This is a genomic window from Promicromonospora sp. AC04 (assembly GCF_003058225.1).
In the GTDB taxonomy this organism is placed as follows: Bacteria; Actinomycetota; Actinomycetes; order Actinomycetales; family Cellulomonadaceae; genus Promicromonospora.
In genome coordinates this window covers 395783-442289 of sequence record NZ_QBUG01000006.1, presented here as the reverse complement: position 1 = coordinate 442289, position 46507 = coordinate 395783, and the positions used below count along the sequence as shown (strand labels likewise).

Genomic DNA, 46507 nt, shown 5'->3' with positions numbered 1-46507 from the left:
GTGGTCGTCTCCCCGGTACGAACATCGATCAGCCACGCCAACGCATCCTGACGGGTCTCACTGGTCGGTGCGACCTCCGTCATCACCCGAGCGTGGTCCGCACCCAGCGTCCCCGCGACCAGGCGTTCCCGGGTGACCGGGAGCGCGGTGGTCAGGCGGCGCGCGATCGTCATGTCCTTCCTCGCGGTCGAGGACGACACACCCTCACGTACCCGCAGCCAGGTCGTGAACGCCCGCGCCATCCCACCCGACCGCCACGACCCCTCAGCCTCGATCCGAGGCAGGAGGGTGAACCGCACCCCGTCCAACCGGCCCGTCACCCGACGAATCCGCGTATGCGCCTGCGTCAACCGCGTGATGCTCGGCGCGTCCCACCCGTCCAACACCTCCGCACCGGTCAGACCAGCGAGGTCACCGACCGCCGCCTCGATCCGGGCCAACGCCTCCTCGACCGAGTCCGCGGGCGGCAGACCACCGGGCATGTTGTTCGTCGACTGCACCACCGGCCACCACCACCCCCCACCCCGTCGTCGTCCGCTTGATCTCTTGTTGTTCGCTGACACCATTGTCTCGAACATTCGTATGGCATGCGAGTACGATCTGAAATCTGTGGATAACTCTTCACGACCCTCATCGAGATGCCTACGGGGCCCTCCGGAAGTCCCGCTGGTAAGGGCGTCCGCACTGAGGACTTGGAGAGGATCGACCAGGTGCGATCGCCGCGCTTCCTGGGGGTACGCGCGCAGTCCGCTCACGAGCCAGAACACGTCCGCCGTCGAACTTCGCGAGACGTGGGCGCGGGAAGACTGGCGCCGTGGAGCTCGCGGCGGTCCGGCCAAGCTGACGAAGCCAACCGAGGACGGTGCTGTGTGCGTGGACGCGCAGGGCCGGATGGCGCAGGATGGTGGGCCGAGGTCCGCCGACGGGTGAAACGACCGGCCGCCCGGCGGCACACGCACTAGCCTGATCCGCAGGGCCGCCCGCTTCCTCGTAGTGGTTCCTCTTGGCGGCCCGCCCGTGGAGATCCTCCCGTGGAGGTCCGTCGTGGCGACAGGAGAAGTGATGGCGAACCTGACGGTCATCGAGCGATCGCCCGACCCCGAGACGCACGACCCGGGGCGCGGGTGGCCGTCCATCGCGGAGTGGATCCGCACGCTGGGCCAGAGCCGCCTGGGCGCGCTCCTGCTGCTGCTCGGGACGGTCGCGGCGATCGTCTGGGCCAATGCCTCGTTCGCCTCGTACACCGAGTTCTGGGACACGCACCTCAACCTGGGCGTGGGCGACTTCCAGGTCGAGTTCACGCTGCACGCCCTGGTCAACGACGCGCTGATGGCGTTGTTCTTCTTCACCGTGGGCCTGGAGGTGCGGCGGGAGTTCGCGATCGGCGAGCTCACCAGCTGGTCCCGGGCCGTGGTCCCGGTGGTGGCCGCCGTCGCGGGGCTCGTCGTCCCCGCCGTCCTCTACGTGCTCATCAGCCAGGGGTCGGGCTGGGAGCAGGCGTGGGGAGTCGTCATCTCGACGGACACGGCGTTCGTCGTCGGCGCGCTCGCGCTCCTCGGCCCGCGGGCGCCCGGCAGGCTCCGCGTCTTCCTCCTGGCTCTCGCTGTGGTCGACGACATCGGCGCCCTGACGATCATCGCGCTTGTCTACACCGAGAGCTTCGATCCGCTCCCGCTGCTGGTCGCGGCGGTGGGCCTGGCCGGCGTCTACCTCACGCGGTACGTGCCGAGCGGGCGCGGGCCGATCTACGCCACGCTCTCGATCATCGTCTGGCTCGCGTTCCTGGCGTCGGGCGTGCACCCGACGCTGGCCGGCGTCGCCATCGCGCTCCTGGTGCCGGTGTACCGGCCCAGCCGACGCGACGTCGAGCACGCCCTGACCCTCGCGCGCACGTTCCGGCAGTCGCCGAACAGCGACTACGCACGGGCCGCGGCGAACAGCCTGCGCGAGTCCATCTCGATCAACGAGCGGCTGCAGTCCGCCTACGCCCCGTACGTGGCCTACGTGATCCTGCCCCTCTTCGCGCTCGCGAACGCGGGCGTCCAGATCAATCCCGAGATCCTGGCGGCTGCGTCGGGCTCGGCAGTGACCTGGGGGATCGTGGTGGGTCTTGTCGTCGGGAAGTTCGTCGGCGTGCTGGGATCGGGTGCCGTCATGCGGGTCCTGCGGATCGGGGACCTGGGGCCGGGGCTAACGCTTGACCGGCTCGCCGGAGGCGGCGCGCTGTGCGGCATCGGCTTCACGATCTCCCTGTTCATCGTCGACCTCGCGATCGACGACCCGGCGATCCAGAACCAGGCCCGCGTGGGCGTGCTCTCCGCATCGGTCGTCGCGTTCCTGCTCGCCGCCGTGATCTTCAAGGTCGCGGACCGCGTGCACCCGGCGAAGGAGGCCGGGGCCACGCTGCTCCGGCCGGTCGACCCCGCGCGGGACCACGTGTACGGCCCGGCCGACGCGCCGTTCACGCTGGTCGAGTACGGCGACTTCCAGTGCGGGTTCTGCTCGAAGGCGTCGGGCGCGATCCAGGAGGTGCACCGCGAGCTCGGCGACCGGCTCCGGTACGTCTGGCGGCACGCGCCGCTCGACCGGTACCACCCGAACGCCGTCGCGGCGGCCGAGGCGTCGGAGGCCGCCGCGTTGCAGGGCAAGTTCTTCGACATGGAGCGGAGCCTGCTGCTCGACCAGGAGAACCAGCTCCCCTCGGACATCGTCCGGCGGGCGGAGGAGCTCGGGCTCGACGTCGAGCGGTTCGAGCGGGACCTTGTGTCCCCGGAGGTGGCCGGGCGCGTCCGGGACGACGTGCTCGACGCCGAGGCGATGGAGATCACCGCCGTCCCGACGTTCTTCGTGAACGGGCGCAGGCACACCGGGCCGTACGACGCGCAGTCGCTGATCCGCGCCCTGGAGAGCACGACGGCGGTGCGGGCGACCTAGCCTGACCGCCCGAGCCCGGCGTCGCGCGCGAGCACGATCGCCTGGCCGCGCTCGGACAGGTTCAGCTTCGCCAGGATCATGGAGACGTTGTTGGCCACCGTCTTGGGCGAGAGGAACAACGCGTGGCCGATCTCGACGTTCGTGAGGCCGGCGGCGAGCTTGTCGAGGATCAGCCGCTCGCGCTCCGTGAGCTCGGGGAACGACGCCGCGGAGCTGGCGGGGCCGCCCGCGAACAAGGTTCGCAGGCGCTGCGCGAGGGCAGCGCCGAACACGGCCTGGCCGGCCGCGGCGGAGTGCACGGCCGCAAGGATGTCCTCCCCGTCGGCGCCCTTGAGGAGGTAGCCGACGGCGCCGGCGGCTATCGCCGCATGGACCGTGCCGTCGTCCTCGAACATCGTCAGCACCAGTACCGCGGTGCCGGGCCGCGCCGCGAGGATCTGCCGGGTGGCCTCGAGGCCCGACAGCTCCGGCAGCTGCAGATCCATCACCACGACATCGGGCTCGGTATCGACGACGAGCTCCACCGCGGCCCGGCCGTCGGCGGCCTGCCCGACGACGGCGACGCCCGCGTCCGAGGCGAGGACGGCCTCGAGCCCCTGCCGGACGAGCTGGTGGTCGTCGACGATGACGACGCGAATGGTTTCCTCGGCCGTCATGCCTTCGTCTCCGCGCGCGGTGGCCCTGCTTGCGGTGGCTCTGTTCGGGGTGGCTCTGCTCGCGGCGCCGCCGCCAGCGGGAACACGGCCCGGAGACGGCCGCCCGCTTCGGTGGGTCCGATCTCCAGCGTCCCGCCGAGCTCGGACACCCGCTCGCGCATCGCGACGGTGCCGACGCCTGGCGCCCACGGCAGGCCGGACGGGCCGTCGTCCACGACCTCCACGACGGCGTTCCCGTCGGCGACGTCGAGCCGGATCCGGCAGGCGCGCGCCCCGGCGTGGCGGACCACGTTGGTCACGCCCTCGACAGCGATGCGGAACAAGGCGACCTCCACCGCGGCGGGCAGCGGCGGCAGGTCGTGGTCGCTCTCGACCGCGACGTCGACGGTGCTGCCGTCCGCCATCCGGCGCACGTGCGCGGTGATCGCCCCGACCACACCGAGGTCGTCCAGCGCGGGCGGGCGGAGGGAGTAGACGACCGTGCGCAGGTCGGCGATGGCCTGGCTGGAGGCGTCCTTGGCGCGGGCGAGGAGCGCGAGCGGATCGCCGTCGCCGGCCGTCAGCCGGGTTCGCAGGGCGTCGAGGTTGAGCCCGATGCCGGTCAGGAGCGGGCCCAGGCCGTCGTGGAGGTCGCGGCGCAGCTTGCGCCGCTCCTCCTCGCGCGCCTCGACAAGGCGTTGCCGGGAAGCCACCAGGTCGACCGTGAGCGCCTCTGCGTGCACGGCGGCACCCGCCTGCCGCGCCAGGTCGGCCAGCACGGCGCGGTCGCGCGCGTCCAGCGTGGACTCCCCGGCGCGCGGTGCGGCCACGAGGATGCCGACGGGCGTGCCCTGGGACATGAGCGGCCAGCGGCCGAGCTCGGTGTCTGCGCCCGCGTCGGCGTCCACGTCCGCGTCTGCGTCCACGTCCGCGTCCGCGTCCGCGTCTGCGTCTGCGTCTGCGTCTGCGCCCGCGTTCGTGCCCCCGCCCGCGTCCGCGTTCACGTCCGTGCCCGCGTCCGTGCCCGCGTCCGTGCCCGCGTCCCCGATCACGTCCCCGATCACGTCCGCGGGCTTCCGTTTGCCGTGCTGGGCCAGCACCGAGCCGTCCCCCGGCCGCTCGATCGCGACATAGGGCAGCCGGAGCGAGTCCGCGACCGCGGTGACCACGGTCTTCAGGACCTCGCCCGGCGCGGCGACGGCGTCGAGGCGCCGACTGAGGTCGCGCAAGGCGCGGTGCGGATCGCTGCGGTGGCCGTAGAAGAACTCGTCGACCAGGTGCTGGCTGCGGCGCAGCGCCGGCCCGAAGACGAGCGCCGCGACCACGGCGGCGGTCACCAGCCCGACCCGCTCACCCTGGAGCGCCGTGACACCGGCCGCCGACGCGGCGAAGATGCCGGCGACCAGGACCGTCACGAGCAGGTAGGCCGCAGACCTCCGGATGACGTTGTCGATGGCCCACAGCCGGTAGCGCAGGATCGGGATGACCAGCGTGACGGTGAACAGGAGCCCGTCCGCCAGGTTCACCGCGAGGGGCAGCGTCTCGGTGGCGGCGAGGGGGAACAGGGCGAGCGAGAGCACCACGCCGTACGCACGCCACCGGAGCTGGTCGCGTTCGACGCCGGTGGCCTTCCAGGCCAGGCGGACGATCCGGAGCCCGGCGACGATCCCCACCAGGATCACGAGCGGGATGGCCGCGGTGAGCAGCATCGCGGCCTCCCCGACGACGGTCCCGCTCGTCAGCGGGTTGCCGATGGTCGTCGTCGTGCCGTCGACGCGGTCGAGGTCGAGCGACCAGTCGCCGAGCAGCCCCCCGGCCAGGCCGAGCGCGATCCCCGCGACGAGCAGCCGGTTCAGCACCCGGCCGAACCGCGACGTGACCCGGCCGCTCGGGAACCTGACGTTCACCAGGCCCTGGACCGCTACCGGCAGGAACTGCACGGTGGCCAGCAGGCAGCCGTACTCGAGCAGCGGGCTGTCCGCCCCGCGGCTGAGGGCGGCGTACGACTGCGAGGCGACCGCCAGCCCGACCGCGACGACCGCGGCGCAGCCCGAGAGCAGCCAGCCGAACGGGAGATCGGGACGGCGCGCGACGAGGAACGCGCCGACGAGCGCGTACGGCACGACGTAGGCGAGCGTCGTCGCGATCTCGGCCACCTGGTCGCGGGGGGCGGCGTCCGACGTCGCGAGCGCGGCAACCGTGACGCCCACCCCGACGACGGCGACGGCCAGCAGCAGGCCCGCCGCCGGCACCGGATGGGTGCGCGGTGACCAGGTGCGCTCGCTCAGGGTGCCGGTCACGATGCCTCAACCCTGACCGGTCACGGGTGTACCCGCAATGGAGCGGGGTTCCCGGGTATCGGGAGGTTGTCCCGGGGACGCGGGAACCTCCGGTGAGCCTTGACCCTGTCCGCGGGAACGGCCGGCGCCCGACGATCAGGTCGTCAGTGCTCGCCCGTCCAGATCAGTGCTCGCCCGTCCAAGGAGGACCCCATGATTCCCACCACCGAGCCCCCGCTCCCCACCGGCCCCGCGCCCGCCGTCGGCCCCGTGCGGGCCAGGCCGTTGCGTGACACCCGCGGCTTCTGGCGCATCCTGCTCGCGATCATCCTGCCGCTGCCGATGCTCGCCAAGGGCGTCTACTACCTGCTGACCCCCGCGGCGGGCGACCTCAGCTTCGAGGAGTCCGTGACCGAGCTCGCCGCCCACACCGAGCTCCTGGAGACCCTGAAGTGGCTGGACGCGGTGTTCGTGGTCACGCTCATCCCCGCCACCATCGCGGTCGCCTGGGTCGCCCGGCGCGGCGCCCCGCGGCTGACCGCTGTCGGCGCCGCCGTCGCCCTGTCCGGCTTCCTGGTCGGCATCGCACTGCTCGGCGGGGTGGAGACCCCGGCCCTGGTCACCGTCCAGCACGACCTCGACGTGACCTCGATGGCCGCCCTGGACGACGCGCTGCACCAGGAGCCCCTGCTCGGCGTCGCCTCGCTGATGTTCGTCGTCGGCATCGTCTTCGGGCTGGGGCTGCTCGGCGTCGCGTTGCAGCGGGGCCGGTACGTCCCTGCCTGGGTGGGGATCGCCGTCCTGGTCGGCGGTGTCACGCATCCCTTCATTCCCCACCACGTTGGCCAGGGCATCGGCCTACTCGTCGCCGCGGCCGGGTTCACCGGCGTCGGCGTCGCCCTCCTGCGGATGACCAACGACGAGTTCGACCTGCCCGCCGCCAGACGAGTCGAGTGAGTCGCGTGACCGGCCCCTTGGTCGTGGGCGCCACCGTCGCGCCTACGCGTCCGTCACAGGTGCGACGGACACGCAGGCGCGACGGTGGCGCCCACGACCAAGGGACGGGCTCCGGGTCAGCCCTTGACCGAGCCCGACATCAGGCCGCCCACGAAGTACTTGCCGAGGATGATGTACACGATCAGCGTCGGCAGCGACGCGAACAAGGCACCCGCCATGGAGACGCCGTAGTTCTGCAGCAGCGCGCCGTTGGCGAGGTTGTTCAGCGCCACGGTGACGGGGCCGTTCTGGGACGACGAGAAGAACACGGCGAACAGGAAGTCGTTCCAGGCCGAGGTGAACTGCCAGATGAGCACCACGACGAAGCTCGGGATCGAGAGCGGCAGCACGATCGACCAGTAGGTCCGCAGCATGCCCGCGCCGTCGACGCGCCCGGCCTCGATCAGCTCGTGCGGCACCGTCGTGTAGTAGTTGCGGAAGATCAGCGTCGTGATCGGTATGCCGTAGACCACGTGCAGCAGGATCAGCGTCGGCACGCCGCTCGGCAGGCCCAGGTTCAGGACGAGCTGGGTGAGCGGGATCATCACTGCCTGGTAGGGGATGAACATCCCGAACAGGATCACGGTGAAGACGATGTCCGCGCCGCGGAAGCTCCACCGGGCCAGCACGAACCCGTTCAGCGACCCGAGGAACGCCGAGATGATCGAGCTGGGCACCACCACCGCGATGGTGCGCAGGATCGAGGGCGACAGGGCGGTCCACGCCGTCTGCCAGTTCTCGAGGGTCCAGAGCTGGGGCAGGGCCCAGGCGCGGCTCGGGTCGGCGTCGCCAGTGCCCTTGAAGCTGGTCACCAGCAGCACGTACACCGGGATCAGGACGACGATCAGGAAGAAGATCAGCGCCAGGTACTTCAGGGTGCGGGCCATGGAGTACCGGCCCGTCCGCAGGGTCGGCGGGACGGCCGCCGGGCGGTGCGCGGTGAGCTGTTCGGCGGCGGCGGTCATTGCTTCTCCTCGCGGTTCGTGCGGATCAGGTACGGCACGATGACGATCGCGACGATGATCAGCAGGATCGAGCCGACGGCGGCGGCGTTCGCGTAGTCGAAGCTCGACTTGAACACGAACATGTCGACGGCCGGAACCTTGGTCTGGTAGTTCGCCGGCTTGGAGATCGACATGATGAGGTCGAACGCCTTGAGCGACATGTGGCCGATGATGATCAGCGCGGAGAGCGCGACCGGCGACAGCTGCGGGAACAGGACGTGCCGGTACAGCTTCCACTCGGAGGCGCCGTCCATCCGGGCGGCCTCGCGCAGCTCGTCGGGGATGCCGCGGAACCCGGCGAGGAACAGCGCCATCACGTAGCCGGAGAGCTGCCAGATCGCGGGGATGGCGATGGCGATGATGCCGAAGGTGACGTTGTTCCACCAGTTGTTCTGCAGGGCGTCGAGCCCGACCATCTGGAACAGCCGGTTGAGGCCGGACGCCTGCTCGTCCTGGTTGGAGTTGAGCAGCCAGCGCCACACCACACCCGAGGCGACGAACGAGACCGCCATCGGGAAGAGGTAGACCGAGCGGAAGATCCCCTCGCCCTTCATGGGCTTCTCGAGCATCCAGGCCCACAGGAAGCCCATGACCATGGTCCCGGCGAGGAACACGACCGTGTACAGGACGAGGTTCATCAGCGAGTGCTGGAAGTCCTCGCTCGCCAGCAGGTCGATGTAGTTCGTGAACCACACGACGACGGCCGGCTTCTGTCCGGTGGCCTGCGCGGCCGTGTGGTTGTCCGTCAGGGACGTGGTGAAGTTGGCGACGATCAGCCCGTAGACGAAGACGCCGACGAGGATCAGGGACGGGGCGAGCATCAGGAGCGGTGGTCCGACTCGCCGCAGTTTCTTGAGCATGTGGGTACCTCAGGTGGGCCGGTGGCCGGCTTGTGGTGGGCAGGCGGTGGGCGCAGCCGCGCGCCGTCGGGGTTGGCCCGACGGCGCGCGACGTACGGCGGTGTGCGTCACGCCGGAGCGGTCGGCACGGGTGGTCAGCCCTGCGCGGCAGCAGCCAGCTCGGACTGGAACCCGGCGAGGTCGGACGCGCCGGTGGTGAACTTGCTCGTGGCGTCCGAGATGGCGTTCAGCGTGGCGACCGGGGTCGCCGCACCGTGCGCCAGCGAGGACACGATCGTGTCGTTCGCGAACGAGTCGATGGCGGTCTGCTGGTACTCCGAGAAGTCAGCAGGGTCGGCGTCGGTCCGGGCCGGGATGGAGCCCTTCGCCTTGTTGAACGCGACCTGGCCCTCCAGCGAGCCGACGGTCTCCAGCCATGCCTTCGCGCCGTCGGGGTCGGGGGCGCCTACCGGCAGGGTGAACGAGTCGGCCAGGAAGTCGAACGTCCCGTCGGTGCCCGCAACCGGGGCCGCCGTGAAGTCCGTGCCGAGCACCTTGTCCTGCTCCTCGAACGCCGCGACAGCCCAGTCGCCCATGACGTTGAAGGCCGCGCCGCCGTCGATGACCATCTGGGTCGCCTCGGGCCAGTCGAGACCGTCGCGGTCCTCGTTGGTGTAGCCGATGAGCGTCTCGAAGTTCTCGAGCGCGCTCGTGACCTCCGCGCTCTCCCAGTCGGTGGTGCCGTCCCACAGGCCGCTGTACGCGTCCGCGCCCAGGCTGGCGAGCAGCACCGTCTCGAGCAGGTGGACCTGCGTCCAGGTGGTGCCGACGGACAGCGCCGTGACGCCGGCCTTGTCGAGCTTGTCGAGGTCGGCCATCCACGCGTCGAGGTCCGCGTACTCGGCCTCGGGGTCGATGCCGTTGTCCTCGAGCACCGTCGGGTTGGCCCAGACGACGTTCGCGCGGTGGATGTTCGACGGGATCGAGTAGATCGCGCCGTCCTCGGTGGAGAGCCGGTCGACCAGGTCGGCCGGGAAGACGTCCGTCAGGCCGAACTCGTCGTAGAGGTCGGAGACGTCCTCGATCTGTGCGGCGTCGATATAGTCCTGCAGCTCGAGGCCGGCGTGGGCCTGGAACGTGTCCGGCGGGTCCTGCGCCTGCAGACGGGTCTGCAGCAGGTCCTTGGCAGCGGAGCCCGCGCCACCGGCGACGGCGCCGTTGACGAACTCGATGTCGGGGTGCTGCTCGTCGAACACGCCGACCATCGCGTCGAGACCGGCCTTCTCGGAACCCGCGGCCCACCAGGTGAACACCTCGACCTGCTCGCCGCCGCCCTCGCCGCCGTCGTCACCGCTCGTGTCGCCGCCGCCGCACGCGGCAAGCGTGAGACCGAGCACAGCGGCTGTCGCCACCGTCGCGGTCATCCTCCGGTTCACTCGCATCTGGGGTCCCTCAACCTTCCTCGGTCGCTGGAGCACCGACCCGGGAAGTCGTCGTACGCGGCGAAGGCTAAGTCTCTTCGCGCTCAGGACGACGTCGTTCCTGTGACCGGCCGGGCGCGCCTGTACGCCCGTGAACCCGGGTCCTATCGAACGGCCCGAGGTCCTTGGTGTCAAGAAATGAACGCAAGCGTCGCTCGATCGTGACCTGAACGTTCAGTTTGTGTATCCAAACCCGTCATTCCAGGCCGGAGCACGCCGGAAGGCGGTTACCCTGGGCGCTGTGCGCGCGGATCGGGTAACACCGGGTTCGCAGACCTCACTGCGTGAGGCCAACCGAGCCCGGATCGTGAGCGCCGTCCAGCAGCGTGGGTCGCTCACGCAGATCGAGCTGGCCGGCGTCACAGGGCTGTCCCCGGCCACCATCTCGAACATCGTCAAGGAGCTCACTGTCGCGGGCGTGCTGCACACCGCACAGTCCACGCGCAACGGCCGCCGGGCGCTGCAGGTCACCCTCGCGCGCAACCTCGGCGTGGTCGCGGGCATCCGGTTCGGCATGCGCTCGCTCAGCGTCGCGCTCGCCGACGCGTCGATGCGGGTCCTGGCCGAGCAGCACATGCCGCTCGCCCCCGACCACCGGGCCGACGCCGGCCTGCAGCGCACGGCGATGCTGGTCAGGGAGATGATGGAGTCGGTGGACGCCGACCCGTCCGAGCTGCTCGCCGTCGGCGTCGGGGTGCCTGCACCCGTCGACATCCGCACCGGTCAGGTCGTCACCGTCGGGATGATGCGCGGCTGGGACGGCGTGCACGTCGACGAGATCCTCGGGGCCGAGCTCGACGTCCCCGTGACCGCGGACAACGACTCGACGCTCGCCGCGATCGCGGAGGCCCGGTTCGGCGCGGGCGCAGGCCACGACTCGGTCGCCTACATCCGCGTCTCCCACGGTGTGGGCGGCGGGCTCGTCCTCGGCGGCCGGGCCGTGCACGGCCGGTCCGGGGTGGCCGGCGAGATCGGGCACGTGTCCGTCGACGAGTACGGTCCCGTCTGCCGCTGCGGCAACCGCGGCTGCCTGGAGATGCTGGTCGGCGCGTCCAGCCTGCTCGCCATGCTCCCGCCCGAGGCGGGGCACCTCACCCTCGCGGACCTGGTGGCCCGGGCGCGCGACGGCGACGCCGGGTCCCGCCGCGTCGTGTTCGACGCCGGACGGCACCTCGGCGTGGCGCTGGCCAACCTGTGCAACCTCGTCGACCCCGACGTCGTTGTGATCGGCGGTCAGCTCGCCGAGGCCGGGGACCTGCTCCTCGAACCGCTGCGCACCTCGCTCGGCCAGCGCATCGTCGCGACGTCGCGCGGTCCGGTCGACGTGGTGCCCTCCGCCCTGGGAGCCGACGCCGGCGTCCGCGGCGCCCTGGCCGCGGCCCTGGACCAGGCGCGGATGTTCGGCTCCCTGGGAGTGGGCTCATGACCACACGTGCTCGATGGCGGGGGAGGCGGGCGGTGGCGGCAGCCGGGCTCGCGCTCGTGCTCGGGCTCGCCGCCTGCAGCCCCGTGGACCCGGACGGGCCGGCGGGGGCTGAGGGGGCCGCCCACGAGGGGACGATAGGGCTGCTGCTGCCCGAGGCGCAGACCGCGCGCTACGAGGCGTCGGACCGCCCCACGTTCGTGTCCGTCGTGGACCGCCGGTGCCCGGGCTGCACCGTGCTGTACGCCAACGCGGGGCAGGACGCCGCCGCCCAGCTCCAGCAGGCGGAGTCGATGCTCGCCCAGGGCGCCGACGTCCTGGTGCTCGACGCCGTCGACACCATCGCCGCCGCCGGGATCGTCGTGCAGGCCGAGCGGCTGGGAGCCAAGGTGATCGCCTACGATCGGTTCTTGGAGGGTGCGGACTACTACGTCTCGTACGACTTCGAGTTCATCGGCTTCCTCCTGGGCTCCGCCCTGGTCGGCGCCGTCATGGAAAGAGCAGAAGAAAGTGCCGACGGCGGGCGACCCGGGGTACTGCTGGTGCACGGTTCCGCGACCGAGCCCAACGCGCTCGCGATCGCGGCCGGCACCCGCCGCGCCCTCGAGGGAGAGGACATCGACGTGCTCGCCGAGTACTACACACCCGACTGGAGCCCGGACAAGGCGACCGAGTGGGTCGAGGCCATGCTCACCCGGTTCCCGGGGCAGGTCGACGGCATGCTCGCCGCCAACGACGGCATAGCAGGCGGTGCGATCGCCGCGGCGAAGGCCGCGGGCCTCGACCCCGTGCCGATCACCACCGGCCAGGACGGCGAGCTCTCCGCGGTACAGCGGATCCTCGCGGGCGACCAGTACATGACCGTCTACAAGGCGACCGACCAGCAGGCCCAGACGGCCGCGGAGCTCGCCGTGCGCGTCCTGCGCGGCGAGGAGCCGCGCACCACCGCCGTCATCGGCGGCGTCCCCACCCAGCTCCTGGCGCCGCGCGCCGTGGGCGCCGCCGACGTCGAGCACGTGATCGTGGACGGGCGCGTGTACTCCACGGACGAGATCTGCGTGCCCGCCTACGAGGCCGCGTGCGAGCGCGCGGGGCTGATCGGGCCGGACGCCGACGCCGCGCCGGGCAACTTGTCCGGCAACCTGTCCGGCAACTTGTCCGGCAACCTGTCCGGCGCCGCGCCCGCGACCCTGGGGGAGGCGGTTCGATGAGCGACCCGGTGCTGTCCCTGCGGGGTGTCTCCAAGCGGTTCGGCGGCGTGCGCGCCCTGGTCGACGTGGACGCCGACGTGCACGAGCACGAGGTGCTCGCCGTCGTCGGCGACAACGGGGCGGGCAAGTCCACGCTCGCGGGCGTCCTTGCCGGAGCCCATCGGCCCGACGCCGGCCAGGTCCTGCTCGACGGGCGCCCCGTGGTGCTGGACTCGCCCGCCGCGGCGCGGGCCCTCGGTATCGCCGCCGTGTTCCAGGAGCTGGCGCTCGTGGACGACCTGGACGTCGTCGAGAACCTGTTCCTCGGGCACGAGACGGTGCGCGGGCCACTGCTCGACGAGGTGGCCATGGAGCGCGAGGCGTGGCGCCTGCTCGACCAGCTCGCGGCCAGCGTGCCCACCGTGCGCGACCCGGTCCGCACCCTGTCCGGCGGGCAGCGCCAGGTCGTCGCCGTGGCCCGGGCGCTGCTCGGCTCGCCGCGCGTGGTGATCCTCGACGAGCCGACGGCGTCCCTCGGCGTGCGCCAGACCGCCGAGGTGCTCAACCTCATCGTCCGGCTGCGCGAGCGCGGGCACGCCGTCGTCCTGGTCAGCCACCAGGCCGGCGACCTGCAGGCCGTCGCCGACCGCATCCTCGTGCTGCGGCTCGGCCGCGTGCACGACGTGTTCGACGGCGACGCGTCCTACGAGGACCTGCTCGCCGCCATGACGGGCGCCGTGCGGCCGGGGGCCAAGCCCGCCGGCGCGCAGAAGTCCGGCGGGCAACAGCCCGGCACGCAGCAGCCCGGCACCGAGCGGCCCAGCGGTCAGCCCGGCCCGACCCGGGCGGTGCGCCGATGACCGCCCCGGCGAACGCACAGGCCGGCGCCCCCGGCGCCGGGCTCTCGGGCGCGGGCCTGCCCGGCGCCGTCTGGCAGCGGGTGCGCGGCGGCAACAGCCTGCTCCCGATCGTCGTCGCGCTCGTCGGCATCTGGATCGTGCTCGGCGCGGTCAACCCCGCGTTCCTGGCCCCCGAGAACCTCGTCAACCTCACGCTGCAGAGCGCGCCCGTCGGCGTCATCGCGCTCGGCGTGGTGCTGGTGCTCCTGGTCGGCCAGATCGACCTCTCCGTGGGATCGGTCAGCGGGCTCGCGGCCGCCGTCGTCGCCGTCGGCTCGGTGACCCTCGGGTGGCCGGTGGCGCTGGCGATCCTCGCCGCGCTGGCCTGCGGGGTGGTGGTCGGGCTGGGGTACGGCGCGCTCTCGACGCGGCTCGGGCTGCCCAGCTTCGTGTTCACCCTGGCCGGGCTGCTGTTCCTGGCGGGAGTGCAGCTGCGCGTGCTCGGCCCGCTGGGGTCGATCAACCTGCCGTTCGAGTCCTGGTTCGTGCTCTCGGTCCAGCAGGGCTTCCTGCCGACGGGCGTCGCCTGGGCGCTGGTCGCCGTCGTCGTGGTCGCCACCGCGGCCGTGCGGGTGGCGGCCCGGGCCCGACGCCGTCGGGCGGACCTCGCCTCCGCGAGCGTGCCGCAGATCGTGGTGCGGACGCTCGTCCTGGCCGCGGTGCTGTCCGCGATAGTGGCCTACCTGGGCACGGCGCGCGGGATCGGGTACTCGGTGGTGCTCTTCGCGCTGCTCGTCGTGGTCACGGACGTGCTGCTGCGCCGCACGCGGTGGGGGCGGTCGGTGCGCGCCGTGGGCGGCGACCGGCGGGCGGCGATGCTCGCCGGGGTGCCCGTGCAGCGCACGGTGGTGCTCTGCTTCGTCGCGTGCTCGACCCTGGCCGCGCTCGGCGGCGTGCTCGCGGCGGGTCGGCTCGGCGCCGCGAACCAGGGGACCGGCGGAGCCGACACCTACCTCGTGGCGATCGCCGCGGCCGTCATCGGCGGAACCAGCCTGTTCGGCGGCCGCGGCAGCGCGTGGTCGGCGGTGCTCGGGGTGCTGGTCATCCAGTCCATCGCCAACGGGCTCACGCTGATGAACGTGGACCAGGCGGCGCGGTACATGGTGACCGGGGCGGTCCTGCTGCTGGCCATCATCATCGACATGCTGGTGCGCAAGCGAAGGGAGGCCTGACGTGATGCGTCGTCCGACGCTGGCGGTGGTCGCCCAGGCCGCCGGGGTGAGCCTGAAGACGGCGTCCCGGGTGCTCAACGGTGAGCCCAACGTGGCGACGGCCACCCGCGAGCGGGTGCAGGACGCGGCCGCCTCGCTCGGCTTCCGGCGCAACGCGGTGGCGGCCGACCTCGCGCGGGGCGGCTTCTCCAGGCTGGTCGGGTTCATCACGGGCGACCTGGCCAACCAGTTCTACTCCGCGCTGGCCAGCGGCATCGAGCGGGAGCTGCGGGAGCACGGGCTGCAGCTGCTGACGGCGTCGTCCGACGAGGACCCCGAGCGCGAGGGGTCGCTCACGGGCGAGCTGCTCGAGCGCCGGGTCGGCGCCCTGATCGTCACCCCGGCCGGGGCGGACCACTCGGCGCTGCGGGGCGAGATCGCCGCCGGGCTGCCGGTGGTCGTCGTGGACCGCCCGGCGGCCGGGATGGACGTCGACACGGTGGTCATCGACAACCGCGGCGGCACGCGGGCCGCCACCCGGCACCTGCTCGCCCACGGGCACCGCCGCATCGCGTTCGTCGGCGACGAGCCCCACCTGTGGACCTACCAGGAGCGCAGCGACGAGTTCCTTGCCACCATGCGCGACGCCGGTGTGTCCGACGCGCAGCGGCTGGTCCGGTCCGGCGCCCACTCGGCCGCCGCCGCCCGGGACCTGATGGTCGAGCTGCTCGCGGTGCCGGATCCCCCCACGGCGGTGCTGGCCGCGAACAACCGGGCAACTGTCGGCACGCTCCAGGCGCTGCGGGACGCTCCGGGCGGCGCGGGGGGCGCGGGGGGCGCGGGGGGCCGTAACGACATCGCCGTGGTGGGCTTCGACGACTTCGAGCTGGCCGACCTGCTGGGCATCACGGTGGTGGCCTACGACGCCGTCGAGATGGGCCGGCGTGCCGCCGAGCTGGCCGTCGCGCGGTCCGCGGACCCTGACCGGACCGTTGAGCTCGTGGTCGTGCCGACCCGGGTGGTCACCCGGGGCAGCGGGGAGCGCAGACCCCGTTGACACCGGGCCTGGCCTGGACCTACGTTCCCCACTGACAGCGTTGTCAGCCGACGAGGGAGACCACCATGTCCAGAGTCACCGGCATAGGCACCGGCATAGGCACCGGCACAGGCAGCGGCCGAGCCAGATCCCGGCAGGCGGCCGCCGCTCTCTCCGGGGCTCTCGCCCTGCTGCTCGCGATGCCGTCCGGCGTCGCGCTCGCGGCACCGGCCGAGACGGCGCCCGCGGGGACCGCTCCCGCCGAGGCCGCGCCCGCCGCGACGGCGTCGGGCGGAGCCGCCAGGGGCGACTTCGCCACCTCGTTCGAGGCCGACGACCCGGCGCCGCTGGAGTCCACGCCCGCCGAGCGTGACGGCGCGCCGTGGCAGGAGAACGTCGGCGAGTTCGTCGTCGGGCTGCCGGGCAGCGTGCTGGACCGGGTCGGTGAGGTGGCGGCGAGCGGGGAGAACCTGCCGAACGAGGGCGTGTCGAACCTCGCCGACGCGTCGTCCGCCACCAAGTGGCTGACGTTCGCCGAGACGGGCTGGGCCACCTACGAGATGACCGAGCCCGTCTCGGTCACGGCCTACGCCCTGACGTCCGCGAACGACTTCGCCGACCGCGACCCGCGGGCCTGGACGCTGCAGGGCTCGACCGACGGCGAGACCTGGGAGACGCTCGACGAGCGCAACGGCGCCGAGTTCGCCGAGCGGTTCGAGCAGCAGGTTTTCGAGCTGGCGGAGCCGACGGCGGCCTACACCCACTTCCGGCTCGACGTGACGCAGAACGGCGGCGCGGGCATCGTGCAGCTCGCCGACTGGGACCTGTCCGCCGACCTGGACGAGCAGCCCGCCAGGCAGCCGATGGTCACCGCCGTCGGCTCCGGGCCCACTACCGTGGACTACACCAACAAGAAGGGCGTCGGGTTCACGGGCACCGCGTCCCTGCGGTACGAGGGCGGCCACCTGGCCGACGGCGCGGCGCACGCGACGAACGTCCTGTACGACGACGTGAACGTCCTCGTGGGCTCCCGCACCCGGCTGAGCTGGAAGATCTTCCCCGAGCTGCTCGGCGACCTCGAGTACCCCTCGACCTTCGCCGCCGTGGACCTGAGGTTCACCGACGGCACCTACCTGTCCGACCTCGGCGCGCGTGACGCCCACGGCACCGCCGCGACGCCGGCCGGCCAGGGCGCGGGCAAGATCCTGTACGCGGACCAGTGGAACTCCGTGCGCGTCGACCTCGGCTCGGTCGCCCGGGGCAAGAAGGTCGACCAGGTCCTCATCGGCTACGACAACGACGGCGGCAGCGACGGTGGCAGCGACGGTGGCAGCGACGGTAGAGCCGCGGGCACCCGGTTCGCGGGCTGGCTCGACGACGTCGCGCTGGAGGCGAAGCCCGGCAAGATCGACGGCTCCAGCCTCACCAACTACGTCGACACGCGCCGCGGCACCCTGTCCAGCGGGTCGTTCTCGCGCGGCAACAACGTGCCGGCCACGGCCGTGCCGAACGGCTTCAACTTCTGGACGCCGCTGACGAACGCCTCGTCGCAGAGCTGGCTGTACGAGTACCAGGCCGCGAACGACGACGAGAACCGCCCGGTGCTGCAGGGCATCGGCATCTCGCACGAGCCCAGCCCCTGGATGGGCGACCGCAACCAGCTCGCCTTCCAGCCCGCCACCGGCTCCGGTGTGCCCGACGCCGGGCTCGACGCGCGCGGCCTGTCGTTCAGCCACGCGGACGAGACGGCCCGCCCCGACTACTACGGCGTGACCTTCACGGACGGGATCAAGGCCGAGGTGGCGCCCACGGACCACGCGGCGGTGCTGCGGTTCAGCTTCCCGCGGGAGAACCCGGGCGACGCCGGTCACGTGCTCGTCGACCGGGTCGCGGGCGCGTCGAAGCTGGCGTTCGACGAGGCGACCGGCGAGCTGACCGGCTGGGTCGAGAACGGCAGCGGCCTGTCCGTAGGCCGCACCCGCATGTACGTGGCGGGCACGTTCGACCGGGCGCCGTCGTCCGTCGGCACGGCCGCGGGCGACCGCGACGGCGCGCGCTACGCCACGTTCGACACCGGCCGCGACCGCACGGTCGAGCTGCGCGTGGCGACGTCGTTCATCGGGCTGGACCAGGCACGGGCGAACCTCGACCTGGAGGTCACGGGCCGCTCGTTCGCCTCGGTTCAGCGCGCCGCGCAGGGCCAGTGGGACGACCGGCTCGGTGTGATCGAGACAGAGGGCGGCAGCGAGGACGAGCTCGTCACCCTCTACTCGAACCTGTACCGGCTGAACCTGTACCCGAACTCGCAGTTCGAGAACACGGGCACGGCCGAGCGACCCGTGTACCGGTACGCGAGCCCGGTCACCGCGCCGTCGGGCGATGCGACCGACACCAGGACCAACGCCGCGATCGTGGACGGCAAGATCTACGTGAACAACGGGTTCTGGGACACCTACCGCACGGCCTGGCCGGCGTACTCCCTGCTGTACCCGGACGTCGCGGCCGGGCTGGTGGACGGGTTCGTGCAGCAGTACCGCGACGGCGGCTGGGTCGCTCGCTGGTCGTCGCCGGGCTACGCGGACCTGATGACCGGCACGTCGTCCGACGTCGCCTTCGCCGACGCCTACCTCAAGGGCTCGCTGGCCACCGACAAGGCGCTGGACGCCTACGATGCCGCGCTGCGTAACGGGACGGTCGCGCCGCCGAACGACGCCGTGGGTCGCAAGGGCCTGGAGACGTCGCCGTTCCTCGGCTTCACGCCGGAGACCACGCACGAGTCCGTCTCGTGGGGTCTGGAGGGCCTGATCAACGACTTCGGCGTCGGCAACATGGCCGCCGCCCTCGCCGAGGACCCGGGCACGCCGGACGAGCGTCGCGAGACGCTGCGCGACGAGTCGGCCTACTTCCTTCAGCGGTCCACGCACTACGGCGAGCTCTTCGACCCGGCCATCGACTTCTTCCAGCCCCGGCACGCCGACGGCTCGTTCCTCAACGCACCTGAGGATTACGACCCGCTGACCTGGGGCGGCGGCTACACCGAGACCAGCGGCTGGAACTTCTCGTTCCACGCGCCACAGGACCCGCGCGGTCTCGGCAACCTGTACGGCGGCCAGGACGGTCTGGAGGCCAAGCTCGACGAGTTCTTCGCCACGCCCGAGGACGCCACGCACACCGGCGGCTACGGCGGCGTCATCCACGAGATGCGCGAGGCGCGGGACATCCGGCTGGGCCAGTGGGGCATGAGCAACCAGGTCTCCCACCACATCCCGTGGCTGTACGACGCCGCGGGCGCGCCGCACAAGACGCAGGCGATCGTGCGCGAGGTCACGCGGCGCCTGTTCGTGGGCAGCGAGATCGGCCAGGGCTACCCGGGCGACGAGGACAACGGCGAGATGTCGTCGTGGTGGATCTTCGCCGCGCTCGGGTTCTACCCGCTGCAGGTGGGTTCGGCGGAGTACGCGATCGGCTCCCCGCTCTTCGACAGGGCGACGGTGCACCTGCCCGACGGCGACCTCGTGATCAACGCGCGGAACAACTCCGTGGAGAACGTCTACGTGCAGTCGCTGCGGGTGGACGGGCGGTCGCGCACGTCGACGTCGCTGTCCCAGGAGGACCTGTCGGGCGGCGCCCGGCTGGACTTCGTGATGGGCCCGGAGCCGTCGGCCTGGGGCACCGGGGAGGACGACGCGCCGCCGTCGCTCACCGAGGGTGACGAGCCGCCCAGCCCGGCGCGGGACGCGACCGGGACGGGTTCCGTGACGGTCTCGGACGGCGACGCCGACACGGGGAGCGGCGCGCTGGTCGACAACACGTCGGGCTCGCGCACCACGTTCGCGACCCGTGCTCCGGTCGTGACCTGGGACGGTGCCGGTACCGCCGCGACGGTCGGCACCTACACGCTCACCTCGGGTGTCGCGGGCACGGCTGCGCCGTCCGCCTGGCGGCTCGAGGGGTCCTCCGACGACGGAGAGAGCTGGACCGTGCTCGACGAGCGGACCGGCCAGGAGTTCCGCTGGGCGCTGCAGACCCGGACGTTCCAGGTCGAGGACCCGCAGGCGTTCGGGCGGCTGCGGCTGGTCGTCACCGAGTCCGCGGGCGAGGGTGACCTCTCGCTGGCCGAGCTCGAGCTGCTCGCCGAGCAGGGCGCGGGCGACGACGAGCTGCCGCTCGCCGAGGTCACGCCGGACGCGGAGACCCGGGCCGAGACGAGGGCCTCCGCCGAGGCCGAGGACACGGCGACGGGGGTCACGGTGTGGGCCGCCCCGGTCTGCGACGGCGGCGACTCCGCGCTGCGGGTGCTGGTGGACGGTGCCGAGGGCGCTTCGGTCCGGATCACTTCGGACTTCGGCAGCAAGACGCTGCGGGGTCCGGGCGGGTTCACGTTCGACGCGGGCTCCGCTCAGGTTGGCGCCGGCGCGGTGACCGCCGTCGTCACGGCGACGGTCGACGGCCAGAAGGCGACCAGCACGGTGACGGTGCCGTACCAGGCGGCCGCCTGCGGCTGACCTGACCTGACCGGCGAGTTCGGTCGGTTGCCTGGGTGAGCCTGGTGGGTTCGGTCGGTTGCCTGGGTGAGCCTGGTGGGTTCGGTCGGTTGCCTTGAGATCGGTCAATTAATGGACCGATCTCAAGGCAACCGACCGAACTGACGGTGTGTGGCGCAGCAGCGGACCGAATTCATGGGTGTGGCGCAGCAGCCGACCGAACTCATGGTGTGTGGTGCTGCATTCGACCGCGTTCGGGCGGAGCGACAGGCGCGGAGCCGGTACCTCGGCAGAGCCGTGCCTCGGCTGGAGCTACTTAGCTGTTTGGGCATAAGGGTTATATAGGTACTTTCCACACGACGCCCGTCCAACCGTTCTGGTGGCGGCCTGGCGTCAATACGCTCCCAGGCGTCCGAGGTTCCCCAGGCCTGACGAGGAGCACACGATGTCACGATCCTTGCGCGCGTCCCGATCCTTGATAGCGCTGTCAGCCGCCGCACTCGCGGTCGGTACAGCGCTCACCGGCGCCAGTGCGGCGGGCGCCGCCCCGGCGCCCGAGAGCACCCAGCGCCTCGCCCAGCCCGACGCCGTCCCCAACGCCCAGGCCGACGCTCTTCCCGACGCCCAGGTCCGCGCGATGGAGCGCGACCTGGGGCTCACGCGGGCCGAGATCCCCGGCCGCCTGGCGCTCGACGCCGAGGCAGCCATCCTCGAGAAGCACCTCACCGCCAAGCTCGGCGACGCGTACGCGGGCGCCTGGCTGCCCGACGGCGCCGACGCCCCGCGCGTGGCCGTCACCAGCACCGCAGCGGCCAAGGTGGCGGAGCGCGCGGGCGCCGACGCCGTCGTCGTCGAGCACAGCCTGGACGACCTCACCGCGTGGAAGGAGGCCCTCGACGAGGTGGGCGCCCCCGCCTCGGTGCACGCCTGGTACGCGGACCCGGTCACCAACGAGGTGATCGTCGAGGCCGCCGACGTCCAGGCGGCCAAGGCGATGATCGCCGAGGCCGGCGCGCCCGCCGGCGCCGTGCGGGTGGAGAAGTCCGCGGTCGCTCCGAAGATCGCGCGCGACATCCGCGGCGGCGACGAGTTCCACCGCCCGACCGGCGACGGGTGGGTCACGCTGTGCTCGATCGGGTTCGCCGTGTCGGGCGGGTTCGTCACCGCGGGGCACTGCGGCTCGACGGGCAATGCGGTCAACGCGCCCGACGGCGCAGCGCTCGGCACCTACCGGGGCTCGACGTTCCCGGGTCACGACTGGGCCTGGGTCGGGACCAACAGCAACTGGACGCCCACCCCCACGGTGAACAACTACGCGGGCGGCACGGTGTCGGTCGCGGGGTCCGCCGAGCAGGGCATCGGCGCGTCGGTGTGCCGCTCGGGCCGTACGACCGGCTGGCGCTGCGGCGTCATCCAGGAGAAGAACGTCACCATCAACTACGGCGACGGCGACATCCCCGGCATGGCGACCGGCTCGGCGTGCGCCGAGGGCGGCGACTCCGGCGGCTCGGTGATCTCGGGCAACCAGGCGCAGGGTGTCACCTCGGGCCGCATCGGCGACTGCTCCACGAACGGCCGGTTCATCTACCAGCCGGTCAACCCGATCCTGAGCAACTACGGGCTGCAGCTCACGACCACGGGCGGGGGCGGGGGCAGCGCGCTCGTCGGGCCGGGCGGCAAGTGCATCGACGTGCCGAACTCCGACTTCTCGGACGGTAAGCGCCTCCAGCTCTGGACCTGTAACGGCACGTCCGCCCAGCGCTGGACGTTCCAGTCCGACGGCACCCTGCGGGCCGGGGGCCTGTGCATGGACGTCGCCTGGGCGAACACCGCGGACGGCACGGCGGTGCAGCTCGCGAACTGCAGCGGCAACCCGGCCCAGCAGTTCACGCTCAGCGGGGCCGGCGACCTGGTCTCCATCCTCGCGAACAAGTGCGTGGACGCCCCGAACGGCAACACCGCGGACGGCACGCAGCTGCAGATCTGGACCTGCAACGGCACGTCGGCCCAGAAGTGGCACGTCGGCTGACGGCAGCGGAGAGCGGTCCGTAGCCCGGTGGGCGGTCCGTAGCCGGGCCGGAGAAAGACTCAGGAGAAGGACTCAGGAGAAAGACTCAGCGAGCGGGGTGGGTTGCGCTGCGTAGACAACGTCTACGCAGCGCAACCCACCCCGCTCGCACGATGTCTCCCCGAGGGCGCGTCTCCCAGGGGAGACGCGCCGCCGCACCGGGCCCGGCGCGTCCTCGTGGCCTGGTGCGGCAGCGCCCCATCAGAGAGTCGCGCGCACCCCACGGGCCGCGGCCACCAGGTGGCGCAGGGACTCGGTGGTCTCGGCGTAGCCGCGGGTCTTCAGGCCGCAGTCGGGGTTGACCCAGACCAGCCGCGGGTCGATCGACTTGGCGGCCAGCGACACCAGGTCGGTCACCTCCTCGACCGACGGCACGCGCGGGCTGTGGATGTCGTAGACGCCCGGCCCGATGCCGCGGGCGTATCCGGCGTCGGCCAGCTCCGGCACGATCTCCATGCGGGACCGGGCCGCCTCCACCGAGGTCACGTCGGCGTCGAGGCCGTCGATCGCGCCGATGACCTGCCCGAACTCCGAGTAGCACAGGTGCGTGTGCACCTGGGTCGCCGGGCCGGCCCCCGCCGTCGAGAGCCGGAACGAGCGTACCGACCAGTCCAGGTAGCCCGCGTGCGCGGACCGGCGCAGCGGCAGCAGCTCGCGCAGCGCGGGCTCGTCCACCTGCACGACGCCGATCCCCGCCTCCTCCAGGTCCGTCACCTCGTCCCGGAGGGCCAGGGCCACCTGGTCGGCGGTGTCGCCCAGCGGCAGGTCGTCGCGGACGAACGACCAGGCCAGGATCGTGACCGGACCCGTGAGCATGCCCTTGACGGGCTTGCTGGTGAGCGACGCCGCGTACGCGGTCCAGTCCACGGTCAGGGGAGCAGGCCGGGACACGTCGCCCCACAGGATCGGCGGCCGCACGCAGCGCGATCCGTACGACTGCACCCAGCCGTGCACCGTGGTCGCGAAGCCGTCGAGCTGCTCGGCGAAGTACTGCACCATGTCGTTGCGCTCGGGCTCGCCGTGCACCAGCACGTCCAGGCCCAGCTCCTCCTGGAGCGCGACGGTGCTCGCGATCTCGGCGCGCATCGCTGCCGTGTAGTCGGCGTCGGACAGCTCGCCCCGGACCCACGCGGCGCGTGTGGTCCGGATCTCGGGCGTCTGCGGGAACGAGCCGATGGTGGTGGTCGGCAGCGGCGGCAGGTTCAGCCGCGCCTGCTGGGCGGCGGCCCGCTCCGCGTACGGCGCGCGCTCGACGTCGGCGGCGGTCAGCGCGGCGGTCCGCTCCCGGACACCGGGTACGACGACGCCGGGTGCCGCGGCGCGGGAGCGCACCGCCGCCGTCGACTCGGCCAGCTGGTCGGCGACCGCCGCTCGGCCCTCGGCCAGGCCGGTCGCCAGCGTCGCGACCTCCCGGACCTTCTGGTCAGCGAACGCGAGCCACGACTTCAGGCCGGCGTCGAGGCGGGGCTCGTCGTCGACGTCGTGCGGGACGTGCAGCAGCGACGTCGACGTGCCGACGGCGACCGCCCCCGCGCCGAGCCCGGTGCCCGATGCTGCCAGGCCCTCCAGGATGGTCAGGCGAGCGCCGAGGTCGGCGCGCCAGATGTTGTGCCCGTCGATCACGCCCGCGACCAGCGTCTTGGTCTCCAGGCCAGGGACCACGTCGAGTGCGGAGCCGGGAGCTGCGCCGGGGACCGAGCTGCCGGGGACCGCGCCGCGGACCAGGTCGATCGCTATCGCCTCGACGTCGGTGCCGGCCAGCAGCGCGAGCCCGTCGCCGGCCTCGCTGCGCAGGTCGCCGTACGGTGCGGTCACCAGGATCGCGGGACGTTCCGCCGGGGCGTCAGCGCTGTTCGTGCCGGGTGCGCCGTCCGGCCCCGGCGCGGGGGAGAGGTCGGTCGCGAGCCGCGTGTAGGCCCGGCGGACGGCGTCGGCCACGTCGGAGAACGGGACGTCGAGCAGGTCGGTGACCAGCGCGGGCTCGTCGAGCTGCACCCACGGCGCGCCGGCGGCAGCCAGGGCGCGGAGCAGCTCGGCGTACGCGGCGACGACGTCGTCCAGCCGGTCGAGCGGGCGGAAGCCGTCGGGTGCGCCGTCGGCCGCCTTGCTGAGCAGCAGGAACGTCACCGGTCCCACCAGCACGGGCCGGGTCACGACGGCCTGGCCGCCGTCGGCCGGGCGGGCCAGCTCGATGAACTCGCGCACCGCGCGGTCGTCGACGAACCCGATCGGGGTGTCCGGCCCGATCTCCGGGACCAGGTAGTGGTAGTTCGTGTCGAACCACTTGGTCATCTCGAGCGGCGGCTTGTCGCCCTCGCCACGGGCCAGCGTGAAGTAGGCCTCCAGGGAGAGCGGGCCGCCGGTTGCCGGGGCCAGGTCCCGGAACCGTTCCGGCACGGCGCCGAGCAGGGCGACGGCGTCGAGCACCTGGTCGTAGTACGAGAACGAGCCGGGGACGGCGGCGGAACCGGCGTCCAGGCCCAGGTCGACCAGGTGTCGCGCGGTGCTGAGCCGCAGGTCGCGGGCGATCGCCTCCAGGTCGTCGGTGGTGGTGCGTCCGGCCCAGAAGGCCTCGACGGCGCGCTTGAGCTCGCGACGTCGGCCGATGCGCGGGTAGCCCAGGATCGTGGCCTGGGGAAGGTGCGTGAACTTGACTGCCATGCGTATCAGCTCCATCGGACCTGGCGTTAGCACCTTGCCCCGAGATTGGCGCCTCGGAGGTAGGTTGCTGCGGTGTCGTGGAGCCAGGACTCTCGACCGCTCTGGATGATGAGACTGGATCGTAGGCATGCCCGGCATGTGGTCGGAGAACCGTCCACCCCTCAAGACGCCTGGTGGAACCGCTTGTTGCTCAGGGCGAGACCGCGGCGTCCGGCGGGTACAGCTCGAGCCCATCGAGCAGGACCTGAGCGTTGTGGCGCACGTGGTCGACGTCGTCGTTCTCGCTCAGCTCCCGGACCAGCTCGACGAGCTCGGGCCACGGGAGATAGCCCGTGGCTACCACTACGGCCTGGCGGAGCCCGGGGTCCTCGTCGTGCCGGGCGATGGCGCGGAAGTCGTCGACCAGGGTCGGGTCCGAACCGGCTGCCGACAGGGCCGCGGCGTAGAGCGCCCTGAGCCGGTCGTCGCGATCCGTCGCCGCCCGCAGCGCCGTCAGCGCACTCTCCGGGGACCACAGGTCGCACCGCGCGGCGATCTCGTCGCGGACGGCGGCGACGTCGTCCCCGTACAGGGTGACGTAGCTCAGGCCGACCAGGCCGTCCTCGACGTAGTGGACCTCGACGGACTCGTCCTCCGCGAGCCAGATGTCGACGTACGGGTCCTCGTTGACATTGCCGACGCCGTCCAGGTCCCAGTCCAGGTCCCAGGCGACCCGGCTCAGCACCGTCCGGGTCGGCGGTTGCTGCGTCAGGACGAGTCGTTCCTTGAATCCGGCCACTGTGCCTCCTTGCTGCGTCGGCTGCCCCGGGCGACGCTGCCCGGGTGAAATTTCCCGGCCGAGCCTATCGCCGCCGCCGAGCCAACAAAAGTGTGCCAAGCCCAACGCCGCCGCAGACCGATGCCGATGAGTTGACCACGTGGTTGTTGCCGGAAGAGGCCCGGATCCGGCAGTAATCGCATGGCAGTTCGGGAGGGGGTCCGGCGCAACATGGCGGAGCTCGGCATCGACCCGGGGGCCGTGGCCCGGACCATCGCGTTCGCCATCGAGCAGCCACAGGACGTCGAGATCGGCGAGATCGTCGTGCGGCCCACCCGGCAGGGCTGAGCCCGGCCGACGCCGGACGGCGACCGAATACCCGCGAGTTGACCACAGCAGCTGCTGCCAGACCGGGCCCCGGCCTGGCAGCAGCTGCTGTGGTCAACGTGCCCGGGGGGCGGGGGTGAGGGCGACCGCGGTGGCGGTGGCGGCGAGGGTTGCGCTGATGACGAGCGGGGCTGTGGGGCCCAGGGCGGTGATCGCCAGGCCGCCGAGCACCGGTCCGGTCAGGGCGCCCAGGTTGAGCGCCACCGTCGAGTACGCCCCGCCCATCGTCGGGGCGCTGTGGGCGGCAGCCATGGTGCGCGCGATCAGCGTGCCGCCTACCGCGAACGACAGCGCGCCCAGCACCGGGGCGAACACCCATGCGGCCTGGGGGCTCGCCGCGAACGCGGCCCACAGGGCCCAGCCCGCGACGAGAAGCGGGGCGCCGACCCCGAGGACCAGGCGCCCGTGCGCGTCGGCGAGGCGGCCCGCGGCCGAGACGCCGGCGAAGGCGCCCAGCCCGAACAGCGCGAGCACCAGCGGCACCAGCGCCGGGTCGAGCCCGGCGCCGTCCGTGACGATCGCCGCCAGGAAGGTGAACGCGCAGAACGTCGCGGCGTTCACCAGCACTCCGAGCACGAGGTAACGCTGCAGGTCGGGGGAGCGGAGCGCGCTAAGCTCGGACCGGAGGTCCACCCGAGCGCGTGGTTCTGCGGTGGCGCGTAGTTCCGTGCCGGCGGGCGGTTCGACCCTGGCCTCGGGCGAACGAGGGCCGAGCCGTCCCGGCGTCAGACAGACGACGGCGACCAGGGCGACGGCCGACACCCCGGCGATGGCCCACAGCGCGGAGCGCCAGCCCCAGACCTCACCCAGCAGCGCCCCGGCCGGGACGCCGGCGATCAGGGCGAGCGTCGTGCCGCCGAGGACCGCGGCCAGCGCGCGGGCCTGCCTGCCCGCCGGGACGACTATCGTCACGGTGGAGAGGGCCACGGCGAGGAACCCGGCGTTCGCCACCGCCGCCACGAACCGCGTGACGAGCAGGACCGCGAACTGGTCAGCGAGCGCGCCGACCACGTGCGCGGCGACGAAGACCAGCAGGCACGCGGACAGGGTCGAGCGCGGCGGTAGCCGGCGTCCGACAGCTGCCGTCAGCGGTGCGCCGACGACCATGCCGACCGCGAAGCCCGAGGTCAGGTAGCTGGCCTGGGCGAGGGAGACGCCGAGGCCGGTGGAGATTCCCGGGACGAGCCCGGCGAGAACGAATTCAGACGTGCCTTGCGCGAAGACCGCGACTGCGAGCACGTAGAGCAGGACAGGCATGAGCAACTCCGAAGGGAGAAAGGGAACGGGTAGGCCTGGGCGGCACTACGGGCCCTTCGGATGCGCGGACGGCGCCCGCTCACCGGCAAGTCACGGGGAGCGGGGGGACGAGGTCGGACCTCGGCGGTCTCTACGGGTGCATCTCGGGCTACCGGAGTACCGGCAGCCCGAACCTGGATGCTTCTGGAGACCTCACGCGGCGAAGGTAGCACGCACCGGCAGCGGACGCCGCCACGCGACCTCGCGGTCGAGCTGTCCCGTGGAGCGGAACAGCTGCACCTGGTGGGCGTCGGGCAGGGCCGCGGCGAGCGCGTCCGTCGTCGTCGGCTCGAAGCCGAGCTTCTGCCAGAAGCCGCCCGACCGGCGGGAGAACAGCCAGGCCTGGCGCGCCCCGGCGTCGGCGGCCCGGTCGAGGGCGAAGCGGGCCAGGCGGAGGCCGTCCCCGGTGCCCCGCAGGTCCGGCCGGACGGCGACGCTGCGGACCAGCGCGTGCTCGCCGTCCTCGCCGAGCTCGAACCCCGTGGTCGCGGAGACCGCCCCGGCGTCGTCCCGCTCCAGCCACAGGCGGACGGCGGGCTCGGCGAGGGCGGCGACCGTCAGGTCGGCCGTGCGGAGGAATGCGGCCAGGTCGGCGAGGTCGTTGGAGGCGGCAGGACTGAGCACGCCCGGGAGCCTACCCGTGGTTTCGCAGAGAAAGCGCGGGCGGCTGTCTCCGGCGCCCGTCTTGATGTCAACAGCGGGCCACAATGAGGCGGGTCCGCTCGACCGGCGTCGATTATGCCGTGTGGATTCGACGTGCCACGCTTGCGGCCCCCTGGCGCGCGATGCCGGGGGATACCTCCGGCAGAGCGACCAGAGCGAGGACAACGACAGGTGACGACCGAGATGTTTGGCTCCCGTAAGTACCTGCTGTCGCCTCAGAGCTACGAGGATGAAGTCTCGGTGGTGGCAGAGAAGCTCGGCTGGCCGCTCCTCGGGACGCTCCCAGAGGATGTAGCCAGCCTGACCCCGCGCCAGTTCTTCTGGGGGAAGAGCGAGGATCTGGTTCTGCATTACATGGAGGACGTGCTCTCGAAGAGCCCCTGCGCGTTCGTCACCGGGGTAGACGAACGCCAGGTGGCGACCGCCGCTCGATTTCTCGAGGCGCAGCTCCGACCAGCGACTGTCGAGGAAATTCTGGATGCCGCGGATGCGGTGCAAGACATCCCGCATGACTACGTGCTAGCGGTTCTCAGGCTCGGTCTTGGTGCACCTGAATCCTTTGACGAGCGGTTCTGCTCCCGCATCGGGAAGGCCGCGCGGAACTCGCACGACGAGGTGCGGAAGGCCGCCGCATGGGCAACGTCCTACGTCGTATGGCCGCAGTTCATCCCGCTGCTTTCTCAGCTGGCCGAAAGTGACAGTTCCGAGTCCGTGCGCCGCGCTGCCATCGACATTCTCAGCGCATATCACAAGGAGTTCGACGAGGACGAGTCCTGACAGGTGCTTGCGCCTTTACTGCGCCGCGCTGCGGCGGTTGTCCGTTCACTGATCGGTGTTCACCGACGGAGTCGGGCTCGGCCCGTCGATGCCGCCCGCTGACGGCGCCGCCGTCGGCTCGCCGCACGCCTTCCAGCGGAGCTCGCTGCGCAGGAGGTACTGCTCGCCCTGGTCCGACTCGGCCCACATCTCCTCGGCCAGCGGCAGCCAGGTGGTCAGGTCGACGAGCAGATCGATCCGCGTCACGTCGCCGCCCACCACCACGGCGTCGGCGGGGGTGATCCGGATCCGTGCGACCGTGTTCCCGTCCAGCTCCTCGATGCCGAGGTCCTCGTCCAGCTGCCGGTCCGTGCCGTTGAGCGTGGACAGGTCGGAGACCGCGCCGACCGCGGCCGCCTGCAGCACGGACAGGGGCTTCTGGTCGAGCGTGGTCTTCGGGACGTCCACGGCCGACGGCTCGTGGTCGAAGCGGAGCGCCGACTGGTCACCCAGCGTCGAGCGGGTCTCCACGCTGCAGGTCTCGCCCGCTATCGCCTGCGCCGCGCGGGCGACCACGTCGGACGGCGTCAGTCCGAGGGTCGGGGACGGCGACGCGGCGGAGGGTGACGTGCTCGTACTCGGCTCCGAGCCCGGTAGGGCGCGGAGCACGGGCGGGCCCGCCAGGCTCACCGCGAGGACGCCGGCCGCGGCGGCCGCCAGACCCCAGGCGAGAGCGGGCCTGCGGCGTGAGGCGGACGGGACGGGCCGGGCCTCGGACCCGGCTTCGTGCAGCAGGATCTCGACGCCCTCGGCCTCCGCCCAGCCGTCCTGGGCGTCACCCGTCGCCGGGCCTCGGGCGCGGGCCCGCGACTCGGCGTACACCCGTGCCAGGTCGATCTCGGGATCAACCCCGTGCAGGGCGCGGCGGGCGCGGGTCAGCTCGTCGTCGTGCACGTCAGGCTCCTTCCTTGGTCAGCTGTTCGTAGGCCGCGCGCAGCCGACGTCGTGCTCGGTGCACCCTGGTGGCCGCCACCGCCGTCGGGCAGCCCAGGACCTGGGCCACCTCGGCAGTGGACAGCTCGGCCGCCGCGAGGAGGGCGATCACCTCGCGGTCCGCGGGGCGGAGCAGGTCCAGCGCGCGGCGGAGCTCGTCGAGCTCGCCGATCAGGCGCACGTCGTCGTTGCTCGACGGCGCAGGGTGCGTGCGCACCCGCTCGGCGAGCGCCGTCCGCCGGTGCTGCGCGCGCACCTGGTTGGCCATCACCCGGCGCGCGACGCCCAGGAGCCAGGCGCGGGGGTTGTCCGGCAGCTCGCCCTTGCGCCAGGCGGTCGCGAAGACCTCGGCCACGACGTCCTCCGCCTCGGCAGCCGGGAGCCGGGAGCGGGCGTAGCGGTAGACGCCGCGCGCGTGCGCCGCGAAGAGCTCCTCCGTGTGCGCGGGCGTGAGCGGACCCGGTACGACGCGGTGCGACTCGGTGTTCGTGGCCAGGGTGTACTCCGGGGGCGAAGAGACATGCTTTCGACACAGTGTGTCCGGCAGCGGCCCGCCCATTACACGTCCGGGGTGTTGTCCACGTCACATCCGGCCGCTGTCATCGGCGTCCGGCCGGCGCACACGAATGCTGGTGTGACCACCTACTTCGCCCGCCCGACGCTGCCGGGACCGGCCGCGCTCGTCCTCGCCACACTGCTCCTCACCGGATGCGTCTCCGGTGCCGCCTACGAGGGGTCGCCCGCGGCGGGGACGACGCCGGAGGCGCGCGCGGAGCAGCCCGGCACCGCAGGGCGGGACGCCGAGGAGCCAGGTGCCGAGGAGCCAGGCGAGGGGCCGGGCGAGGATCCGGACGCAGAGAGCGCCGCCGAGCCCGCCGCGCCGCCGAGCATCGACCTGACGAAGCACTCGGCCACCGACCCCGCGAGCCCGTGGGTGGTCGTCAACAAGCACGCGCCGATCGATCCGGTCGACCACGAGCCGGAGCTCACCACGGTGCGCGGCTACCTCGTCCGCCCCGACGCGGCCCCGGACCTCACGGCCTTCCTCGAGGCGGCCGACGCCGACGGCGTGCACCTGACGTTACGCAGCGCCTACCGCGGTTACCCGAAGCAGGCGGAGGTCTACGCCGGATGGGTTGCGCAGCTCGGCGCCGCGGAGGCGGACGAGGTGTCGGCCCGTCCGGGGTACAGCGAGCACCAGACGGGCCTCGCGGTGGACGTCGGCAGCACCACCCGGCCGGAGTGCGACTTCGACCCCTGCTTCGGCGAGACGGTGGAGGGCCGGTGGGTCACCGAGCACGCCGAGGCGTTCGGCTTCCTCGTCAGGTACACGCCCGGGAATGCCGTCGTCACCGGCTACGGACCCGAGGCCTGGCACCTGCGCTGGGTGGGCCGTGACCTGGCGAAGTACATGCGCGACACGGGCGCCACGACGCTCGAGGAGGTCTTCGACGTCCCCGGCGGGGGATACGTGCGCTGACCCCCGCGCGGCCCGGGTTCGCGGCGGCGACGTCAGGGCTTGACCTTGTCCCTGCGGCAACCTTGCACGCTGCGGTCATGACCACAGACACAGCGATCGAGGTCGTGGGGCTGCACAAGGCCTTCGGCGACCACCACGTGCTCGACGGCGTCGATCTCGCCGTCCCCGCCGGCTCCGTGTACGCCCTCCTCGGGCCCAACGGCGCGGGCAAGACCACCATGGTGAACATCCTGTCCACGCTCCTGACGGCCGACGCCGGCCGGCTGCGCGTCGCGGGCCATGACGTGCGCCGCGCGCCGTCCCGGGTCCGGGCGGCGATCGGCGTCACCGGCCAGTTCTCGGCGATCGACCTGTTCCTCACCGGCCGGGAGAACCTGCGGCTCATGGCCGACCTGGCCCACCTCGACCGGGCGAGCGCCGCCCGGGACGTCGCGGCCCTGCTCGACCGGTTCGACCTGGCCGACGCCGCCGACCGGCGCACCCTGACCTGGTCCGGCGGCATGCAGCGCCGGCTGGACCTGGCGATGACACTGATCACCCGGCCGCGGCTGATCTTCCTCGACGAGCCGACCACCGGGCTCGACCCGCGGAGCCGCCGCGAGGTCTGGCAGGTGGTCCGGGAGCAGGTGGCCGACGGCGTCACCGTCCTCCTGACCACCCAGTACCTGGAGGAGGCCGACGCCCTGGCCGACCGGGTAGGCGTGCTCGACGCCGGAAAGCTCGTCGCGGAGGGGACGCCGGCCGAGCTCAAGGCGCAGGTCCCCGGCGACAGCACCAGCCTCGACGACGTGTTCCTGGCCCTCACCGGCCACCCCGCCGACGCCGCCGTCGATACCGATGCCACCACCCCGGAGGTGACCGCACGATGAGCGCCACGTACGTCGTCCGCGACTCGATGACCATGCTCCGCCGCAACCTGCGGCACCTGAGCCGGTACCCGTCGCTGGCCCTGATGCTGATCGCGATCCCGATCGGGTCGCTGCTGCTCTTCGTCTACGTGTTCGGCGGCACCCTCGGCGCGGGCCTCCCGGTCGACGGCGGGGGCAGCCGCGCCGACTACCTCAACTACCTGGTGCCCGGCATCTGGATCATGACCGTGTCCAGCGTGGCGAACGGGACCGCCGTCGCCGTCGCCATCGACCAGACCGGCGGGATGTTCGCCCGGTTCCGGACCATGGACGTCGCCCGCGTCTCGGTGCTGACCGGGCACGTGCTCGGCGCGGTGATCCGGACCGTGCTCGCGCTGTCGGTCATGATCGTCTTCGCGGTCCTGCTCGGGTTCCGGTCCGGCGCTTCGGTCGCCGGCTGGCTCGGCGCCGCCGGGCTGGCGCTGCTCCTGGCGTTCTCGTTCACCTGGCTGACCGTCGCGATGGGGCTGGCGGCGGGCAGCATCGAGACGGCGAGCAACACCCCGCTGGTCCTGATGGTGTTGCCGGTCGTGAGCAGCGGGTTCGTCCCCACGGAGCAGATGCCCGCCGGGCTGCGGCACTTCGCCGAGCACCAGCCGTTCACGCCGATCATCGAGACGCTCCGCGCGCTGACCTCGGGCGCGCCGGTCGGGTCCGAGGGCTGGCTGGCGATCGGCTGGTGCGTGGTGATCGGCGTGGCCGGGTACCTCTGGTCCCGGCGCGAGCTCGCCAAGGTCCCGGCCCGATAGGCCGGCTCCGTGAGATCTGGTGGAGCGCCGAGACCTGGCGGCGCTCCACCAGATCTCGCGGCCGAGAACCAGATCTCACGGACAAGAGAAGGGAGACTTGGGCCATGCTGACGATCGGGCAGCTCGCGTCCTACGCGGGGGTGACGGCGCGCGCCGTCCGGCACTACCACGCCAAGGGCCTGCTGCCGGAACCCGGACGCGACCACTCGGGCTACCGGCGGTACGACGCGCAGGCCGTCGTGGACCTGATCCGGATCAGGATCCTGGCCGACGCCGGTGTGCCCCTGGCGCGGGTCCACGAGCTCCTGCGTGCCGACGAGGAGGAGTTCGCGGCGGCCGTCGCCGAGATCGACACCAGGCTCCGGGCCGAGATCGCGGAGCGGGAGCGGCATCGCGAGCGCATCGCCCGGCTCGCCGCGGGCGACAGCCTGGCCCTGCCGCCGGAGGGCGCGGCCTACCTCGATCGTTGGCGTGAGCTCGGCGTCCCCGAGCGGATCGTCCAGATCGAGCGGGACAGCTGGATCCTCACCCTCGCGGTGCTGTCGCCGGAGCAGGTCGCCGAGGCGATGGCGCTGAAGGGCCGGCTGCTCGACGATCCGCAGTTCGTCGACCTCCTCCGATCGCTCAGCGAGGCGGTCGGCTGGGGGCCCGACGACCCGCGGGTGGCCGGCCTGGCGGACCGGGTGGCGGCCGTGCTCGACCACCACGCCGAGTGGGGCGACGGCGCAGCGGGCGAGATGGAGGCGGGGCTCGTCGAGCTGTTCGACTCGATAGCCCTCGACTCCATACCCGCGGGCCGCCGCCTGGAGTCGCTGCTCGAGGAGCGTGGTTGGTCGGGCTGGACCCGGCAGCAGCGGGTCGGCCGGGAGCCGGGGCGTCAGTACGGCAGCCAGACGACGACCGCGAGTGCGCCCAGGTAGAGGGCCTGTTCCACGAGGCGGCGTCCGATCGGCGTGGGGGGCTCGCCGCCGAACGGGACGCCGCGCCGCGCGGCCGAGATGTTGGCCGGCGTCAGGGCGAGCGTGAGCAGGCCCAGGCAGACCGCCGCGGCCGGGGCGGTCGCGGGGACGAGCAGGCCGATCGCGCCGGCGAGCTCGAGGATCCCGGTGCCCGCAACGAGAAGGTCGGGCCGGGGTAGCCGCGGCGGCACCATGCGTTCGAGGTCCTGGCGCACGCGGGGGATCAGGCGGCCGGAGGCGGCCAGGAGGTATACGGCGGCGATGCCGACCCGGGCGGCGTCGTGCCAGGAGTCGAGGGCCGGGACCGCGAGGAAGCCGAGCAGGCGCGCGACGGCGGTGACCCCGAGCAGGAGGACGGGAAGCGGGACGGGCATGGCGGATCCGATCTTGACGGCGACAAGTTTGAAACGAAACTCCATCATCCGCGGTGCTATCTTGTCAATGGACAGATTGGTCGAGAGGATCTGGAGCGGCATGAGCTACCACCACGGGGACCTACGCCGGGCGATGACCGCGGCCGCCGCGACGGCGGTCGCCGAGCAGGGTCCGGCCGGCCTGAGCCTGCGCGAGCTCGCCCGGCTCGCGGGGGTGTCCCATGCGGCGCCGGCCCACCACTTCGGCGACAAGGCGGGCGTGCTCACGGCGGTGGCGACCGAGGGCTTCACGCTGCTCGCGGCCGCCCTGGGCAAAGCGGGGGACGACCTGCTCGCCTCCGGCATCGCCTACGTGCGGTTCGCCGTCGACCACCCCGGGCACTTCGCCGTCATGTTCGACCGCAGCCTCCTGCACGGGGACGACGTCGATCTGCGCGCGGCCGAGCAGGCGGCCTCCGAGGCGCTCGCGGGACTGACGCCCGACGCCGACGCGGCCCGCGCCGCCTGGTCGGTGGCCCACGGCTTCGCCAGCCTGTGGCTCTCGGGCGCCATCACGGGCCCGGACGTCGAGGCGGCCGCCGACCCGGTCCTCCGCCGCCTGGTCCCGACCGCCGGCTGACCACGCGGTTGTTGCGGAGAGAGCCCCCCGTGCCGCAGCAACCGCATTGTCAACGGATCGCGGGTGGGGCTGTCCGACGGTGCGTGCTGGATCAGCGGGCAGGACGCCGAGGTCTCGGGCGGTTTCACCCTGTAGTCTGCGCCGCGCGGGAGGTGGTCGGACTCCGTCGCAAGCCTCTGACCTGCGACAAGAGGCTCCGCACCCGCCAGATGGAGAGTTCCAAAATGTCCCATTATGGGGGATGATGGGTCCAGCCGCCTATCACCAGGGGAATATCGTGACCGCGACCGCCTCCGGGGCCACCGCAGCACTGTCCGACGTACCCACGTCCACGCCCGCGCTCGTCGCATGCGATGTCGAGGGAACGCTCGTCCGTGCCGGTCGCCGGGCCACGCCCGCGGTGCTCGACGCCCTCGCGGCCGTCCACGCCGCCGGGCACCACCTGGTGATCGCGACGGGCCGGTCCCTGGCCGGCGCGGTGCAGGTCGTCCGGCAGCTGGGGATCCGCGACGGCTGGGTGGTCGCGGCGAACGGCGCGGTGACCGCGCGCCTGGACGCCAACGGGTACTCCATCGTCGAGGTGAGGCCGGTGGATGCCGAGCCCGTGTGCCGGCTGGTGACCAGGACGCGACCGGACCTGCGGCTCGCCGCCGAGGTGGTCGGCGCCGGGTACCGCGTCACCAGGCGGTTCCCCGAGCGGCAGCTCAACGGGCAGCAGGAGGTGCTGCGCGAGATCGCGGACATCTGGGCGCGGCCCACCCCGCGCCTGGTCGTGTACGGGCAGTGGGCCCAGCGGCTCGCGCCCGCGCTGCGCGCGTCTGGGGTCACGGCGATCCCCGCCCGCGTCGACTGGGTGGACGTCACCGCCCCCGGCGTCAGCAAGGCGACCGCGCTGGAGAGCATCCGCGTCGAGCTGGGAGTCGCGTCGTCCCGCACTGTGGCCATCGGCGACGGCGAGAGCGACCTCGAGATGCTCGCCTGGGCGGCCGTGTCGATCGCCATGGGCCAGGCGCCCGACGCCGTCCGCGCCGCCGCGGACCGGGTCACCGGCACCATCGACGAGGACGGCGCCGCCGGCGCGCTCTTCGACGCGCTCCTCCTGCCGACGGCCTGACCCGCCCGAACACTCCGCTCCGGGCCGCGCGGAGATCGGTTGGACCGCGGTGTCGGGCCCTCCGGGGAGAGGCCGCGCGCTGGGGCTGTGTTGCTCTCCGTCGACAACGTCTACGGAGAGCAACAACGTCCGCGGGGTGGCAGTTTCCCCCTGGGTTTCGGACGCCCGCCGGCGACCCTCGGCCGGCGACGACTAGCCTGCCCGGATGGAACTGGTTCGGTTGAGCGACGGCGCCCGGCTCGCGACCTGGCGGACGGACGCCGCGGACGCCGCGGTCGCCGCGGTCGCCGCAGACGCTGCGGGCGCTGCGGGCGCCGGGGACGCTGCGGGCGCAGCGGACGCTGCGGACGCCGTCGGCGGGCCGGGGGATCCCGTCGTGCTGCTGCACGGCGGGCCCGGGCTGTGGGACTACCTGGAGCCGCTGGGCGACCTGATCGGCGCCGGCCGGACGGTGTACCGGTACGACCAGCGCGACTGCGGCCGGTCGCTCCCGGCGGACGGGCCCGAGCGGGCGGGCCAGTCCATGGCGCGCAGCGTCCAGGACCTGGAGGAGCTCCGCGCCCACTGGGGCGCCGACCGCCTGGCCCTGGTCGGCCACTCGTTCGGCGCGACCCTCGCGCTGGCCTACGCCGGGACCCATCCCGGGCGGGCGGCAGTCGTCGTCTACCTCGGCGGCGTCGGCATCGGCGACTGGCGCACGCCGAACCGGGCGGCGCTGGCCCGCATCCAGGCGCCCTACGCCGCGCGGCTGGACGAGCTCTCCGCGAAGGACCGGACCTGGGACGAAGAGGTCGAGTGGCGCCGCCTCACCTGGGCCTCCGACTACGCCGACCCGGCAGCGGGTCTCGAACTGGCACGCCCCATGGCCGAGACGCGGCTCCCGATCAGCTGGTCGGTCAACGCCACGCTCAGGTTCTCCGACGACGACGTGCTCCCGTGGGCCCGGGCCGTCACCTGCCCCGTCGCGCTGGTGCACGGCGCCGCCGACCCCCGGCCGGCCGCCAACGTCGTGGCGCTGGCGGCCCACCTGCCCCGGGCGCGGGTGCGGATCATCGCGGGCGCGGGCCACCTGCCGTGGGTCGAACGGCCGGCGGAGACTGGCGCCGCGCTGCGGGAGGTCCTGCGACCGGCCGCGTGAGTCAGCCGGCGCGGTACCGGGCGAGCGTGGTCAGGACCGCCTCGGTGACGGCGTGCTCGATCTGGGCCGGCGTCGGGTCCCAGCCGACCACCATGAGCCGGGGCCAGAACACGTAGTTGCCGATCATGCCGAGGAAGTTCGCGGCCGCCATCAGCGGGTCGTCGATGTGGGCCGTCCCGGCGTCGTGCTCCGCCTCGAGGTAGTGCTGGACCTCGTTGAAGAACGGCATCTTGCCCGTCTCGAACTGGGTCTCGGCGATCTTGGGGAACCGCGGCATCTCCGCGATGACCATGCGGTACAGGCCCACCATCTCGGGTCGGGACATGAGCGCCGCGTAGCGGCGCCCGTACTCGCGCAGGCCGCGTTCGAGGTCGCCCGGTGCGGGTGCGGGACGGAGCTCGTCGGCGGTGCTCCACTGCTCCGTGACTATCGCCTCGAACAGGCTCGCCTTGGTGGGGAACTGCTTGAACAGGGTCGCCTTGGAGACGCCGGCGTCCTCGGCCACCCGGGCCAGTGACGTGCCGGCGTAGCCGTTGCCCATGAACAGCGCGGTCGCGGCGTCGATGATCGCCGAGCGCTTCTGCTCCGCGAGCTGCTGGTGGTAAACGCCGGTCCCTGTCGCCATGCGTCAATCATGCCCGACCCTCTGAGGCGAGTCACTTGACTCGCAACTCGTCGCATGCCTACTGTGCGCCCTGTTGTGAGTCACCCGACTCGGAACCTGAGGAAGGGAAGCGCCGTGCGGCGATTTGAGAACGAGACAGTCCTGGTCACCGGCGCGGGCGGGGGCATGGGCGTCAGCCACGTGCGCGCCTTCCACGCGGAGGGGGCCGCCGTGGTGATCGGCGACCGGAACGTCGAGCGCGGTGCACGGCTCGCCGCCGAGCTGGGCGAGCGGGCACTGGTGGTCCCGCTGGACGTGACCGACGAGGAGCAGTGGGCGGCCGCGGTGGCATCAGCCGAGGAGCGCTTCGGGCCGGTGTCCGTGCTGGTCAACAACGCGGGTGTGCCCCAGGCGGCGGCCACTGTCGAGCAGACCGGCGTTGCCGCCTGGCGGCGCCTGATGGATATCAACGTGACCGGGCAGTTCCTCGGGATCCGGGCGGTCACGCCGTCGATGCGGCGCGGCGGAGGTGGTGCGATCGTGAACATCGCCTCGTCGATGGGCAACACCGCCACCCCGTACTTCGCCGCCTACACGACGAGCAAGTGGGCGCTGCGCGGCCTGACTCGCACGGCAGCCCTGGAGCTCGGCCGGGACGGCATCCGGGTCAACTCGATTCACCCGGGCGCGGTCTCGACCCCGTTCATCACCGAGCCGGCGGCGCCCGGCCTCGACCCGATCACCGACTCGTACTCGCCCGAGCCGTTCGCGATCCCGCGCGTCGGGCAGCCCGAGGACGTGACTCGCCTGGTCCTGTTCGTGGCCTCCGACGACGCGTCGTACGCCACGGGTTCGGAGTTCGTGCTCGACGGCGGCCTGCTGCTCGGGCCCGCCCTGAAGCACGAGCCCGAGGCCCCCTGACGGACGGCCCTCGGGCGGTTGGCGAGGACTTCCACCGGCTCGCCGTTCTCGCCGCGCCCGACGGGCCGCACTGGGTCAGGATGACCGCATGGTGCACGCTCACTCGCACGGCGCCGTGTCGCCGTCGTCCCCTCCCCAGCCCGCGCCCACCACTCCCCGCACGACGTTTCTCCTGGTCGTCAGCCTTGTCTCCGCTCTCCTCCTGACCCTGGTCGGGCTGTGGCTGCTGTGGCCCAGCAGCAGCGACGTGCCCGACCGGGTGCCGGCCCGGGCGGAGGGCACGTCGTTCGTCGACGTCACGGTCTCCGGCCCGGCCGACCCGGTCACCGGGAGCATCCCGGTCGAGCTCCCGAGCGGCGAGGAGTCCCGGATGCAGTCGCCCGGCCCGTCGGTCCCGCTCGCCGAGGGCGACCACATCACCGCCGTCGACATCTCCCGGGTCTCCCAGGCCGGCGTCGACCCGCTCGTGTTCATGGACTTTCAGCGCGAGCTGCCGATCGGGCTGCTCGCGATCGCCTACGCCGCCGTCGTGCTGCTGGTCGCGCGCTGGCGCGGGCTGGCCGCCATGGCCGGGCTCGGGCTCGCGTTCGCCGTGCTCCTGAGCTTCACGATGCCCGCCCTCCTGGCGGGGGAGTCCGCGATCGGCGTGGCGCTGGTGACGTCGTCCCTGGTCATGTTCGTGACGCTGTACCTGGCGCACGGGCTGTCCGCACGGACGTCGACGGCGCTGCTCGGCACGCTGGTCGGGCTCGCGCTGACGGCTGGGATCGCCGCCTGGGCATCTGGGGCGGCGCAGATCACCGGCACCACCGACGAGGCGTCCGCGTTCCTGCCGTCCAGCGCGCCCGGCGCCGACCTGCGCGGGATCGCGCTGTGCGGCATCGTCCTGGCCGGCATGGGCGTGCTGAACGACGTGACGATCACCCAGGCCTCGGCCGTGTGGGAGCTTCGGGGGGTCGCGCCGACGGCGACGCGCGCCGAGCTGTTCACGAGCGCCATGCGGATCGGGCGCGACCACATCGCCTCGACCGTCTACACGATCGCCTTCGCCTACGTCGGCGCCGCCCTGCCGCTGCTGATGATGGTCTGGCTCGTGGACCAGCCGCCGACCGCCGCCCTGACCTCCGGTGAGATCGCCGAGGAGGTGGTGCGCACCCTCGTCGGATCGATCGGGCTCGTGCTCGCCATCCCGATCACCACCTGGATCGCGACGCTCACGGTCCCGGGGCCGGCGACGGACCTGGCGTCGGGCGCCACGACGTCGGACCCGGCCTCGGACCCGGAGCTGATGGCGCCGGTGTCGGAGGCCTGGGCCGCTGAGGCGCGGGCATCCGGGGGCGGGGCGTCGGGGACGTAGGGGCAGGAAGTGGTGACATGGCGGGTGGCGACATGGGGTCAGCGACATGGGTCAGCGACATGGGTCAGCGACATGGGTCAGCGACATAGCGGGCGTGGCGGTCTCACCCGGCATGTTTTGCCGTCGGGGGTGGTTACCTGTGCGGGGCGGTGGATGCTGTCTCGGAGCGGAAAGGAAAGACCGATGCGCGCAGTAGTTTTCGACCGGTTCGGCGGCCCGGAGGTGCTGCACCTCGGGGAGGTCCCGGAGCCGGAGGCGGGCCCCGGGCGGGTCCGCGTGCGGGTCGAGGCCGTTGGCCTGAACGCGTTCGACGGGAAGGTCCGGTCCGGCGCCATGGAGGCCGTGTTCCGGACGCGGCTCCCGGCGGTTCCCGGGCTGGAGGTCGCGGGCGTCGTGGACCAGGTGGGGGCCGACGTCGTCGGGGTCGCCGAGGGTGACCGGATCACCGGCTGGACCAGCCGGGGCGCCGCGGAGCTCGCCGTCCTGAAGCTGTGGGCGCCGGTGCCCGACGGCCTCGACGTCGTCCAGGCCGCCGCGCTGCCCGTGGTGGGCGAGGCCGCCCGGCGCGCGCTGCGCATCCTCGACCCGAAGCCGGGGGAGACCCTGCTGGTGCACGGCGCCAGCGGCGGCATCGGCGGGCTGGTGACCCAGCTCGCGGTCGCGGCGGGCGTGACCGTCATCGGTACGGCGTCGGCGGCGAACCAGGAGCGGGTAGCCGCGTACGGGGCGACCGCCACGACCTACGGTGCGGGGCTCGTCGACCGGGTCCGTGCGCTCGCGCCGACCGTCGACGCCGTGCTCGACACCTCGGGCAGGGGTGTCCTCCCGGACAGCATCGAGCTGCGGGGCGGTACCGACCGGGTTCTGACCCTCACCGACCCGGCCGCCCACGGGCTGGGCGTCGAGTTCAACGAGCGGTCCAAACCCTCGGCCGAGGAGCTGACCGAGCTGGTCGACCTCGTCGTCCGCGGCGAGGTGTCGGTCCCGGTCGCCAAGGTGCTGCCGCTGGCGGAGGCCGCACGGGGGCAGGGCCTGGTCGACGACGGGCGCTCGGGCGGCAAGGTGGTCCTCGTCCCGTGAGGGCCCCCGCCGGGCTCACCTGACCCTCGTTGCGCGGGCGCCCAGCGGCGGGTCCCAGGTCAGGGCGGCTCCCGCCGACCGCATCAGCAGCGCGGTGGGCGCGGCCGAGGCGATCGCGTTCCGCAGCCAGGCCGCGGCGGGGTTGCGGGTCTGCAGGACGCGCCCGATCCGGCCGGAGGCGCGCGCCATCCCTTCGGTGCGGGGGCGGCGGAGCGTGTCGTACGCGCGCAGGCCGGCGTCGATCCCCGAGTCCTCGATCGCGGCGGCGAGGGTCACCGCGTCCTCGATCGCCAGGCAGGCGCCCTGCCCGATGTCGGGCGTGACGGCGTGGGCGGCATCGCCGAGCAGCGCCACGTGGCCGCGCACGAATCCCGGCAGGCGTTCCTTCAGGTAGTACACGTCGTGGCGCAGCAGCGTCTCGGCCGGGGTGGCCGCGAGCAGCCCGGGGACGGGGTCGTGCCACCCCTGGAACCGCGCGGCGAGCGCGCCGAGGTCGTGCTCGAACCTGGTGTGCTCGGGGGCGCTCTCGCAGGCGAACCAGTAGACCTGGCCGTCGTTGATCGGAGCGACGCCGAACCGTGCGCCGCTGCCCCACGTCTCCGACAGCACGGGCGGGACCCCCAGCGGCTCGGCGCGCTCGGCCGGGACGATGCCGCGCCACACCGTGTATCCCGCGTAGGTCGGGCCGGGGTAGTCGGGCAGCAGCGCCGCGCGAAGGCGGCTTCCGACGCCGTCCGCGGCCACGACCAGGTCGGCCGTCTCCGTCGTCGTGCCGTGCGCCGTGCGCAGGGTGACCGTGGCCGCGCCTGGCCCGCCGCCGATCGCCTCGGCGCGATGCCCGGTGTGCAGGATGTCCCGGTCGAGCCCGTCCATGAGCAGACCGTGCAGCTCTGCCCGGTGCAGGGCATAGAACGAGGCGCCGTAGCGGTGCTCGAGGCCAGAGGCGGGCAGCCGCCCGACGCGGGCGCCTCGCCGGAGACGGATCTCCAGTGCCTCCTGGCGCAGTCCGCGGTCGCGCAGGGCGGCGCCGAGGCCGAGGTGGTCGAGCGCCTTGACGGCGTTGGGTGCGATCCCGATGGCGGCGCCGACCGGTGCGATGGCGGGGGCCTGCTCGTACAGGCGCACCTGCCAGCCGTTGCGCTGCAGGGCGTAGGCGGCCGTAAGACCGCCGATCCCCGCTCCGACGACGATGGCCGTGCTGTTGCTCATTCGAGTCCCCTCATTTCCGAAACAACCGATTCAAACGATCGATTGAAACGGATGTTATAGCATGTCGGCGACGGCACGACAGGGCTGGGAGGTGCGGTGAGCGGACGGGACGACGTCCCTGGCAAGCGGCGTGCGGCGCAGGGGACCCGGGAGCGGCTGATCGAGGCGGCGGTGCGCTTGTTCGGCGAGCGCGGGATCGAGGCCACCTCGTTGCGGGCCCTGACCGAGGCGGCCCGGAGCAACATCGCCGCGGTGAACTACCACTTCGGGTCCAAGGAAGGGCTGCTGCGCGCCGTCGTCGACCGGACGATGCGGCTCGCCAACAACGAGCGGAGCCGCCGGCTCGACGAGCTCGAGTCGGCACCGGAGCCGCCCACGGTGGCGGCTCTGGTGCGCGCGTTCGTCGAACCGGGCGCCGACCTCCTGGAGGGGCACGGGCCCGACGTCGCGCGCTTCATCGGCCGCATGATCAGCGAGCCGGATCCGCGGGTCCGCCAGCTCTTCGCCGACCAGGTGGACCCCGTGGAGGGCCGCTACCTCGCCGCGCTGAGCCGCGCGCTGCCCGAGGTCGACGACGACGGCATCCGGTTCGCCTACACCAGCATGCTGGGCCTGCTCAGCCTCCATCAGTCCGGGGCCTTCGCCACGGTGGAGTGGCCCCAGCTGCGTGGTCCCGCATCCGGCACCGGCCGCTCGGACGACGCCGACCGGGAGCGGCTCGTCGCGTTCGTCACTGCCGGGATGCTCGCCGCCCACCCCCGATGAGTCAGGAAGAGAACTGGGTGCCTGAGGTGGTGCCGCTCGAGCTGGACGACGGTGAGGCCGGCTGGGAGGAGACGATCATGACCACGGAGGACCAGCAGACCGCCATCCACATGGTTCGCCGTTCGGCAAACTACGCGGGGCACGTCGTGGTGCACGGCGCCGACACCGCCGCCGCGGTGGCTGGGCTCCAAGCGGCGGGCGACTTCACCGTCCTCGACGGACCGCCGGCTAATTGAACCAGGCCTGACCCCGTCGAGGTGCTTGCGGGATTCGAAGGTTGCCCGTCTTTTCGCGGGACAAGCGACCGGGGCCGGCCGCGATGCCCGTGAGGACATCGCGGCCAGCTCTGGCGGCAATCAGTCTGTACCGTTGTCGAGACAGAAGTCTGTCTGGTCCTGGTCGACAGTTGTGCACAGAGTGATCCCCCAAGGAACCGTGAACTCTCCCACCTCGCCCGCTGCATCGAAGGAGATGTCCAACTCGTCCGTGAGCACGGATCGATCGTCCTGGGCGGCGACCTCCACGAGTAGTTCTGTGACATCGGAACTCGAATCACAACTACTACGCACGGCCTTGTCTGCGGAATCTAGGCCAAGGTCCTTGAGTGTCTTCGGCTCGTGGCCGATCCCTGTGAGATTGTTCTGGACGGTGTACGAGGTCACGATGACACCTGAACCTTCGCGTGCTGCTACCCCTGTGATCTGACCAGACGCTGCATTGTCGACGCACAGCATCACTGTGCCGAACGAATGATGCTCACCAGGAGCCACGTTTCTGCTACCGACCATGACTGAACTCGCAGCATCTTCGCCGGGCATTCTCACACGAGCTTCCTGCGTGCCTTGGGCAGGTCCACAGCCACATAGTGTGGTCGCCAGCACCGCGATACCTGCCAGTGGCCACACGAGTATTTGACCGTTCACGATGGCTGTGTCCATACCCTTGCCGAACCGACGTATCCGAGTGAAACGTGCACGCTAGCTCCTTTGTCAGGGGATCACGATACTCGCAATTGTTGCGTTTCCATCCGCGATGCAAGGAAACACCGCAAAAGTAGCGTTCGCGTATCGACTCTGTCGTGGCAAATAGTGGGTGAATTAGCGACCTCGATTCCTAAGCGACGGAGGCTGGCTGGTCCTCGGTCCCGTTCCGGTGACGAGTACCGCTTTCGGGCGTGGTCCGGTGCCGACAGGCCGAGCCTCCGGACTCGCCGGCCGGCCCCGCGCCGGCTCGGCGTCAGCCGATCACCGAGAAGACCTCCTCCGCGCTCTCGCGCCGCGTCGCCAGCTGCCAGGCGGCGTCGGCGATCTCGTCGGGGTCGAGCGACATCGTGGCGAGCTGGTCGGCGTCCAGCCCGGACTCGGCGAGGCCGTCCACGGCCTGGGCCGACATCGCGGTGTAGATGTCACCCCCGCGTACGCCGCCGCCGATCACCAGGGAACCGACGAAGACGCCGCTGCCCGCGAGCGCGGCGTGGAGGGTCACCGCGTAGGTGTGCAGCGCGGCGGAGGCGAGTGCCAGGTTGCCGAGCGGCGGCATCGGGCGGACGGCGCTGAGGCCGGTGGGCAGCAGGACCACGCCTCGTCCCCGGGCGCGCATCGCAGGGAGGACGGCGGTGACGGCATCGACCGCTGGCGGCACGAGCGTGGTGAGCGCACGGAGCGCCGACTCGCCGGTGACCTGCTCGATCGGTACCGGGAAGCTGTCGGGGTCCATGGCGGCCGGGCCGAAGTAGAGCACCTCGATCGGGCCGAGCCGTTCGGTGATCCGTGCCAGTACCTCCGCCTGCGCGCCGGGGTCCAGGACGTCGGCGACCTCGGCGATCGCCGTCGTGCCCTCGCTGCGGAGGCGCTCGAGGTACGCGGGGTGCCGGTCCGCGGAGCGGGAGACGACGGCGACCGGGTGCCCGGCCCTGCCGAACCTGCTCGCCATCGCCAGGCCGAGGCCAGGGCCGACCCCCAGCACCACCGCGGCGCCCGGACGTTCCTCGTTCGTTTCTCCAGCGTGGTCTGTCGTCACAGCTTCTTCTCCTCGTCGAACCTCGGGAACATGAGGGGTGCCTCAAGTTCGTGGAGACCATAGCCCAAAGTTGAGGGCGCCCTCAACTATGTAGAGTGGGCCCATGCCGAGCGTCAGCAGTCGACCGCGTCGCCGCGACGCCGTCGCCAACCGGGAGAAGCTCGTGGCCGCCGCCGAAGCGGTGTTCGCCGAGAGCGGGGTGTCCGCTTCGCTGGAGGAGATCGCGCGGCGCGCGGAAGTGAGCATCGGGACCCTCTACAACCACTTCCCGAGCCGCGGGTCCCTGCTCGACGCCGTGTACCCCCCGCGGATCGCGGCGCTGGCGGGCACGGCACGGACCGCGCTCGCCGACGACGACGCGTGGCGCGGCTTTAGGACCTTTCTGGTCCAGGTCTTCGAGCTGCAGGCGACCGACCGCGGCATGAACGACGCGATGACCCTGCGCTACCCGGACGCGACGGCGCTCGCCGCGGCGTGCGACGAGGGATTCGCCTCCGCCGGCTTGCTCGTCGAGCGAGCGCAGGAGTCGGGCGCCCTCCGTGATGACTTCCAGATGGAGGACCTGGCGTCCCTGGTCTGGTCGATCTCCCGGATCATCTCCGCGACCGTCGACGTCGCGCCCGATGCGTGGCGACGCTTCCTCGACCTGCAGCTCGACGGTCTACGCGCGGAGGGTGCCCACCCGCTCTCCGCGCCGGCGATGACCGCCGAGCAGGTAGCGGCGGCGATGCGGGCGACCTGAGCGCCGCGCCGGCCAGCCGGTCCGCGTCCTGACTTTGGTTCAGCAGGCTTTGGGCGTCCATGAACCCGCGGTGTGTGGACGCCTGGAGCCTGCTGAACCAAAGTCAGCAGGAAGCTAGCGGCCGGCCTCGCTGACCAGGCTGTTGATCTCCGCTGTCAGGAGGCTGCCGCCGTCGAGCCCCATGGTGTCGAAGGCGCCCACGATCTCCAGGGAAACGAGGCCGTGCACGCGGTACCAGGTGGACAGCGCGAGCCGGAGCGCCGGATGCCCGGTCCCCGCCGGGGCCCCGAGGGACCTGCCCCAGTGCGACAGCTTCTCGTCGAGGCCGGCAGCCCGGGCGGGGCCGGAACCGCCGGCGCCCGTGCCGGACGCCGCGAATGCAGCTGCGTCACCCGCGCCGTCAGCCGACGCGCCACCCGCGCCGCCGTCGGGCGCTATCTCCTGGAGCGTCGTGACCAGGGCGAGCATGCTCCGGCTGATGGGGCCGACGCTCTCCAGCGGGTCCACCGTCTCGCGCCTGCTGCCCGTGAAGAGCAT

At 72.4% G+C, this 46507-nt stretch carries 42 protein-coding genes and 1 riboswitch (1 of these 43 only partly in view); of the genes, 24 read left to right on the top strand and 18 right to left on the bottom strand.

What is annotated here, in order from left to right:
• Positions 1-503, bottom strand: a 503-nt coding sequence (locus C8K30_RS18325; RefSeq protein WP_146197522.1) for a DUF222 domain-containing protein, incomplete at its 3' end; no start/stop codon positions are given.
• Positions 504-1062: 559 nt separating this feature from the next.
• Between C8K30_RS18325 and nhaA the strand changes: the two genes are divergently transcribed.
• Positions 1063-2934 carry a Na+/H+ antiporter NhaA gene (gene nhaA / locus C8K30_RS18320; RefSeq protein WP_199230555.1) on the top strand — a complete coding sequence of 624 codons (1872 nt, stop codon included), beginning with the start codon at positions 1063-1065 and terminating at the stop codon, positions 2932-2934.
• Here nhaA and C8K30_RS18315 read toward each other — a convergent pair.
• Together C8K30_RS18315 and C8K30_RS18310 are read right to left on the bottom strand one after the other, a co-directional pair.
• Positions 2931-3590 (bottom strand): response regulator transcription factor, encoded by a 660-nt coding sequence (locus C8K30_RS18315; RefSeq protein ID WP_108494308.1) that lies wholly within the window; start codon positions 3588-3590, stop codon positions 2931-2933. The two genes, nhaA and C8K30_RS18315, sit on opposite strands and share 4 nt — an antisense overlap.
• Positions 3587-5869 carry a sensor histidine kinase gene (locus C8K30_RS18310; protein ID WP_108494307.1) on the bottom strand — a complete coding sequence of 761 codons (2283 nt, stop codon included), beginning with the start codon at positions 5867-5869 and terminating at the stop codon, positions 3587-3589. The genes C8K30_RS18315 and C8K30_RS18310 overlap by 4 nt, the downstream gene beginning before the upstream one ends.
• Before the next feature lie 192 nt (positions 5870-6061).
• Between C8K30_RS18310 and C8K30_RS18305 the strand changes: the two genes are divergently transcribed.
• Positions 6062-6805, top strand: a complete 744-nt coding sequence (locus C8K30_RS18305; protein WP_108494306.1) for a hypothetical protein — start codon at positions 6062-6064, stop codon at positions 6803-6805.
• Between the two features lie 116 nt (positions 6806-6921).
• On the opposite strand, the gene C8K30_RS18300 is transcribed toward C8K30_RS18305, so the two are convergent.
• The 3 genes from C8K30_RS18300 to C8K30_RS18290 form a co-directional block, all read right to left on the bottom strand.
• Positions 6922-7809: a carbohydrate ABC transporter permease gene (locus C8K30_RS18300; protein WP_108494305.1), complete on the bottom strand. Its 888-nt coding sequence runs from the start codon at positions 7807-7809 to the stop codon at positions 6922-6924.
• The gene (locus tag C8K30_RS18295; RefSeq protein WP_108494304.1) at positions 7806-8708 is read right to left on the bottom strand and encodes a carbohydrate ABC transporter permease; all 903 of its coding nucleotides are present in this window, start codon (positions 8706-8708) and stop codon (positions 7806-7808) included. Before C8K30_RS18295 ends, C8K30_RS18300 begins: the two co-directional genes overlap by 4 nt.
• 134 nt (positions 8709-8842) lie before the next feature.
• Positions 8843-10129 carry an ABC transporter substrate-binding protein gene (locus C8K30_RS18290; RefSeq protein ID WP_369940398.1) on the bottom strand — a complete coding sequence of 429 codons (1287 nt, stop codon included), beginning with the start codon at positions 10127-10129 and terminating at the stop codon, positions 8843-8845.
• A 346-nt stretch (positions 10130-10475) separates the two neighbouring features.
• Here C8K30_RS18290 and C8K30_RS18285 point away from each other — a divergent pair, with 346 nt between their 5' ends.
• From C8K30_RS18285 to C8K30_RS18255, 7 genes are all read left to right on the top strand, one after another.
• Positions 10476-11594: an ROK family transcriptional regulator gene (locus C8K30_RS18285; RefSeq protein WP_199230554.1), complete on the top strand. Its 1119-nt coding sequence runs from the start codon at positions 10476-10478 to the stop codon at positions 11592-11594.
• On the top strand, positions 11591-12802 hold the full coding sequence (locus C8K30_RS18280; RefSeq protein ID WP_108494302.1) for a substrate-binding domain-containing protein: 1212 nt from the start codon (positions 11591-11593) through the stop codon (positions 12800-12802). Before C8K30_RS18285 ends, C8K30_RS18280 begins: the two co-directional genes overlap by 4 nt.
• Positions 12799-13641, top strand: coding sequence for an ATP-binding cassette domain-containing protein (locus tag C8K30_RS18275; RefSeq protein WP_233257259.1), 843 nt, complete (start codon positions 12799-12801; stop codon positions 13639-13641). Before C8K30_RS18280 ends, C8K30_RS18275 begins: the two co-directional genes overlap by 4 nt.
• Positions 13638-14852, top strand: a complete 1215-nt coding sequence (locus tag C8K30_RS18270) for a sugar ABC transporter permease (RefSeq protein WP_199230553.1) — start codon at positions 13638-13640, stop codon at positions 14850-14852. Before C8K30_RS18275 ends, C8K30_RS18270 begins: the two co-directional genes overlap by 4 nt.
• Positions 14853-14856: 4 nt before the next feature.
• Positions 14857-15888 carry a LacI family DNA-binding transcriptional regulator gene (locus C8K30_RS18265; protein WP_108494365.1) on the top strand — a complete coding sequence of 344 codons (1032 nt, stop codon included), beginning with the start codon at positions 14857-14859 and terminating at the stop codon, positions 15886-15888.
• Positions 15889-15953: 65 nt separating this feature from the next.
• Positions 15954-20372 carry a GH92 family glycosyl hydrolase gene (locus C8K30_RS18260; RefSeq protein ID WP_233257258.1) on the top strand — a complete coding sequence of 1473 codons (4419 nt, stop codon included), beginning with the start codon at positions 15954-15956 and terminating at the stop codon, positions 20370-20372.
• 424 nt (positions 20373-20796) lie between these two features.
• The gene (locus C8K30_RS18255) at positions 20797-22380 is read left to right on the top strand and encodes a ricin-type beta-trefoil lectin domain protein (RefSeq protein WP_108494301.1); all 1584 of its coding nucleotides are present in this window, start codon (positions 20797-20799) and stop codon (positions 22378-22380) included.
• Positions 22381-22620: 240 nt separating this feature from the next.
• On the opposite strand, the gene metE is transcribed toward C8K30_RS18255, so the two are convergent.
• Together metE and C8K30_RS18245 are read right to left on the bottom strand one after the other, a co-directional pair.
• Positions 22621-25080, bottom strand: a complete 2460-nt coding sequence (gene metE, locus C8K30_RS18250) for a 5-methyltetrahydropteroyltriglutamate--homocysteine S-methyltransferase (RefSeq protein WP_233257257.1) — start codon at positions 25078-25080, stop codon at positions 22621-22623.
• Positions 25081-25088: 8 nt separating this feature from the next.
• Positions 25089-25192, bottom strand: a riboswitch (SAM riboswitch).
• A gap of 78 nt (positions 25193-25270) precedes the next feature.
• Complete coding sequence (locus tag C8K30_RS18245; protein WP_108494299.1) at positions 25271-25858, bottom strand: HEAT repeat domain-containing protein; 588 nt, start codon at positions 25856-25858, stop codon at positions 25271-25273.
• Between the two features lie 180 nt (positions 25859-26038).
• On the opposite strand from C8K30_RS18245, the gene C8K30_RS18240 reads away from it, so the two are divergent.
• Positions 26039-26185, top strand: a complete 147-nt coding sequence (locus tag C8K30_RS18240; RefSeq protein ID WP_199230551.1) for a hypothetical protein — start codon at positions 26039-26041, stop codon at positions 26183-26185.
• Positions 26186-26278: 93 nt separating this feature from the next.
• On the opposite strand, the gene C8K30_RS18235 is transcribed toward C8K30_RS18240, so the two are convergent.
• Complete coding sequence (locus C8K30_RS18235) at positions 26279-27481, bottom strand: Cmx/CmrA family chloramphenicol efflux MFS transporter (protein WP_108494298.1); 1203 nt, start codon at positions 27479-27481, stop codon at positions 26279-26281.
• Between the two features lie 192 nt (positions 27482-27673).
• Positions 27674-28144, bottom strand: a complete 471-nt coding sequence (locus C8K30_RS18230; protein WP_108494297.1) for a GNAT family N-acetyltransferase — start codon at positions 28142-28144, stop codon at positions 27674-27676.
• A 210-nt stretch (positions 28145-28354) separates the two neighbouring features.
• Between C8K30_RS18230 and C8K30_RS18225 the strand changes: the two genes are divergently transcribed.
• The gene (locus C8K30_RS18225; protein WP_108494296.1) at positions 28355-28960 is read left to right on the top strand and encodes a HEAT repeat domain-containing protein; all 606 of its coding nucleotides are present in this window, start codon (positions 28355-28357) and stop codon (positions 28958-28960) included.
• A gap of 45 nt (positions 28961-29005) precedes the next feature.
• Here the strand turns inward: C8K30_RS18225 and C8K30_RS18220 are convergent, their stop codons facing one another.
• Together C8K30_RS18220 and C8K30_RS18215 are read right to left on the bottom strand one after the other, a co-directional pair.
• Positions 29006-29893 carry a hypothetical protein gene (locus C8K30_RS18220; RefSeq protein WP_108494295.1) on the bottom strand — a complete coding sequence of 296 codons (888 nt, stop codon included), beginning with the start codon at positions 29891-29893 and terminating at the stop codon, positions 29006-29008.
• Position 29894: 1 nt separating this feature from the next.
• A complete protein-coding gene (locus tag C8K30_RS18215) occupies positions 29895-30491 on the bottom strand; it encodes an RNA polymerase sigma factor (protein WP_108494363.1) in 597 nt (198 codons plus the stop codon).
• 75 nt (positions 30492-30566) lie between these two features.
• Here C8K30_RS18215 and C8K30_RS18210 point away from each other — a divergent pair, with 75 nt between their 5' ends.
• The 4 genes from C8K30_RS18210 to C8K30_RS18195 all read left to right on the top strand — a co-directional run bounded on the left by C8K30_RS18210 (position 30567) and on the right by C8K30_RS18195 (position 33989).
• A complete protein-coding gene (locus C8K30_RS18210) occupies positions 30567-31412 on the top strand; it encodes a M15 family metallopeptidase (RefSeq protein ID WP_158281048.1) in 846 nt (281 codons plus the stop codon).
• A 77-nt stretch (positions 31413-31489) separates the two neighbouring features.
• Positions 31490-32281, top strand: a complete 792-nt coding sequence (locus C8K30_RS18205) for an ABC transporter ATP-binding protein (protein ID WP_108494293.1) — start codon at positions 31490-31492, stop codon at positions 32279-32281.
• Entirely contained in the window at positions 32278-33069 is a 792-nt protein-coding gene (locus tag C8K30_RS18200; RefSeq protein ID WP_108494292.1) for an ABC transporter permease, read from the top strand. Before C8K30_RS18205 ends, C8K30_RS18200 begins: the two co-directional genes overlap by 4 nt.
• Before the next feature lie 104 nt (positions 33070-33173).
• On the top strand, positions 33174-33989 hold the full coding sequence (locus C8K30_RS18195) for a MerR family transcriptional regulator (RefSeq protein WP_108494291.1): 816 nt from the start codon (positions 33174-33176) through the stop codon (positions 33987-33989).
• Here the strand turns inward: C8K30_RS18195 and C8K30_RS18190 are convergent.
• Positions 33947-34402: a DoxX family membrane protein gene (locus C8K30_RS18190; RefSeq protein ID WP_108494362.1), complete on the bottom strand. Its 456-nt coding sequence runs from the start codon at positions 34400-34402 to the stop codon at positions 33947-33949. The genes C8K30_RS18195 and C8K30_RS18190 overlap by 43 nt on opposite strands.
• 100 nt (positions 34403-34502) lie before the next feature.
• On the opposite strand from C8K30_RS18190, the gene C8K30_RS18185 reads away from it, so the two are divergent.
• The 3 genes from C8K30_RS18185 (at position 34503) to C8K30_RS18175 (ending at position 37273) form a co-directional block, all read left to right on the top strand.
• Positions 34503-35021, top strand: coding sequence for a TetR/AcrR family transcriptional regulator (locus tag C8K30_RS18185; RefSeq protein ID WP_108494290.1), 519 nt, complete (start codon positions 34503-34505; stop codon positions 35019-35021).
• A gap of 277 nt (positions 35022-35298) precedes the next feature.
• A complete protein-coding gene (locus C8K30_RS18180; protein ID WP_233257256.1) occupies positions 35299-36135 on the top strand; it encodes an HAD family hydrolase in 837 nt (278 codons plus the stop codon).
• Between the two features lie 205 nt (positions 36136-36340).
• The gene (locus C8K30_RS18175) at positions 36341-37273 is read left to right on the top strand and encodes an alpha/beta fold hydrolase (RefSeq protein WP_108494289.1); all 933 of its coding nucleotides are present in this window, start codon (positions 36341-36343) and stop codon (positions 37271-37273) included.
• 1 nt (position 37274) lies between these two features.
• Here the strand turns inward: C8K30_RS18175 and C8K30_RS18170 are convergent, their stop codons facing one another.
• Positions 37275-37898, bottom strand: coding sequence for a TetR/AcrR family transcriptional regulator (locus tag C8K30_RS18170; protein WP_108494288.1), 624 nt, complete (start codon positions 37896-37898; stop codon positions 37275-37277).
• A gap of 114 nt (positions 37899-38012) precedes the next feature.
• On the opposite strand from C8K30_RS18170, the gene C8K30_RS18165 reads away from it, so the two are divergent.
• The 3 genes from C8K30_RS18165 (at position 38013) to C8K30_RS18155 (ending at position 41235) form a co-directional block, all read left to right on the top strand.
• Positions 38013-38798 (top strand): SDR family NAD(P)-dependent oxidoreductase, encoded by a 786-nt coding sequence (locus tag C8K30_RS18165; RefSeq protein ID WP_108494287.1) that lies wholly within the window; start codon positions 38013-38015, stop codon positions 38796-38798.
• An 88-nt stretch (positions 38799-38886) separates the two neighbouring features.
• Complete coding sequence (locus tag C8K30_RS31685; protein WP_108494286.1) at positions 38887-40155, top strand: YibE/F family protein; 1269 nt, start codon at positions 38887-38889, stop codon at positions 40153-40155.
• Between the two features lie 183 nt (positions 40156-40338).
• Positions 40339-41235 (top strand): NADP-dependent oxidoreductase, encoded by an 897-nt coding sequence (locus C8K30_RS18155; RefSeq protein WP_108494285.1) that lies wholly within the window; start codon positions 40339-40341, stop codon positions 41233-41235.
• A 15-nt stretch (positions 41236-41250) separates the two neighbouring features.
• Here C8K30_RS18155 and C8K30_RS18150 read toward each other — a convergent pair whose 3' ends face one another.
• Entirely contained in the window at positions 41251-42444 is a 1194-nt protein-coding gene (locus C8K30_RS18150; protein WP_108494284.1) for an FAD-dependent monooxygenase, read from the bottom strand.
• 96 nt (positions 42445-42540) lie between these two features.
• On the opposite strand from C8K30_RS18150, the gene C8K30_RS18145 reads away from it, so the two are divergent.
• On the top strand, positions 42541-43209 hold the full coding sequence (locus tag C8K30_RS18145; RefSeq protein WP_108494283.1) for a TetR/AcrR family transcriptional regulator: 669 nt from the start codon (positions 42541-42543) through the stop codon (positions 43207-43209).
• Positions 43206-43445, top strand: a complete 240-nt coding sequence (locus C8K30_RS18140; protein WP_146197521.1) for a hypothetical protein — start codon at positions 43206-43208, stop codon at positions 43443-43445. Before C8K30_RS18145 ends, C8K30_RS18140 begins: the two co-directional genes overlap by 4 nt.
• 120 nt (positions 43446-43565) lie before the next feature.
• Here the strand turns inward: C8K30_RS18140 and C8K30_RS30395 are convergent, their stop codons facing one another.
• Complete coding sequence (locus tag C8K30_RS30395; protein WP_146197520.1) at positions 43566-43871, bottom strand: hypothetical protein; 306 nt, start codon at positions 43869-43871, stop codon at positions 43566-43568.
• 574 nt (positions 43872-44445) lie between these two features.
• On the bottom strand, positions 44446-45228 hold the full coding sequence (locus tag C8K30_RS18135) for an SDR family oxidoreductase (RefSeq protein ID WP_233257255.1): 783 nt from the start codon (positions 45226-45228) through the stop codon (positions 44446-44448).
• Positions 45229-45331: 103 nt separating this feature from the next.
• On the opposite strand from C8K30_RS18135, the gene C8K30_RS18130 reads away from it, so the two are divergent.
• On the top strand, positions 45332-45970 hold the full coding sequence (locus C8K30_RS18130) for a TetR/AcrR family transcriptional regulator (protein WP_108494281.1): 639 nt from the start codon (positions 45332-45334) through the stop codon (positions 45968-45970).
• 114 nt (positions 45971-46084) lie between these two features.
• Here C8K30_RS18130 and C8K30_RS18125 read toward each other — a convergent pair whose 3' ends face one another.
• Positions 46085-46507: the 3' portion of a TetR/AcrR family transcriptional regulator gene (locus C8K30_RS18125; RefSeq protein ID WP_108494280.1), read on the bottom strand. The gene runs 354 nt beyond the window's last position; only the last 423 of its 777 coding nucleotides appear in the window; the start codon falls outside the window, past its right edge — the gene reads right to left on this strand; the stop codon is at positions 46085-46087.

Excerpts from the sequence above, each read along its gene's own strand:
- C8K30_RS18150 (WP_108494284.1), bottom strand. The coding sequence starts at position 42,444 with ATGAGCAACAGCACGGCCATCGTCGTCGGAGCGGGGATCGGCGGTCTT.
- metE (WP_233257257.1), bottom strand. The coding sequence starts at position 25,080 with ATGGCAGTCAAGTTCACGCACCTTCCCCAGGCCACGATCCTGGGCTAC.
- C8K30_RS18170 (WP_108494288.1), bottom strand. The coding sequence starts at position 37,898 with ATGGCGACAGGGACCGGCGTTTACCACCAGCAGCTCGCGGAGCAGAAG.
- C8K30_RS18215 (WP_108494363.1), bottom strand. The coding sequence starts at position 30,491 with ATGGGCGGGCCGCTGCCGGACACACTGTGTCGAAAGCATGTCTCTTCG.
- C8K30_RS18295 (WP_108494304.1), bottom strand. The coding sequence starts at position 8,708 with ATGCTCAAGAAACTGCGGCGAGTCGGACCACCGCTCCTGATGCTCGCC.
- C8K30_RS18315 (WP_108494308.1), bottom strand. The coding sequence starts at position 3,590 with ATGACGGCCGAGGAAACCATTCGCGTCGTCATCGTCGACGACCACCAG.
- C8K30_RS18205 (WP_108494293.1), top strand. The coding sequence starts at position 31,490 with ATGACCACAGACACAGCGATCGAGGTCGTGGGGCTGCACAAGGCCTTC.
- C8K30_RS18195 (WP_108494291.1), top strand. The coding sequence starts at position 33,174 with ATGCTGACGATCGGGCAGCTCGCGTCCTACGCGGGGGTGACGGCGCGC.
- C8K30_RS31685 (WP_108494286.1), top strand. The coding sequence starts at position 38,887 with ATGGTGCACGCTCACTCGCACGGCGCCGTGTCGCCGTCGTCCCCTCCC.
- C8K30_RS18265 (WP_108494365.1), top strand. The coding sequence starts at position 14,857 with ATGCGTCGTCCGACGCTGGCGGTGGTCGCCCAGGCCGCCGGGGTGAGC.
- C8K30_RS18190 (WP_108494362.1), bottom strand. The coding sequence starts at position 34,402 with ATGCCCGTCCCGCTTCCCGTCCTCCTGCTCGGGGTCACCGCCGTCGCG.
- C8K30_RS18290 (WP_369940398.1), bottom strand. The coding sequence starts at position 10,129 with ATGCGAGTGAACCGGAGGATGACCGCGACGGTGGCGACAGCCGCTGTG.
- C8K30_RS18300 (WP_108494305.1), bottom strand. The coding sequence starts at position 7,809 with ATGACCGCCGCCGCCGAACAGCTCACCGCGCACCGCCCGGCGGCCGTC.
- C8K30_RS18280 (WP_108494302.1), top strand. The coding sequence starts at position 11,591 with ATGACCACACGTGCTCGATGGCGGGGGAGGCGGGCGGTGGCGGCAGCC.
- C8K30_RS18235 (WP_108494298.1), bottom strand. The coding sequence starts at position 27,481 with ATGCCTGTCCTGCTCTACGTGCTCGCAGTCGCGGTCTTCGCGCAAGGC.
- C8K30_RS18240 (WP_199230551.1), top strand. The coding sequence starts at position 26,039 with ATGGCAGTTCGGGAGGGGGTCCGGCGCAACATGGCGGAGCTCGGCATC.
- nhaA (WP_199230555.1), top strand. The coding sequence starts at position 1,063 with ATGGCGAACCTGACGGTCATCGAGCGATCGCCCGACCCCGAGACGCAC.
- C8K30_RS18275 (WP_233257259.1), top strand. The coding sequence starts at position 12,799 with ATGAGCGACCCGGTGCTGTCCCTGCGGGGTGTCTCCAAGCGGTTCGGC.
- C8K30_RS18255 (WP_108494301.1), top strand. The coding sequence starts at position 20,797 with ATGTCACGATCCTTGCGCGCGTCCCGATCCTTGATAGCGCTGTCAGCC.
- C8K30_RS18200 (WP_108494292.1), top strand. The coding sequence starts at position 32,278 with ATGAGCGCCACGTACGTCGTCCGCGACTCGATGACCATGCTCCGCCGC.
- C8K30_RS18130 (WP_108494281.1), top strand. The coding sequence starts at position 45,332 with ATGCCGAGCGTCAGCAGTCGACCGCGTCGCCGCGACGCCGTCGCCAAC.
- C8K30_RS18260 (WP_233257258.1), top strand. The coding sequence starts at position 15,954 with ATGTCCAGAGTCACCGGCATAGGCACCGGCATAGGCACCGGCACAGGC.
- C8K30_RS18305 (WP_108494306.1), top strand. The coding sequence starts at position 6,062 with ATGATTCCCACCACCGAGCCCCCGCTCCCCACCGGCCCCGCGCCCGCC.
- C8K30_RS18140 (WP_146197521.1), top strand. The coding sequence starts at position 43,206 with ATGAGTCAGGAAGAGAACTGGGTGCCTGAGGTGGTGCCGCTCGAGCTG.
- C8K30_RS18185 (WP_108494290.1), top strand. The coding sequence starts at position 34,503 with ATGAGCTACCACCACGGGGACCTACGCCGGGCGATGACCGCGGCCGCC.
- C8K30_RS18175 (WP_108494289.1), top strand. The coding sequence starts at position 36,341 with ATGGAACTGGTTCGGTTGAGCGACGGCGCCCGGCTCGCGACCTGGCGG.
- C8K30_RS18270 (WP_199230553.1), top strand. The coding sequence starts at position 13,638 with ATGACCGCCCCGGCGAACGCACAGGCCGGCGCCCCCGGCGCCGGGCTC.
- C8K30_RS18155 (WP_108494285.1), top strand. The coding sequence starts at position 40,339 with ATGCGCGCAGTAGTTTTCGACCGGTTCGGCGGCCCGGAGGTGCTGCAC.